Source organism: Pseudomonas sp. BMS12, from assembly GCF_001592875.1.
GTDB lineage: Bacteria > Pseudomonadota > Gammaproteobacteria > Pseudomonadales > Pseudomonadaceae > Aquipseudomonas.
The window spans coordinates 210,760-266,514 of record NZ_LSOF01000013.1 but is presented as its reverse complement, the minus strand read 5'-3'; the positions used below and the strand labels follow the sequence as shown (position 1 = coordinate 266,514).

The following is a 55,755-nucleotide window of genomic DNA, read 5'->3' as shown; positions in this document are numbered from 1 at the left end:
TCAGCACCAAGCTCAACCGCAGCCACCTGATGCATGGCCGCCAGGCGCTGATCCTGCCGTGCCTGGGGCGTACCGACCTCGACCTGCAGGCCGCCGGCCCGCAGGCGGTCACGGTGGAGGACTCGTTCAGCATGGTGCACGCGTCCTGGGGCCAGCTCGCGCCGCTGTCACGCGAGATGCGCTCGGAGCCGGCGATCATCGCCGGCATCGCCCAGGCCACCCTCGGCGCCCAGCCGCAGGACTGGCTGCAGCTGAGCGCGGACTACCGGCGCATCCGCGCACTGATCGCCGACACCATTCCCGGCTTCGCCAACTTCGAGGAGAGGCTCGCCCAGCCCGGCGGCTTCCACCTGGGCAACGCCGCCGCCGAATACCGCTGGAACACCGCCAGCGGCAAGGCGCAGTTCATCGCCCACGCGCTGCCGGACGAACTGCTGGCGCCGCAGGCGCGCGGCCAGGACGCACACCTGGTGCTGCAGACCCTGCGCTCGCACGACCAGTACAACACCACCCTGTACGGCCTGGACGACCGCTACCGCGGCGTGCACGGCATGCGCGAAGTACTCTTCATCAACCCGCAGGACATCCAGCGCCTGGGCCTGCAGGCCGGCCAGCAGGTGGATATCGTCTCGCTGTGGGACGACGGCATCGAACGGCGCGTGCGCGGTTTCACCCTGCTCGCCTACGACACGCCGCCCGGCCAGGCCGCAGCCTACTATCCTGAAACCAACCCGCTGGTGCCGCTGGCCAGCGTTGGCGAGGGCAGCTTCACCCCCACGTCCAAGTTCATCGCCATTCGCCTGCTGCCGAGCAGCGCCGTGCAACGCATCGCCTGAAACCCGGCTCAAGTGCGACCTTGAGCCGGGCGCGGCATGCGCCGATACTGCGGGGCATTTCGCCGCCGGCCTGGGCGGCACCGGCCTGGAGTGAGCATGAAGAAGCGCGACTGGATCTGGACCCTGATCGGTTTGGCCGCCGTCGTGTTCTCCTGCTACCTGCTGTACAAGGAGATCCGCACCATTTCCCTGGCCGAGCTGCAGGACAGCCTGCTGGCCATCTCCGCACACAACTGGCTGCTGGCCGGCGCCGCGACGCTTGGCGCCTACTCCGCGCTGGCCTGGTACGACCGCATCGCCATCGCCCACCTGGGCAAGAAGATCTCCTGGTGGTTCATCACCCTGTGCTCCTTCACCACCTACGCCCTGGCCCACAATATCGGCGCCTCGGTGTTCTCCGGCGCCGTGGTGCGCTACCGCGCGTACAGCAGCAAGGGACTGGAGGCCCAGGAAATCGGCCTGCTGATCTTCTTCTGCTCCTTCACCTTCGCCCTCGGCACCCTGCTCTGTGGCGGCGCGGTACTGGTGCTCGAACCGCAACTGATAGAACGCATCATCAGCGTCAGCCCCAGGGTTTCCAGGGCCATCGGCATGGGTATGCTGAGCCTGGTGTTGCTCTATGTGCTGGGCTCCTGGCGCCAGTTCCAGTCCTGGCGCTGGGGCAAGCTGCATGTCGAGTATCCGCGCCTGGGCATAGTCGCCCGCCAGTTACTGGCCGGCCCGCTGGAGCTGGCCTGCGCGGCGGCGATCATCTATTTCGCCCTGCCGGAAGCCGGCAACCCCGGCTACCTGGTGGTACTCGGCGTGTTCCTCGCGTCCTTCTCCCTGGCCCTGCTGTCGCACGCCCCCGGTGGCCTTGGCGTATTGGAAGTGACCTTCCTCGCCGCCATGCCGGAGCTGCCCACCGCCGATGTGCTGGCCGCGCTGATCGTATTCCGCGTGTTCTATCTGCTGCTGCCCTTCGCCCTTTCGCTGCTGGTCGTGCTCGCCTTCGAGTGGGCTCAGTGGCGCCGCAACAACGGCTGAAACCCCTATTGCAGAGCCTTTTCCAGGCGCATCGACAGCATCGATGGGCACTATCAGAACAGTCGACTTCAGTCTGCCAGCCAGCTCGCTAACATCTGCTCCGTACTCACTTACGCCCCCACAAGGAGCCCAAGATGAAAAAGCAGATTCTCGCCAGCCTGATCCTGGCCACCCTGACCAGCAGCGCCTTCGCCCTACCCGGTAATGAGCAGCCGCCACTGATCGAACTGCAGTCCGTTCACCACGAAAGCACCGTCGCCGAAGGTGGTGCCGAGCGCCTGATCGAGAGCCGCGATGTGGCCGAAAACGGCAGCGAACGTACCAAGGCCTTCCGCGTCGCCGAAGGCGGCTCCGAGCGTCTGCTCGACAGCCGTGATATCGCCGAGGGTGGCTCCGACCGCCTGATCGACAGCCGTGATGTCGCCGAGGGTGGTTCCGACCGCCTGATCGACAGCCGTGATATCGCCGAAGGTGGTTCCGACCGCCTGATCGAAAACCGTGATGTCGCCGAGAACGGCAACGAGCGCGTCGGCCGCCACACTGCCTGACGCTGGTTGCAACCCCCTAAAGCCCGGCACATGCCGGGCTTTTTATTGGCCGCGACAAATATCCACATGGGTGGCTTATGCGGTGCAGCCGGCTTGGGTGGGAGCGGCTTCAGCCGCGATAAGGCACCATGAAAGCAGGCAGCTATGCGCGGCAAAGCACAGCCCCTACCACCCGTCCCCTGCATCCCTCTTCAATGCGCCGGCAGCACCGGTGGCAGACGGTAGATCCAGATGCGTTTGACCACGCTGGCGAACTGCGCCGCCAGGTGTCCGCTGTTGTACACCTGGCCATAACGCGCGGCGATCTCGCGCACCTGCGGCGCCAGTTCGGCATAGCGCCGAGCCGGCAGGTCGGGAAACAGATGATGTTCGATCTGGTGGCTGAGGTTGCCGGTGAGGATGTGGAACAGCTTGCCGCCCTGCAGGTTGCTGGAGCCGCGCAACTGACGCAGGTACCACTGGCCACGGCTCTCGCCCGCCACCGACTCCTTGCTGAACACCGCCGCGCGTTCGGTGAAGTGCCCGCAGAAGATCACCAGAAAGGTCCACAGGTTGCGCAGCAGGTTGGCCAGGGCATTGCCGGCCAGCACGGCCAGGGCATTGGCACCGATGGCCAGGGCCAGCAGCGGGAATAGCAGATAGTCCTTGCCCCACAGGCGCAGCAGCTTGGCGCCGAGCTGCCGCGCCAGCGGGCGTACCTCGGCGGCGGCGATTCGCCCCTTGGCCAGCTGGTCCAGGCGCAGGTGCTGGATCGCCACGGCGTACTGGAACAGCAGCGCCTGCAACGTCACCCACAACGGCTGCCAGCGGTAGAAGGGCTTCCAGCGCTGTTCGGGGAACAGGCGCACCACGCCGTAGCCGACGTCGTCGTCCATGCCGATCACGTTGGTCCAGGTGTGGTGCACATGGTTGTGGGTGTGTCGCCAGAAATCGGCCGGCCCGGCGATATCCCACTCGTAGCGCTGGCCCATCAGCTCCGGATCGTTCATCCAGTCGTACTGGCCATGCATCACGTTGTGGCCCAGCTCCATGTTCTCGAGGATCTTGCCCAGAGCCAGCAGTAGCGTGCCGAGCAGCCAGGTGGGTGGGAACCAGCCGAGCATCAGCAGCGCCCGACCGCTCCAGCAGCACAGGCGCACGGCACCGCGCACCCGGCGGATATAGCGCGCGTCCACCGCGCCCAGGTCGGCCAGGGTGCGCCGGCGCAGGCCATCGAGTTCGCTGGCGAAGGCTTCCAGTTCGGCGCTATTCAGTTCGCGATCTTGGCGCATCGTCCTTCTCCTAGAGTTCCAGTTGCACATCGCCCAGCGGGGCGCTGACACACAGGCGGATCGGCTGGCCCGGCTCGGCGAACACGTCACCGCTGCGCAAGTCGCGCACGCGCCCACCGAGCAGGGTGCAGGTACAGGTGGTGCAGATGCCCTGGCGACAGCCATGCAGCGGCCGCAGCCCGGCCGCCTCGGCCTGCTCCAGCAGATTGCGAGCACTGTCGCCGGCGACCTGCAGATGGCTGCGCACGAAGTCCAGGCGCACCGGCGCGCCCGTTTCGACCGCACGCAACGGCGGGCTGAAGGCCTCGCTCTGCAGGGGACCGGCCCAGTGCTGGCGCAGCGTCTCGATAAAGCCGGCCGGGCCGCAGGCCAACAGGCTGAAGCCCTGCATGCCGAGCAGATGCTCCGCCCGCAGCCGGCCGCCGGGCTCGACGGCAGCGCTAGCGGCCTGGCCGGTCAGCAACCAGCGCACCTGCAGGTTGGGATAGCGTTGCATCAGCTGCTGCAGCTCCGCCGCATAGGCCTTCTGCCCGGCCTCACGCACGTAATGCAGCAGCGTGACCGGCGCCGCGTAGCCGCACGCCAGCGCCTCGCGCAGCAGGCCGAGCAGCGCAGTGATGCCGCTACCGGCCGCCAGCAGGCCGACGCCCTCGCCCTGCTGCGGCCACTGCAGGTCGCCCTGGGCCTGGCCCAATTCGAGCACGGCGCCCACGCCCAAGTGATCGAGCAGCCAATTGGACAGGCGCCCGCCCGCCTGGCGACGAATCCCCAGCTCGACACAGCCGTCGGCCGCGATCCGGGTCAGGCTGTAGCTGCGGCAGTGGCGCACGCCGCCCTGCTCCAGGTACAGCTGCACATGCTGGCCGGGGCGCCAGTTGCGGGCGTTGCCATTGCAACGCAGGCGCAGGGCCAGGAGGTCGTCACTGACCCATTCGCGCCCGACCACCTGGGCCATGACACGCCTGAGCCGCCAGGCCGGGTGCAGCCAGGCCAGCACGGCATCCACCTCCGCCTCGCGCAGCCACTGGCCGGCCACCAAAGCACGCACGGGCCGCAACCAGGGCGCCAGGCGACGAACGAGAGACAAGGGCAGCAGGGTCATGGCGGCCATCCAGTGAACATTTGTTCACTAATCTGGCAGGCACATCTATTTCAGTCAACACTTGTTCACTGTGATCGGTTCGACGCCGACAAAGGGCATTTGCTAGAGTGCGGCGCACCCTTGCTACCAGCCGAAGCCCATGTCACCCCGCGCCGAACAGAAACTGCAGACCCGCCTGGCCCTGATGGATGCTGCCCGCAGCCTGATGGATAGTGGCCGCGGCTTCGGCAGCCTGAGCCTGCGCGAAGTCAGCCGCACCGCCGGCATCGTGCCGACCGGCTTCTACCGCCACTTCCAGGACATGGACGAGCTGGGCCTGGCGCTGGTCGCCGAGGTCGACGCCACCTTCCGCAACACCCTGCGCGAGGTGCGCCGCAGCCAGATCGAGATGGGCAGCATCATCGAAGCCAGCGCGCGCATCTTCCTCGACGCCGTGAATGCCAACCGCAGCCAGTTCCTGTTTCTCGCCCGCGAGCAGTACGGCGGCTCGCAGCCGGTGCGCCAGGCCATCGGCCAGTTGCGCCAGCAGATCACCGACGACCTGGTGGCCGACCTCAAGCTGCTCAGCCGTACCCCGCACTTGGACGACCCGGCCCTGGAAGTGCTCGCCGACCTGGTGGTGAAGACCGTGTTCGCCACCTTGCCCGAGCTGATCGACGCCCCCGCCGAAGCACTGCCCGCGCACCTCACCCCGGAAGCGAAGATGACCCAGCAGCTGCGCTTCATCTTCATCGGTGCCAAGCACTGGCATGGTCTGGGCCAGGGTCGCGACTAGGCGCACCAAATTGGTCGCCACAAAACAATCAAGCACCAATATGGCGCATCGCTGAGCCCCAATTTCTGGCACAACAGCGCCAACCGGGGGCCGTAGCGGCTTGGCAAGGGCCTTGCTCTGCCATCAGGACATTTCCTGAACGGACGTCCAACATGCTGGTGATTCATCACCGCCTCGCGCCCCAGCCGCACTGGGACGAAGAACTGCACCTGACCCATGAAGCCCGCAGCAAGAGCCGCCTGCGCTGCTTCAGCGCTGCCGGCGAAGACGTCGGCCTGTTCCTCGAACGCGGCCAGCCGCCACTGTGCGACGGCGACTTCCTGCGCGCCGAAGACGGCCGCATCGTGCGCGTCTGCGCTCGCCCGGAGGCCCTGCTGCATGTGACCTGCGCCAGCGCCTTCGAGCTGATGCGCGCCGCCTATCACCTGGGCAACCGCCACGTCGCCCTGCAACTGGGCGACGGTTGGCTGCGCCTGCTCGACGACTATGTGCTCAAGGCCATGCTCGACCAGCTCGGCGCCAACACCTGCACCATCGAGGCGCCGTTCCAGCCGGAACATGGCGCCTATGGCGGCGGGCATCACCATTCCCATGCCGGTGAGGCCGAGTTCAGCTACGCGCCGCGCCTACACCAGTTCGGCGTGCGCACATGAACAAGGCCTGGGCCCTGCTGAGACTGGCCAGCCCGCAGCTACCGATCGGTGGCTACAGCTATTCCCAGGGGCTGGAGATGGCAGTGGAACGCGGCCTGGTGCATGACCAGGACAGCGCTCGCTGCTGGATCACCGATCAGTTGCTGCTCAACCTGACGCGCTTCGAGGCACCTTTGCTACTGGCCCACTGCCAGGCCGCGGCCGAGGGTGACTGGGCGGCCCTGGGCGAGCTGGCCGAACAGCACCATGCCAGCCGCGAAACCCGTGAACTGGCCCTGGAAAGCCGGCAGATGGGCTATTCGCTGAAGCAGCTGTTGCAGGGCCTGCCGGAGCTGGACGAGGCGACTCGCTGCTTCCTCGATACCCAGGCCGACTTGGGCCTGGCACCCGCCTGGGCCCTGGCTGCCCGTACCTGGCAGATCAGCCCGCAGGACGCCCTCGCCGCCTGGCTGTGGGGCTGGCTGGAAAACCAGCTCGCGGTATTGATGAAGACTCTGCCGCTGGGCCAGCAGGCCGCCCAGCGCCTGACCAGCGAGCTAATGCCGCTGCTGGAACAGGCCCAGCATGAGGCCAGCCAGAAACAACCCGAACACTGGGGCAGCGCCGCCTTCGGCCTGGCCCTGGCCAGCATGGCGCACGAGCGCCAGTACAGCCGTTTATTCCGCTCATGAGAAAAGGAAGCAACAGATGAACAGCCAACCCCTGCGCGTCGGCATCGGCGGCCCGGTCGGTTCCGGCAAGACCGCCCTCACCCTGGCCCTGTGCTGCGCCCTGCGTGAGCGCTACAACATCGCCGTGGTCACCAACGACATCTACACCCAGGAAGACGCCCAGTTCCTGGTGCGCAACGAGGCCCTGGCGCCGGAGCGCATCATCGGTGTGGAAACCGGCGGCTGCCCGCACACGGCGATCCGCGAGGACGCCTCGATCAACCTGGAGGCGGTCGACCAGCTCAACCGGCGCTTCCCCGGCCTCGACCTGATCATCGTCGAATCCGGCGGCGACAACCTTTCCGCCACCTTCAGCCCCGAGCTGTCCGACCTGACCCTGTACGTGATCGACGTCTCCGCCGGCGACAAGCTGCCACGCAAGGGCGGCCCGGGCATCTGCAAGTCCGACCTGCTGGTGATCAACAAGATCGACCTGGCACCCATGGTCGGCGCCTCGCTGGAAGTGATGGACCGCGACGCACGCAAGATGCGCGGCGACAAGCCCTTCGTCTTCAGCAACCAGAAGGTCGGCCAGGGTCTCGACGAGATCATCGCCTTCATCGAACGCCACGGCATGCTCACCGCCGCCTGACCATGACGCTCTCTCCCTCTGGGAGAGGGCCGGGGTGAGGGACACCCCGTCAACGCAATCGACCCCAAGGAGCACCATTTCATGAACCTGCGCAAAACCCTCTACACCCTCGCCCTGCTCTGCACCCCGGGCCTGGCCTTCGCCCATGCGGGGCATGACCACTCCGGCATCATGGCCGGCCTGGCCCACCCGGTATTCGGCCTCGACCACCTGCTGGCGATGCTCGCCGTCGGCCTGTGGGCCGCCCAGCAGACCGGAGCAGCGCGCTGGGCTCTGCCGGCCACCTTCGTCGGCAGCATGCTGGTCGGCGGTCTGCTCGGCTTCGCCGGCCTGCAGCTCCCCCTCATGGAAACCGGCATCGCCGCTTCGGTACTGGCCTTCGGCCTGCTGGTTGCAGTCGCCGCGCGCCTGCCGATGATGGTTGCGCTCGGAGTTACAGCACTGTTCGCCCTGACCCACGGCGTGGCCCACGGCCTGGAGTTGCCGGAGCTGGCCAGCCCCTGGGGTTATGCCGTCGGCTTCGTCGTCGCCACCGCCGCCCTGCATGGCCTGGGCTATCTACTGGTGCGCTTCCTGCCACGCGCCGCCGCTCCCCTGGTGCGCCTGGCCGGCGGCGCCTCGGCCATCACCGGCGCCTGGCTGCTGGCCAGCTGATCCCCCGGCCGGCGTGCAAGACGCCGGCTATGGCCACCATCGAGACAATCAACGGGCCGTTTCGCGGCCCGTTGCCTAGGCTGAGGTTCATCGCCCCCGAGGAGCCCGTCATGCCCATCCACGATTTCATCCGCAGCCTGCTCGCCGCCTACGCGGCTGGCGCCAGTGGCAGTTACCCACAGGAACTCGCCTGACCGAACGGACAGGGTTACCCTGTGCGCCCTCGTTTTATCTGGGAGCACTTCGTATGAGCCTGAAGTCCGTCTGCGTGTTCTGCGGCGCCAGCCCCGGCGCCCGTCCGATCTACCGTGAAGCCGCCGAGGCCCTCGGCCGCAGCCTGGCCGAGCGCGGCCTGACGCTGATCTACGGCGGCGGCGCTGTCGGCCTGATGGGCATCGTGGCGGACGCCGCGCTGGCCGCAGGTGGGGAAGTGATCGGCATCATCCCGCAGAGCCTGGAACGTGCCGAGATCGGCCACAACGGCCTGACCCGCCTGGAAGTGGTGGACGGCATGCATGCACGCAAGGCGCGCATGGCCGAACTGGCCGACGCCTTCATCGCCCTGCCCGGCGGCCTGGGCACCCTGGAGGAACTGTTCGAGGTGTGGACCTGGGGCCAGCTCGGCTACCACGCCAAGCCGCTGGGCCTGCTCGAAGTCGATGGTTTCTATGCGCGCCTGACCGACTTCCTCGACCACCTGGTGGCCGAGCGCTTCGTCCGCGAGCCGCACCGCGCCATGTTGCAGATCGACGAAGCGCCGAGCGCACTGCTCGAACGCCTCGCCGCCTGGCAGCCCACGGTCGCCCCCAAGTGGGTCGACCGTACAGGCCAGGATACGCCGCCCTGACAAGGTCGCGGCGGCGTGTTACATAGTCCGCCCACCGTGCCACAAGGATGTCGCCACAATGCCCCTGCTCGCCCTTTTGCTCATCGCCTGCCAGATCGTCTGTGGCCTGCATGTGGTCCGCAGCGGCCAGGAACGCTACTGGTTGTACCTGATCATCGCCCTGCCCGGTCTCGGCTGCCTGATCTACTTCCTCGGCATCATGCTGCCCGACATGCTGGGCAGCCGCAGCGGCCGGAGGGCGATCAACCGTGTACACGACCACCTCGACCCACAGCGCCACCTGCGGGCCCTGCGCGACGCCCTGGAACTGAGCGACACCCGCGAGACCCGCATACAGCTGGCCAACGAACTATTGCGCCTGGAGCGTGCCGACGAAGCCGCCGAGCACTACCGCGCCGCCCTGCGTGGCATTCATAGCCACGCCCCGGACATCATGCTCGGCCTGGCCCGTGCGCAGTTCGCCCTGAACGACGCCGCGCAGTGCCGCGAGACCCTTGACCAGCTGATCCAGCACAATCCGCAGTTCCGCTCCGCCGAAGGGCACCTGCTGTACGCCCGCGCCCTGATGCGCCTGGGCGAGCTGGCCAAGGCCGAGGAGGAGTTCCATGCCCTGCTTGGCCACTTCGCCGGCCCCGAGGCGCGCTATAATTATGCCCTGCTGCTGATCCAGGCCGGGCGCACTGGCGAGGCTCGTGACCAGCTACAGCAGATCGAACAGTACGCACGACGTGCCCCCAAGCACTACCGCAACCTGCACCAGACCTGCCTGACCCAGGCTCGCGAACAACTGAAGGCGCTGGACGCCCCGCAGCAGCAGAGCGCCTAGCGGCATTCACGGGGGCTAACCGGCCTGCTGCACGATCACCGTCTGCGCCGGCATCGGCGCCGGGAAGCCGGCCTCGCCCAGGGCGTCCTTGATCATCCGGTTGGTGTCGAAATACACCTGCCAGTAGTGATCGGTATGGCAATAGGGACGTACCGCCAGCACCGGCCCGACCAGGTTGAACTCGAGGATCTCCACCTCCACCGCCGGTTCGGCCAGCACGTTGTCGAGGGTGGCGATGCGCTGCTTGAGCAGCGCCGCCGCCCCCTTCCAGTCCGCGCTACCAGCCAGCTGGGCCTTCAGGTCGACCCGGCGAAAGGCGTTGTGCGAGAAGTTCTGGATGTTGTCGCTGAAGATCTTGTTGTTGCCGACCAGGGTCAGCACGTTGTCCGGCGTATTGATTGCGGTAACGAACAGGCCGATCTCGGTGACGGTACCGGTCACTCCACCGGCACATATGAAGTCACCGACCTTGAACGGCCGCAGGACGATGATGAAGCCACCGGCCGCCAGGTTGGCCAGCAGCCCCGACCAGGCCATGCCGATGGCCAGACCGACGGCAGCGATCAGTGCGGCGAAGGTGGTGGTCTGCACCCCGAAATAGCCGAGAATGCCGATCACCAGCAGGATGTTGAGCGTGACGGTGATGAAGTTGCCCACGTAGCGCAGCACGGTCGGATCGACCTTCTGCCGGCCCAGGGCTTTCTGCACCAGGCCAACGGCAAATCCGATCAGCCAGCGGCCGATCACCCAGAAGGCGATGGCGGCCAGAATCTTCACGGCGAAGGCGGCGCCATATTGCGCCACCATGTCCATCAACTGATTGACCTTGGTGGTGCCCACCGTGATCAGATTGTCTCCCTCGTCCACGACTTTTTACCCGCAAGTGATTGATGACCTGGGAAACGCTAGCACGCCTGGCGCAGACTGCTCGCCGCCGCCACGCTGCAAGGCAAATGGCCATCGTATACACTGCTGAAGCGCCCTCGGTATTGGCCTTGTCCATGACGTACCCTCGCTCATCTCGACTCCTGCTCTGCGTCCTGCTCGCCCTGCTCCCGGCACTGGCGACCGCCGATGCCAAGGTATTGCGCCTGCTGGCCTGGCCCGGCTATGCCGACTCCGACCTGGTGCAACAGTTCGAGAAGCGCCACGGGGTTTCGGTTGAGGTCACGCTGGTCGGCAACGACGATGTCCTGCGCAGCAAACTGACCGCAGGCAACGGCGCCGACTACGACCTGGTCGCCGCCAATACCGCGGAGATCGCCTTCTATATCGAGCAAGGCCTGCTGCAGCCGCTGGACCCGACGCATATCGCCAATACCACCCGCCAGCTCTGGCGCTTTCGCGACTACCGCAAGATTCCCGGCATCAGTCGCGACGGCAAGGTCTACGCCATCCCCTACACCTACTCGGACATGGGCCTCATCTACGACCGCAGCCAGCTCGACAGCCCACCCACCTCCATCACCAGCCTCTGGGACCCACGCCTGCAGGGCCGCGTGCTGGCCTTCAACGGCAGCAGCCACAACTTCTCCCTGGCCAACCAGGCCCGTGGCCGCGACCCGTTCCGTATCGACCCGGAGGACTTCGCCGAGCTGAGCGAGCAACTGATCGCCCTGCGCCGCAATGTGCTGACCTTCTATACCCTGCCCGAGGAAGCCGCCGCGCTGTTCCGCGAACACCACATCGCCCTGCTCTGGGCCAACTACGGCCGCCAGCAACTCAAGCAGCTGCGTGATGCCGGTGCCGACGTCGGCTACGTGATTCCCCACGAGGGTGCCCTGGCCTGGCTCGACTGCTGGGCCATCAGCCGCGGCGCCCGCGACCTGAAGCTGGCCGAGGCCTGGATCGATTTCACCCTGGAAGCGCCGATGAGTCAGGCCCTGGTCGAGCGCCAGGGGCTCTCCAACACCCTGCAGGAACCAGCCGACGTCGAGGTGCCAGGCAACATGGTCTGGCTGCGCCCAGTGGAGGACGCCGAGCGCCGCGCACGCCTGTGGCAGCGCATTCTCTCCGGTGAGCGGCCGCCGCTGGTGGAGGCGCCATGAAGACCGGCATCGCCTTCAAGCTCGGCTGCCTGCTGGCGGTGTTCGGCATACTGGTCAGCGGCCTGACCGGCTACCACTCCTACAGCAGTAGCCGCAGCAGCCTGCTCAAGGCCGCCGAGCGCGACCTGCTGACCGCCACTCAGGTACTTGGCCGCAACCTGCGCGGCAGCCTCGACAGCATCTCCCGCGACGTGCGCATGCTGGCTCTGGTGACCCGAGAGCGCGATCTACCGACCCTGGTCGACGGCCGTCGCCGCAGTCACACCGAGCGCGACCTGGCCCAATTGTTCCGCGCCACCATGCAGGTACATCCGGAATACCTGCAGATCCGCCTGATCAGTGCCGCCAGCCACGGCCTGGAGCAGGTTCGCATCGACCGCGACGGCGAGCTGCTGGTACGGGTCAGCGAAGACCAGCTGCAGGAGAAGGGCCATTACGCCTATGTGTTCGACACCCTGCGCCTGGCGCCCGGCCAGGTGCGCCTGTCGCCCATCGTCATCAATCACGAGCTGGGCGCCCACTCCGGCATGGGCAAACCGACCCTGCACGTGTCCAGCCCGGTGCTCGGCAACGACGGCAAGGTGTTCGGCCTGATCGTCATCAACATCGACCTGGATCAGCTGTTCGCCCAACTCAAGAGCGACCTTCCGGAGTATTACCGGGTGTACCTGAGCAACAACTGGGGCGACCTGCTGATCCACCCGGACCACCGCCGCACCTTCGGCTTCGACCAGGGCCGCCGCCTGTTCCTGCAGGACGAATTCCCCCTGGTCAAGCAACTGCTCGACTCCGCCGGCCCTGGCAGCCTGATCAGCCGCAGTAGCGAAGAGCAGCACGAGCTGCTCGCCGCCTTCGTGCGCCTGCAGGTCGGCGACAGCGAGCCAGGGCGCTTCGTGGTGCTGGGCATGGCCCAACCGGAAGACCATGTGCTGGCGGAAACCCAGCTGCTCGGCCAGCGCATCGCCCAGGTCGTGCTGCTTTCCAGCCTGCTGGCGCTGCTCATCGCCATCTTCGCCTCGCGGGCCATGACCCGCCCGCTGACCAGCATCAACAACGCCGTGCAGCAGTTCACCCGCGACCGCCTGCGCAGCTCGCTGCCGGTCGAGCGCAAGGATGAACTGGGGCAGCTGGCACGCAGTTTCGCGCAGATGCAGGAGGAAATCCTCGAACAGCTGGACGAGCTCCACCAGAGCCGCAACGCCCTCGAACACCTGGCCCGCCACGACCCGCTGACCGGGCTGCCCAACCGTCGGGTGTTCTTCGAGCGCCTCGACCACGCCCTGGCCAATGCCCGGCGCAGTGCCCGGCCGCTGGCCGTGCTGTTCGTCGACCTCGACCATTTCAAGGAGCTCAACGACAGCCTCGGCCATGGTTCCGGCGACAGCGTGCTGCAGGCCGTGGCCAACCTGCTGCGCTCGGCCACCCGCGAGAGCGACACGGTGGCGCGCCTGGGCGGTGACGAATTCGTCGTGCTGATCGAGCAGATGGACGACCCGCAGCAGGTCCTGAGCGTCGTGCAGAAACTGCATGAACGCTTCCAGCTGCCCATGCTGATCGGCGGCCAGGAAGTGCAGGTACAGGCCAGCATGGGCGTCAGCCTGTTCCCCCGCGATGGCGACGACATCGAGTCACTGCTGCAACAGGCCGACCGCGCCATGTACGCGGCCAAGAATGCCGGGCGCAATACCTACAGCTACGAGGCGCCGACGCCACGCTGAGCATGGCCGGCTATGCTTGCCGATACCACGATCCACTCAAGGCGGACGCATCCCGTGATTCCACTTCTGGTCTGCGACGACTCCGGCATGGCACGCAAGCAGCTGATCCGCGCCCTGCCTGCGGACTGGCCGGTGCAGATCACCCAGGCCGCGCACGGTGAGGAAGCCATGGCGGCGATCCGCCAGGGCCTCGGCCAGGTGGTGCTGCTCGATCTGACCATGCCGGTGATGGACGGCTACCAGGTGCTCGCCCAGGTCCGCGAGGAAGAACTGCCGTGCAGCATCCTGGTGGTCTCCGGCGACGTCCAGGCCGAGGCGCTGCGCCGGGTGCAGGAGCTGGGCGCGCTGGCCTTCCTGCGCAAACCGGCCGACGCGACGGAGCTGCGCGACACCCTGCAACGCCTGGGCCTGCTGCAGGACGGCGCCACGGCGGCAACGCCAGAACAACCGCAGGAAACGACCAAGGTCGGCTTCCGTGATGCCCTGCGCGAGGTCAGCAACGTTGCCATGGGCCGCGCCGCCGCCCTGCTCGCCGAGGAGCTCGGCGTGTTCGTGCAACTGCCGATTCCGACGGTCGACCTGTTCGAAGCCAGCGAGCTGCACATGGCCCTGGCCGATGCCAATCGCGGCGACTGCCTCAGCGCCGTGTGCCAGGGCTTCATCGGCGAAGCCATCGCCGGCGAGGCGCTGCTGCTGTTCCACGACTCGGAAATCGCCGATATCCGCCACCTGCTCGGCCTGCGCCCGGGCGACGATACCGGCACCTCGGAAATGCTCCTCGACCTTGCCAGCATCCTGATCGGTGCCTGCCTGGCCGGCATCGCCGAGCAGATCGACGTGCGCTTCTCCCAGGGCCACCCGCAACTGCTCGGCGAGCACGCGCAGACCATCGACGAGCTGATCCAGTTCAACCGCGCGCGCTGGCGCCAGACCCTGGCTGTGGAAATCAGCTATGGCCTGGAGGGCCACGCCGTGCACTTCGACTTGCTGTTGCTGTTCACCGAGGACTCGGTGCCGCTGCTCACCGGCAAGATCCAGTACCTGATGGAGTGAGCCATGTCCGGCCAAGCCCAGATCGACCTGCGTGAACTGCACTGGCTGCTGGATATCGTCCAGTGCCTGGATGTGGGCGTGCTGGTGATGGACCGCAACTTCCATATCGAGGTGTGGAACAGCTTCATGGAAAACCACTCGGGCCTGGGCGCCGACCAGGTGCAGGGCCGCGAGCTGTTCCAGCTGTTTCCGGAGATCGACCGCGCCTGGCTGGAGCGCAAGGTCGGCACCGTGCTGCGCCTGGGCACCCGCGCCTTCAGCCTGTGGCAGCAGCGCCCGTACCTGCTGCACTTCAAGAGCTATCGGCCGATCACCGGCCAGGCCGACTTCATGTACCAGAACCTCACCATCCTGCCGCTGGCCGCCACCGCGGGCCAGGTCGAGCACGTCTGCCTGGTGATCTACGACATGACCGATGCGGCGGTGGCGCAGCTGCGTCAGGGCTGAGCCCGAAATGAGGATCTGCCTCGGGCCTCCTGGGAGGGGCTGGGCGCGACGCTGATGCTGAGTGGGAGCGGCTTCAGCCGCGATTAGAGGCAGCGCAAAAGCATCGCGGCTAAAGCCGCTCCCACATACAGGCCAAGCCGCCTCTGCTACCTCTTCTTCGGCCTTGGTTTCTCGCCCAGCTTGGGCACGGCCCGCACGGCCTTGACCTTGGGCTTGGCGCTGTCTTCCTCGAACCAGTTGCCCATGTGGATTCGGCTCTTGGCGCCAGCACCCGGCACGATCTTGACCTTGGGTTTCTTCGGCTTCTTCAGAATCGCACCGCCAGGCGCAGTCTGCGGCACCCGATGGTCCGGCTCGAAGCCCGGCTCGTCCTCGCGGCGGATAACCTCGCGCAGCAGCGTCTCGATGGCCGCCAGCAGCTCCACCTCGTCGGCGCAGACCAGCGATACCGCCTCACCCGAGGCGCCGGCGCGGCCGGTGCGGCCGATGCGGTGCACATAGTCCTCGGCGACGATCGGCAGGTCGAGATTGACCACCAGCGGCAGCTCGGCGATGTCCAGGCCGCGGGCCGCCACATCGGTGGCCACCAGCACCCGTACCTCGCCGGCCTTGAAGCGTTGCAGGGCACGCAGGCGTGAGGGCTGCGGCTTGTCGCCGTGGATCGAATCGGCCGCAATGCCTTCGCTGAGCAGCAGCTGCTCCAGCTCGTCGACGCCCTTGCGCGTCTTGCCGAACACCAGCAGCTGGTCCCAGCCGCGCTCGCGGTACAGGTGCAGGAACAGCTCGCTCTTGCGTTTCTTGTCCACCGTCACCAGCCAGTGCTTGACGCTCTTGGCCGCCGCATTGCGCGGGCTGACCTCGATCGACAATGGGTCGCGCAGCAGCTCGCCGGCCATCTGCCGGATGGCGTCGGAGAAAGTCGCGGAGAACAGCAGGGTCTGGCGCTTGCGTGGCAGGGCGCTGAACAACTCGTCCAGCTCCTTGGCGAAGCCCAGGTCGAGCATGCGGTCGGCCTCGTCCAGCACCAGCGCCTGCAGCTGGTCGAAGCGCACCGCGTTCTGCCGGTACAGATCGAGCAAACGCCCCGGGGTGGCCACCAGCAGGTCGAGACCCTTGCGCAGCTTGAGCATCTGCGGGTTGATGCTGACCCCGCCATACACCGTGTAGGTGCGCAGCGGCAGGTTCTGCGCGTACTGCTGGATGGCCTGCTGCACCTGCTCGGCCAGCTCGCGGGTCGGTACCAGCACCAGCGCACGCACCGAATTGCTCGCCACCTGAGCGCCCTGGGTGGTGAGCAGCTGCAGCAGCGGCAAGGCGAAGCCTGCAGTCTTGCCGGTGCCGGTCTGTGCAGCGGCAAGTACATCGCGACCTTTCAGTACGGCGGGGATGGCCTCCTTCTGCACCGGCGTCGGCGTGCGGTAGTCGAGCGCTTCGAGGGTGCGCAGGATGGGATCGATCAGGCCGAGGGTGGCGAAGGTCATGGCGGTAAACCGGAAACGGGGGAAGCCGCTAGTTTACCCGCATGTACGCGCCTAGGCCTCTACCGGCGTGGCGAACAGGATAACTGCCAGCGCCAGCAACAACGCAGCGCCGAAGCTTGCCGCCTGCCAGCGGCGCTGCAGCCGCCAGGCCAGCAGGCCCGCCTGGGCGGCCTGCAGGGCGTAGTAGAGGACGAACATCCTCGAGGCCCAGGTGATGATCTCGTAGAGGTTGGCCAGCCAGGTGATGGCGATGGCCACCAGCGCGGTCAGCAGATTGCCCAGGCGCACACGAAAGCGCCGGCCACTGGCCTCGGCAAGCAGACCACCGGCACCATTCATGTCGGCCACCGCCGCCGACAGCTGCGACGCCAGCGCGGCGAGAATCAGCAGCGGAGCCAACAGTCGCCCCAGTGGTTGCAGCAGATCGATCACCGCCGTTTCGCTGCCGCGCTCGGGCAGGCCGTTACTGAACTGCAGGGTGATGAGCAGGAGAAAGGCCAGGTAGATCAGGGTCGACAGCCCCTGGGCCAGGCGCATGCTGCGCACCCGCGTGGCCGCATCGTAGCGGGCGCCCAGGTAGCGCGACGTCTCGAAGCCCTGCACCAGGATCACCAGACCGAGCAGAATGCTCAGTCCCTCCCAGCTGCCGACATGCGCGTGCGCCCGCCAGACGAAGGTGTCGCTCTGCCAGGCCTCGACATTGGCCAGCGCCAGCACCAGCAGCAGGCCTCCGATCAGTGCCAGCTTGAGGGCCACCACGATCAGCTCGATACGTTCCAGACCACCCAACCCGCCCAGCAGGCCAATCAGGCCGAGCGCGCCGATCACCAGGGTCGCCAGCAGCCGAATCCACAGCGGGTCGACCACCTCGCCGAGACGCAGGCCGAAGGCGGCGAACAGGTTGAGGTAGTAGGCCACCGAGACGAAGTAGGCCAGCGCCAGCGCCAGGCTGGCGGCACGCTCCAGTGCCAGTACGTGACGCGCGGGCGAGTCGCCGAGCAGCGGCTCCAGATGGCGGATATTGAAGCGGATGGCGCTGCCGAACCAGTAACCCAGCGCGCAGAGCACCAGCATCGCCAGCCAGGCCCAGTTGCCCACGGTATGCGCGAGGATGGGCGCCGCCACCAGAAAACCGGAGCCGATGATCGAGGCCAGCGGCGTGACCGTGGCTCGCCACAGGTCCCAGCGGCGCAGGCGGCCCTGCAGTAAAAACAGGCTCAGCAGCGCCGTCGTGCCCAGCATCAGCCAATCCGCTGCCTGCATGCCTCTCTCCCCTCGTTGCATCCCGTGCCATCATCCTGCCGACCGGCCTGCGGCCTGGCAAGCGCGGCCCAGACGCGCCCGAGCGGTTACACTAGGGGCCAAGCCCAGCCGTACCCCGGGAGTCCCATGCCCAGTACCCGCCCTGCACTCGACGTGAAACGTCTGCGTGAGCGCCGCCGCCTGCGCGCCCTGCGCCAGCGCGCCGCCTTCTGGCTCGGCGCCCTGCTGGTCGGCTTCGCCGCCCTGGCCTTCGCCTGGCTGGCCGACCATGCCTTCGAGCGCTTCGAGTGGCTGATCGAGCGCTACCCCTACGCCCCCTGGATAGTGACTCCGCTCGGCTTCGCCCTGCTCGCCTGGCTGACCCAGGGTTACCTCAAGGAAGCCAAGGGCAGTGGCATCCCGCAGGTCATCGCCTGCCTGGAATTACCGTCCAACCGCCTGCGCCAGCGCCTGCTGGCGCTGCCGATCGCCGTGGCGAAGATGCTGCTCACCGTGCTGGCCCTGCTCTGCGGCGCCTCGGTCGGCCGCGAGGGGCCGACCGTGCATATCGGCGCGGCGCTGATGTACAACTTCGGCCGCCGCCTCGGCCTGCAGGGCCGCCACGCGCTGTCCGGGCTGATCCTCGCCGGCGGCGCGGCCGGCATCGCCGCCGCCTTCAATACCCCGCTGGCGGGCGTGGTGTTCGCCCTGGAAGAACTCAGCACGCGCATGGAACAGGGCTTCAACGGCGTGATCCTGATGGCCGTGCTGATCGGCGGCATGGTCACCCTGGGGCTGATGGGCCACTACAGCTACTTCGGCGAGATCAGCGCCGAGCTGCCGCTGAGCGATGCCTGGCTGGCGGTGCTGGCCTGCGGCCTGTTCGGCGGCGTCAGTGGCGGGCTGTATTGCCGCCTGGTACTGCCGGCAAAACGCGGGCCACTGGCCGTGCTTGGCGCCTGGCGGGCCAAGCGTCCGGTGGTGTTCGCCGCGGCTTGTGGCCTGATCCTGGCCCTGCTCGGGCTGATCTCCGGGCAGCACGTGTTCGGCACCGGCTACGCGGAAACCCGCGCCCTGCTGGAAGGCCAACCGCAGACCGATGGCCTGTTCCTGCTGTGGAAGTTTCTCGCCAACGTGGTGTCCTACCTGGCCGGCATTCCCGGCGGGCTGTTCTCGCCGTCGCTGGCAGTCGGCGCTGGCATCGGCCCCTGGCTGATCGACTGGATTCCCGGCATCACCCTGCAGACAGCCGGGTTGCTGGGCATGGCCGCCTACCTGGCCGGCGTCACCCGCACGCCGCTGACCGCGACGGTGATCACCATCGAACTGGCGCACAGCCAGGACATGGCCCTGCCGATTCTCGCCGCCAGCCTGCTGGCCAGCAGCATCTCCGCGCGCATCTCGCCGGTGCCGCTGTACCGCGCCTTCGCCCAGGCCCTGCTCGACCAGCTGGCGCCCGCGCCGAAGCAGCACCAGGAAACAACCGCGACTGCGGCCCCCGCCGACAAGAACTGAACGTTCAGTCGTGCTCCACCTGCACCTGTAGTCCATCCTCGTGGGCTACAGCGCGCAGGCGGATTGCCGCCGGATCGGCCAGTACGCAGTCGGCGATGGCCGGCTCCAGCTCGGTACGCACCCGCCGCGCCAGGGCGCGGGCGCCGTAGCGTGCATCGTGGGCACGGCACAGCCACTCGACCGCGCTCTCTTCCAGCCACAGCGAACGACCCTGGCGGCCCAGACGCTGATTGAGCTTGGTCAGTTCAATCTCCAGCAGCGCTTCCAGCCAGTCCTCGTCGAGCGGCTGGAAGTCGAGGATGCGGTCGATGCGATTGAGGAACTCCGGGTCGAAACTGCGCGTGAGCGCCCGCTCGCGCTCGCCCGCCTCGTCGGCACGCAGGCCCAGCCAGCGCCGCCAGCCACGGGCAAAACGTTCGCGCAGCCGTTGCACCGGCTGCGCGCCGACGTTGCTGGTCATGAAGATCAGGCTGTTGCGGAAATCCAGGGTGCGGCTGCCGGCGCTCAGGGTCAGGCGGCCGTTTTCCAGAATGCCGAGCAGGCTGCGCAGCACTTGCGGGCTGGCCTTTTCCAGTTCGTCGAACAGCACGATGCCGGGACGACCGAAGCTGCCGGCAATCGCCTCGGCATCGAACAGGGTGGTGCCCTCCTTGCTGCCGACATAACCGGGCGGCGCGCCGGTCAGCGCGGCGGCGTAGTGCTCCTGGGCCAGGGTGTGCATGTCGATGCGGCAGAACGCATCGGCGCGGCCGTGGATGGCCTCGGCCAGCAGGCGCACCACCTCGGTCTTGCCGACCCCGGTGGGGCCCATGAACAGGTTGACCGCCAGCGGCCGCTCGCGCTCGCCGATATCGGCCTTGACCACCTTGAGCAGGGCTTCGACCTGTTCCAGCACTGCGTCCTGACCGACGATACGCGCGCGCAGCAGGGCCATCACCGCTGCGGGTTCGAACAGGAAGCGTGACTGCAACTTGGCCGCCGGCACCTCGTCGAGTTGCTGGCGGTTGTGGGCAATCAGGTCGTTGGCGAAGGGCATGAGATCTCGGCTCGGCAGTGGAAACCTGGTTGTGGAAACGCCTGGGCAGCACTCCGCCTTGGCCACCCCCAAAGCATCGCGGCTGAAGCCGCTCCCACAGTGTTCGGAGTTGCACTGTTCTGTTGTGGGAGCGGTTGGGCGGCACCCCGTTTTAGCCGCGAAGAGCAGGCAGAGCCGGAGTCATCCGGCCTCTCGCTCCTTTCCGGAGTGCGGCAACTCACCCACCGGGCAATCGGCCACGCCGATGGTCTTGCGGGTCATCTTCTCCACATCCTCCTGGGCCTTCTGCGCGTCCAGCACCCAGGTGCGGTAGAACTCGAACGGGCAGTCGGCCACGCCCTTGTCGCCGTCGCCGGAGTTGTACACGCCGGTGTAGCCACGGTGCAGCAGCTTGAACAGGTGGTTCTGCGACTGGTCATTGGCGCGGGCGTCGCGGATCTGCGAGACCGATAGCTGGGCGTACTGGATGCCCATTTCCTCCTCGCCGCACTCGCCGAGGGTGCGGCCGTCGAAGCCGATGATCGCGGAGTGGCCGAAGTAGCTGTACACGCCGTCGAAGCCGGCGGCATTGGCCACCGCCACGTAGCAGTTGTTGGCCCAGGCCATGCTCTTGGCCATCAGCACCTGCTGTTCCTTGGCCGGGTACATGTAGCCCTGGCAGCGCACGATCAGTTCGGCGCCCTTCATCGCGCAGTCGCGCCAGATCTCCGGGTAGTTGCCGTCATCGCAGATGATCAGGCTGATCTTCAGGCCCTTGGGGCCTTCGGAGACGTAGGTACGGTCGCCCGGGTACCAGCCCTCGATCGGGCACCAGGGAATGCATTTGCGGTACTTCTGCACGATCTCGCCCTGGTCATCGATCAGAACGAGGGTGTTGTACGGCGCCTTGTGCGGATGCTCTTCGTGGCGCTCGCCGGTCAGCGAGAAGATGCCCCAGGTCCTGGCCTCGCGGCAGGCGGCGGAGAAGATCGTGGTCTCCTCGCCGGGGATGGCGGCGGCGGTTTCCATCATCTCGTCGTGGTCATACATGATGCCCATGGTGCTGTACTCGGGGAACACCACCAGATCCATGCCCGGCAGGCCGAGCTTCATGCCCTTGATCATCTCGGCGATCTTGTGCGCGTTGTCGAGCACTTCGGCCTTGCTGTGCAGGCGCGGCATCTTGTAGTTGACCACGGCGACGCCGACGGTGTCCGGGCTGCTGGAAATATCGCCGTGACGCATGAGGACCTCCGGTTAGATGTGATTTGCTGGGAGCGGCTGCGCGGCACTGCGTTTCAGCCGGGCTGCGTGGGCGTTGCCTGGTTTCGCGGCTAAAGCCGCTCCCACGGGGATACGGGTATCAGTGGCTGATCATCCACGGTCGCCCGGCCGGCTTGCCCTTCATGGCATGCGGGTTGGCCTTGGTCGGCGCCAGGGGCTTGTTCGGGGTGCAGCAGCCGCAGCCCTTGGGGTGTTTGCGGCTCTGCTGGTATTCGTCGAGCGTCTGCGGCGCGTGGGCGCTGCGCTCGTTGGCGGCGATGGCGCGGCGCTGGCTGCCGGGCATGGTGGCCAGGCCTGGTGCGCTGAGGATCACCCGTTGGCTCTGGCTGCCGCAGTAGGGGCAATCGCAGGGCTGATCGCGGTCGGCCATGGGCCGCAGCAGGGTGAAGTCGCCGCACGCGGCGCAGTCGTATTCGTAGATGGGCATGGCAGCTTCCTCCTGGGACTTTGAAATACCCTTACCCCCTGCCCCTCTCCCAGAGGGAGAGGGGTGGGTCCGCGTCACTTGTCCGGGGCGATGGGCAGGTCGATGCTGCCGTCGAGATGCTTGATCGGGCCGGAGGCGCTGGGGTTGATATCGAAGTCGAAGATCTCCGTCGGCAGCCACAGGGTGGCGCAGGCGTTGGGCACGTCGACGATGCCGCTGATATGCCCCTGCACCGGCGCCGAGCCGAGCAGCGCATAGCCCTGGGCCGGCGAGTAGCCGAACTTGGTCAGGTAGTTGATGGCGTTGAGGCAGGCCTGCTTGTAGGCGACGTTGACGTCGAGGTAGTGCTGCTTGCCGGCCTCGTCGACCGAGATGCCTTCGAAGATCAGGTAGTTGTTGTAGTTCGGCACGATCGGGCTGGGTTTGAACACCGGGTTCTTGATGCCGTACTTGGCCATGCCGCCCTTGATCAGCTCGACCTTCATGTGCACCCAGCCGGCCATTTCGATGGCGCCGCAGAAGGTGATCTCGCCGTCGCCCTGGCTGAAGTGCAGGTCGCCCACCGACAGACCGGCGCCGTCGACGTAGACCGGGAAGAAGATCTTCGAGCCGCGTGACAGGTCCTTGATGTCGCAGTTGCCGCCATGCTCGCGCGGCGGCACGGTACGGGCACCGGTCAGCGCGGCCAGGTCGCGGGCCTCGCCCTTCATCTTGCCCATGTGCGCGGTCGGCGCCATCGGCGGGTTGGCCAGGGCCGGCACGCGGTGCGGATCGGTGTCGATCAGTTCCTGCTCGCGCTTGTTCCAGTCGGCCAGCATCTTGTGGTCCGGCAGGCAGCCGATCAGGCCGGGGTGGATCAGGCCGGCGAAGTTCACACCCGGAATGTGCCGGCTGCTGGTGAACATGCCCTTGAAGTCCCAGATGGCCTTCTGTGCCAGCGGGAAATGGTCGGTGAGGAAACCGCCGCCATTCTGCTTGGAGAAGAAGCCGTTGAAGCCCCACATCGAGTCGGCCTTGGCGCCGATGTCGAGCAGGTCGACCACCAGCAGGTCGCCCGGCTCGGCGCCATGCACGCCGACCGGGCCGGACAGGTAGTGCACGGTGGACAGGTCGACGTCGCGCACGTCGCTGGCGTCGTCGCTGTTCTTGATCGCGCCGGCGGTCCAGTCATAGGTTTCGAGGATGAAATCGTCACCCGGCTTGACCCAGCAGGCCATCGGAATGTCCGGGTGCCAGCGGTTGTGGATCTGCTCGTTTTCGGTGGCGGGCTGGTTGAGGTCAACCTTGATCAGCGTTTCGGTCATGACGTCGCTCCTGGGACCGTGAGTGATGGCCTGGCGGCATGGCGCCGGGGTACACGACCAGTCTCGAACGCGGCAGTCATTCGGAAAATACGTCGGATGACGTATGCCAGAAGCCAGCATTTACGCGGCCTGTAGCGAAATCTAGCGAACACGAAAAAGCGGCCGGCGCATGGAGAACACGCCGGCCGTAAAACGGGAAATCTTGTCTCCCTCTCCCCTGTGTGGGTGAGGGGGAAGCATCACACCGACAGATAGCGACTGATGGTCGCCTCGTCGACGTCGGCGCGTTTCTCCTCGACCACGAACTTGCCCTTCTCGATCACCAGGAAGCGGTCGGCGATCTCCATGGTGAAGGACAGCACCTGTTCGGAGACGATGATGGTCAGGTCGCGCAGGTTGCGGATCTCCTTCAGGGTGCGGGCGATGTCCTTGATGATCGACGGCTGGATGCCCTCGGTCGGCTCATCCAGCAGCAGCACCTTGGGGTTGGTCGCCAGCGCGCGGGCGATGGCCAGCTGTTGCTGCTGGCCACCGGAGAGGTTGCCGCCCTTGCGGTGGCGCATCTCCTGCAGCACCGGGAACAACGAGTAGAGGTCCTCCGGCACCTTGCCCCTGGCCGACGCGGGAAGACCGGTCTGGATATTCTCCAGTACGGTCATGCTGGGGAAGATCATCCGCCCCTGGGGCACGTAGGCGATACCGGCCTCGACCCGCTGGTGCGTCTCCAGTTTGGAGATGTCGCGACCGTCCACGCTGATCTGCCCGCCCCATTGCGGCAACACGCCCATCAGGCTCTTGAACAGGGTGGTCTTGCCCATGCCGTTGCGCCCCATCACGGCGACGATTTCCTTTTTCTCCACGTTCAGGTCGAGTTCGTGGAGGATCTGGCTCTGGCCGTAGCCGGAAGCGAGGTTGCTGATCTGGAACATGCTGCACTCCTTGACCCGGGGCTCAGTGCCCCAGGTACACCTCGATGACCTTGGGATTGTTCTGCACCGCATCCATGCTGCCCTCGGCCAGCACCTTGCCCTGGTGCAGCACGGTGACCTTGTGCGCGATGCTCTTGACGAACTCCATGTCGTGTTCGATGACCAGCACCGAGCGCCCCTGGCTGATGCGCTTGAGCAGCTCGGCGGTGGCCACCCGCTCGCTCACGCTCATGCCCGCTACCGGCTCGTCGAGCATCAGCAGCTGCGGGTCCTGCATCAGCAGCATGCCGATCTCCAGCCACTGCTTCTGCCCGTGCGAGAGCAGGTCGGCCTGCAGGTGCAGGTGCTCGCCGAGCATGATCTCCTGCGCCACCTGCTCGACCCGCTCGATCACCTCCCGCGAGCGCTTGAAGAACAGCGCGCCGAACACCTTGCGGCCCTTGGGGTAGGACATTTCCAGGTTCTCGAACACGCTGAGGTTCTCGTAGATCGAGGGGTTCTGGAACTTGCGCCCGACGCCGGCGCGGACGATGTCGAACTCGCGCATCCTGGTCAGCTCGCGATTCTCGAACTGGATGCTGCCGGCGGTGGCCTTGGTCTTGCCGCAGATCAGGTCGAGCACCGTGGTCTTGCCGGCACCGTTGGGGCCGATGACCACGCGCACCTCGTTGCGGTCGATGTACAGGTTGAGATCATCGACCGCCTTGAAGCCGTCGAAGGACACCGTCAGGCCCTCGATGGCCAGCACCGGTTTGGGCATCTGGAAGCCGCTAGTGCTCGCATTCATGGGGTGGTCTCCAGTTCCGGGGTGGGCTGTTTGCTCGGCAAGGTTTTGGCGACGGGATCGACCGCGACTGCCGCGGCCTTCCGCGCAGGCATCAGACGCGCCAGCCAACGCTTGCCATGGCTGTCCCACAGGCCGGCGATGCCGTTGGGGAAGTACATGACCACGGCGATGAACAGGCCGCCCATCAGGTACAGCCACAGCTCGGGGAAGCTCTCGGAGAAGTAGGTCTTGCCGAAGTTGACCAGCAGCGCGCCATACACCGCGCCGAGCAGCGACAGGCGCCCGCCGACGGCGGCGAAGATGACCATCTCGATCGACGGCACGATGCCGACGAAGCTCGGCGACATGAAGCCGACCTGCAGGGAGAACATCGCCCCGCCGATGGCGGCGAAGGCGGCGCCGACGCAGAACACGAAGATCTTGAAGCTGGCCACGTCGTAGCCGGAGAAACGCACCCGCTCTTCCTTGTCGCGCATGGCCAATAACAAGCGGCCGAGCTTCGAGGCGATGATGAAGCGCGCCAGCAGGATGCAGCCGAACAGCAGGAAGGCGCTGACGAAGTACAGGATCAGCTTGGCCTCGTCGCTGCGGATGTCCCAGCCCATCAGAGTCTTCAGGTCGGTGATGCCGTTGACTCCGCCGGTGTAGCCCTGCTGGCCGATGATCAGCACGGTGAGGATCAGCGCGATGGCCTGGGTGACGATGGAGAAGTACACGTCACCGACGCGGCGCTTGAACATGGTCAGGCCGATCACCAGGGCCAGGATCACCGGCACGCCAATCACTGCGAGCAGGGTGAAACCGAAACTGTGGAAGGGTTGCCAGAGCAACGGCAGCTCGGTGATCTGGTTCCAGTCCATGAAGTCCGGAATACCGGGGGTGGACTGGATCTTGGTGCTTTCCGGGTCCGATGCCTCCAGCTTGAGGAACATCGCCATGCAGTAGCCGCCGAGGCCAAAGAAGATGCCCTGGCCGAGGCTGAGGATGCCGCCATAGCCCCAGCACAGCACCAGGCCAACGGCGACGAAGGCGTAGGTCAGGTACTTGCCGACCATGTTCAGGCGGAAGGCATCCAGCGCCAGCGGGAACACCACCAGGATCAGCGCGGCCAGCACCAGCAGGCCGATGGCGCCCTGCTTGCCGCCCAGGAGTTTGTCGAGAGTCGGGTTCATTAGAGGCTCCTCCGGAAAGCTGTCAGGGGCCGTCGCGAGCAACTCCAGCTGCTAGGAGCCCGGAGCGCAATGACGAGGCAGTACATGAGTACGCCGAGGAAATGAGCACCGCGCGACGCGGCAGATGGAGTGCGCAGTAGGTCCATGGCGGCTTTCCTCATTTGCGCACCTTGATCGAGAAGAGCCCCTGCGGGCGCATCATCAGAATCAGGATCACCGCCGACAGGGTGAACACCTTGGCCATCGAGCCGCTCATGAAGAACTCCATCAGCGACTGCGCCTGGGCAATGCTGAAGGCCGAGGCGATGGTGCCGAGCAGGCTGGCCGCGCCACCGAAGACCACCACAAGGAAGGTGTCGACGATGTACAGCGAACCGGCGGTAGGCCCGGTCGAACCGATGGTGGTGAAGGCCGCGCCTGCGACCCCGGCCACGCCGCAGCCGAGGGCGAAGGTCATGCGGTCGACGCGCTTGGTGTTGATGCCCACCGCGCGGCTCATCACCCGGTTCTGCACCGTGGCGCGCACCTGCAGGCCCCAGCGCGAGCGATAGAGCATGAGGAACAGGGCGGCGGTGAGGAGCAAGGTCAGGCCCATGACGAACAGGCCGTTGCGCGGGATGTCGATGGCCTCGGTTGGGTTCCACGAGCCCATCAGCCATTCCGGCAGGGTGGCGCTGACTTCGCGGGCGCCGAAGATCGAACGGAAGGCCTGCTGCATCACCAGCGACAGGCCCCAGGTGGCCAGCAGGGTGTCCAGCGGTCGCTGATACAGCTTGCTGATCATCGCCCACTCCACCAGCCAGCCAATGGCGCCGGCGATGAAGAACGAGAGGACGATGGCGAGGAAGAAGTAGTAAGGCCCGAAGGCCGGAGCATATTGCTCGGTCAGACTCGACACCACGAAGGTGGTGTAGGCGCCGATGGTGAGGAACTCACCGTGGGCCATGTTAATCACGCCCATCTGACCGAAGATGATCGCCAGACCGAGAGCCATCAGCAGCAGCACGCAGAACACGGACAAGCCGTTGAAGCCCTGCATGGCCGCGATGGCACCAAATTCCGATAGCCATTCCATGATGATGGTCTCCTGGAGGGAAGAGTGCGCAGGCCCCTCCCCCGCAGGCGGGAGAGGGGTGTGCGTGGACTTACTGGTAGCCTTTCGGGAAGGGGTTCGGCTCGATCAGGTCGGACTCGTAGACCACCTTGAACTGGCCGTCCTTCTGCACCTGGCCGATGCGGGTCTTGCTCCACAGGTGATGGTTCTCATGCACCTTCACGTAGCTTTCCGGCGCGGTGGCGAGCTCGATGCCCGGGGACGCGGCGGCGACCTTGTCGACATCGAAGCTACCGGCCTTCTCGACGGCGGCTTTCCACAGCCACGGGCCAAGGTAGGCGGCCTGGGTCACGTCGCCGATCACTGCATCCTTGCCGTACTTGGCCTTGAAGGCCTCGACGAAGGCGGCGTTGTTCGGGTTGTCCAGGCTCTGGAAGTACTTCATGGAGGCGTAGAAGCCTTCCATGTTCTCGCCACCGATGCCGAGCAGCTCATCCTCGGTCACCGACAGGGTCAGCAGGTTCTGCTTGGCGGCGGTCACGCCGGCAGCTTTCATCTGCTTGTAGAAGGCCACGTTGGAGCCACCGACCACGGCAGCGAAGACCACGTCAGGCTTCTTCAGCTTGACCTTGTTGATCAGCGAGCCGAACTGGGTATTGCCCAGTGGGTAGTACTCCTCGCCCACCACCTTGCCGCCGAGCACGTTCTCGATGTGCTTGCGCGCGATCTTCATCGAGGTGCGCGGCCAGATGTAGTCGGAGCCGATCAGGTAGAAGGTCTTGGCGCCCTTCTCCTTGGCGATCCAGTCGAGGCCGGCGAGGATCTGCTGGGTCGCTTCCTGGCCGGTGTAGATGACGTTCTTCGACTGCTCCAGGCCTTCGTAGAAGGTCGGGTAGTAGAGCAGGCCATTCTCCTTCTCGAATACCGGCAGCACCGCCTTGCGCGAGGCCGAGGTCCAGCAGCCGAACACGGCAGCCACCTTGTCCCCGACCAGCAGCTTGCGGGCCTTCTCGGCGAAGGTCGGCCAGTCGGAAGCACCGTCTTCCTGAATCACCTTGATCTGCCGGCCGAGAATGCCGCCACTGGCGTTGATCTGCTCGATCGCCAGGCGTTCGGCCTGGATCGAGCCCGTCTCGGAGATGGCCATGGTGCCGGTGGCCGAGTGCAGCTGGCCTACGGTCACCTCGGTGTCGGTGATGGCCAGACCGGTGGTATTGACGTCGTCAGCCAGTACGCCCTGGCTGAACACGCTGGCCGCCAGCAGCGAGAGCGCCGCGGCGCCCAGCGCCAGCCGGCGGGGTAGAAGTCGGGTCGGTTGTGCATCCATCGTCGTGCTCCTCGTGCGGTTGGGTCGTTGCCGGCCTGTCTGTGCAGGTCTGCTCCGGGTTCGCAGCAAGGATGCGGTCGACCCTCCGGGGGGCGATATACGCAGCATGACGTAAGCGCATACGTCATCTGACGTACTGCACCAGGCACCTTACTGGTGCACGCTGCGCGCAAGGCAACCAGCCAGACAGAAGCCCGTGCGCGCGTGGCGGGCGCTGTGATGCCAGGGCATGGATGTTGCACCCCAGGAGCTGTAGGACTTGTGGGAGCGGCTGGGCGGCAATCCGCTTCAGCCGCGATGGGAGTTGCGAGAAAGCATCGCGGCTGAAGCCGCTCCCACAAGAATTCCCAGCCCACGGACATAGCTGCGCAAGGACGGCGCGACCACTCATGTCACCCACCAGGAATCGCACCGTGCAATCGACCGGTACCCAGCGCATCGTCAAGATCCGCCGCGACTACAACCGCTGGGTCGCCGACGAGACCATGGAAGACTATGCCCTGCGCTTCACGCCCAGGGCCTTCCGCAAGTGGTCGGAGCTGCGCATCGCCAACACCGCCCTAGGCGCGGTGTCCTTCCTCGCCCTGGAAGCCATCGGCGGCGCCCTGGCGCTGAGCTACGGCTTCACCAACACCCTGTGGGCGATCCTCGCGGTGGCCCTGGTGATCTTCCTCACCGGCCTGCCGATCAGCTACTACGCAGCGCGCTATGGCGTGGACATGGACCTGCTGACCCGCGGCGCCGGCTTCGGCTACATCGGCTCGACCATCACCTCGCTGATCTACGCCAGCTTCACCTTCCTGTTCTTCGCCCTCGAAGCGGCGATCATGGCCCTGGCCCTGGAGCTGTACTTCGACATCCCGCTGGCCCTGGCCTACGTGATCTGCTCGGTGATCGTCATCCCGCTGGTGGCCTACGGCATCACCCTGATCAACCGCCTGCAGATGTGGACCCAGCCGCTGTGGCTGGTATTGCTGTTGCTGCCCTACGTCTTCGTCATCGGCAAGAACCCCGAGGCGTTCAGCGACTGGACCAGCTTCATCGGCCGCTCCGGCGAAGGTGGCAGCTTCAACCTGCTGCACTTCGGCGCCGCCTGCACCGTGGCACTGGCGCTGATCACCCAGATCGGCGAACAGGTCGACTACCTGCGCTTCCTGCCGGAAAAGACCGCCGCCAACCGCAAGCGCTGGTGGGCCGCGCTACTGATGGCCGGCCCCGGCTGGATCATCCCCGGTGCGTTGAAGATGCTCGCTGGCGCCTTCCTCGCCTTCCTCGCCCTGCAGCACGAAATCCCCATGGAGCGCGCCGCCGAGCCGACGCAGATGTACCTGGTGGCCTTCAACTACGTATTCGCCTCGCCGGAGTTCGCGCTCGGCGCCATGGTCCTGTTCGTCATCGTCAGCCAGATGAAGATCAACCTGACCAACGCCTATGCCGGCTCGCTGGCCTGGTCGAATTTCTTCGCCCGGGTCACCCACAGCCACCCCGGCCGCGTGGTCTGGCTGGTGTTCAACGTGGCCATCGCCCTGATGCTGATGGAGCTGGGCGTGTTCGCCGCGATCGAAGAGGTACTCGGCCTCTACGCCAACATCGCCATCGCCTGGATCGGCGCGCTGGTGGCCGACCTGGTGATCAACAAACCGCTGGGCCTGTCGCCCAGGTTCATCGAGTTCAAGCGCGCGCACCTGTACGACATCAACCCGGTCGGCGTCGGCGCCATGCTGATCGCCTCGCTGCTCTCGGTGCTGGCCCACGCCGGGCTGTTCGGCGCCCTGGCCCAGGCCGCCTCGCCAGCAGTAGCGCTGGGTTCGGCCTTCGTCCTGTCGCCCTTGATCGCCTGGCTGACCCAGGGCCGCTACTACATCGCCCGCAGCAGCGCGCCGCAACTGCTCTACCCCGCCGGGCCTCAGGCCACCGTGCAGTGCGGGCTGTGCAACAACGCCTTCGAGGCGCCGGACATGGCCTTCTGCCCGGCCTACAGCACGCCGATCTGCTCGCTGTGCTGCTCACTGGACGCCCGCTGCGGCGACGCCTGCAAGCCGCACGCGCGCCTGGCCCGGCAGATGGACGACCTGGCCCGCTGGCTGTTGCCCTGGGCCAGCATTCCACGCTTGCACAGCCGTCTGGCGCAGTACCTGGGGGTACTGGCGCTGCTGGTGGTGCTGTTGTCGGGGGCCCTGGCGCTGATCTACAGCCAGGTCTCCCATGGCCTGGTGCCGCACTCGCCGGAGGTGCAGCAGACGCTGTACCAGGCCTTCATCAAGGCCTTCCTCACCCTCTCGCTGTTCGCCGGCATGCTCGCCTGGTGGATAGTGCTGACCCGCGAAAGCCGCCAGGTAGCGCAGCAGGAGTCGGACCGCCAGAACCTGCTGCTGATGCAGGAAATCGAAGCGCACCAACGCACCGACGAGGAATTGCAGAAGGCCAAGGTCGCGGCGGAAAGCGCCAACGCGGCGAAGAGCCGCTACGTCACCGGCCTGTCCCACGAGCTGCGTACGCCGCTCAACAGCATTCTCGGCTATGCGCAGATCCTGCAGCGCGACACGAGCACCCCGGCGCGCCAGCAGGACGCCCTGGCCACCATCTATCGCAGCGGCTCGCACTTGCTGTCGCTGATCGACGGCCTGCTCGACGTGGCCAAGATCGAGGCCGGCAAGCTGAACCTGGAACTGACGGAAATCCCCTTCCCCGAGTTCATCCAGCAACTGGAGCGCATGTTCACCCCGCAAGCCGCGGAGAAGGGCCTTGGCTTCAGCCTGGAGGTCAGCGGGCGCCTGCCCGGCGTGGTGCGCGGCGACGAGAAGCGCGTGCGGCAGATCCTCATCAACCTGCTGGGCAACGCGGTGCGCTTCACCGACCACGGAGAGGTGCGCCTGCGCATCAGCTACCTGCGCGAGACAGCCTGCTTCGAAATCGTCGACACCGGCATCGGCATCGCCCCTGAGCAGCTCGAACGCATCTTCCAGCCCTTCGAGCGCGGCGACCTGATGCGCCAGGACAACGGCGTCGGCCTGGGCCTGACCATCACCCGCATGCTCACCGCGCTGATGGGCGGCGAACTGTCGGTACGCAGCGAGCCCGGCCAGGGCACCTGCTTCCAGGTGCGCCTGTTTCTCTCCGAGGTACGCGTGCCCAAGGCCGTGGTGCACGTCGCCCACGACATCGTGGGCTACCAGGGGCCACGGCGGCGGGTGCTGGTGGTCGATGACCATATCGAACACCGCCGGGTGCTGGCCGGCATGCTCGAACCCCTGGGCTTCGAGGTCGAGCAGGCCGCCAGCGGCCAGGAGGCGATCCGCCAGGTGGCGCTGCAGAGCCCCGACCTGATCCTCATGGACCTGTCCATGCCGCAGCTGGACGGCTGGGAAACCAGCCGTCTGATCCGGCGCAACGCCCAGTGCCAGGCGCCGATCATCGTGATCTCCGCCAACGCCTTCGCCGACGACCGCGAACGCAGCTTCGCCGCCTACTGCAACGACTACCTGGCCAAGCCGGTGCACACCCCGCAACTGCTCGAGCGCATCCAGCAGCAACTGCAGTTGCAGTGGCTGCACCGCACCGCAGAAACACCCGTCGCAGCCTCACCGGAACGGCTCCTGCCCGCGCCCGACGACCTGGCCGAACTGCTGGAGCTGGCCGCCCTCGGCCATGTGCAGGGCATCCACGCCAAGCTGGCCGCCCTGGACCAGCAGAACCCGGCGTTCATCACCTTTACCGCCCCACTGCGCGCCCTGGCCAAGGGCTTCCGCCTGGATGAACTCACCCGCCAACTCGAGGAGGCCGAACATGAATGCAGCCACGCAACTTGCTGAACGCGGCACCGTGCTGATCGTCGACGACACCCCGGACAACCTGGCCCTGCTGTCTGATGCCCTCGACGCCGCCGGCTACATGGTGCTGGTGGCGCTGGACGGCCACAGCGCGCTGAACCGCATCCAGCGCCGCCGCCCCGACCTGATCCTGCTGGACGCCATGATGCCCGGCCTGGACGGCTTCGAGACCTGCCGGCGGATCAAGGCCGAACCCGACAGCACCGACATTCCGGTGCTGTTCATGACCGCCCTGACCGACAGCGAGCACGTGGTCGAAGGCTTCGCCGCCGGCGGCAGCGACTACGTGACCAAGCCAATTCACACCGACGAGGTGCTGGCCCGCGTCGCCGCCCACCTGCGCACCGCGCGCACCCTGCAGTCGGCCCGCGCCGCCGCCCAGCCGGTCGACCTGACGCTGAGCAACGAACCGACCTTCGAGACCCTGTCGAGCCGTTTCCAGCTCACCGAACGCGAGGTCGAAGTGCTGCGCTGGGTCGCCTGCGGCAAGACCAACCGCGATATCGGCGACATCCTCGGCCTCAGCCCCCGCACGGTGAACAAACACCTGGAGCACGTGTACGTGAAACTCGGCGTGGAAACCCGCACCGCCGCCGCAGCCGTGGCCATTTCCGCCAGCGTGGCGCGCTAGCGCCGCCCCGGCGTAGCAGCGCGGAATCGATCAGCGGCCGCCACGCCGCCAGTGCCAGCAGGCTGGCGAGGCACGACGAAATACCCGATGCTCTGCAGAGCAACTGCGGACTTGCCCATGCACCTGATCGACACCCACACCCACCTCGACTTCCCCGACTTCGATGCCGACCGCAGCGAACTGCTGGCACGTAGCCGCGCCCTGGGCGTGGAACGTCTGGTGGTGCTCGGCGTGTACCGGGACAACTGGCAGCGCCTGTGGGACCTGACGCAGCGCGAGGCAGGTCTGCACGCCGCCTTCGGCCTGCATCCGGTGTACCTGCCGCAGCATCACCCCGCGCATCTGCAGGAATTGCGCGACTGGCTGCAGCGCCTGGCCGGCCATCCGCGGCTGTGCGCAGTAGGCGAGTTCGGCCTGGATTACTTCATCGAAAGCCTGGATCGCGAGCGGCAACAGCAGCTGTTCGAGGCACAGCTGGCTCTGGCCGAAGAGTTCGAGTTGCCGGCCCTGCTGCATGTGCGCCGTGCCCATGCGCCGACCATCGCCGCCCTCAAACGCTTCAGGCTCAAGCGCGGCGGCATCATCCACGCCTTCGCCGGCAGCTATGAAGAGGCGCGCGAATACCTCAGGCTCGGCTTCCGCCTCGGGCTCGGCGGCGCCCCCACCTGGCCGCAGGCCCTGCGCTTGCGCAAGGTGGTCGCTCAGCTGCCGCTGGAGGCCATCGTGCTGGAAACCGACTCGCCCGACATGGCCCCGGCCATGTACCCCGGCCAGCGCAACAGCCCCGAGCACCTGCCGGCCATCTGCAGCGCCCTGGCCGAGCTGCGCGGTATCACCCCGGACGAACTCGCCCACGCCAGCAGCCAGAACGCTGCCGCGCTGTTCGGCTGGGCCGAGGAATAGAGGTAGTGGGAGCGGCTTTGGCCGCGATGCAGCGGGCCTCCGCCGCTGAAGCGAAGAGCAGTCAAGCCGTTCCGATCACCATAAAAAAGCCCGCCGATTGGCGGGCTCTTTTGTTGCATCGGCAGATCAGACCCGGAACGCGCTGATCAGCTCCTTCAAACGCGCCACCTGATCAGACAGCTGGCGGCTGGCCTGCTCGGTCTGCACGGCCCCTTCGGCGGTGCGCTCACCGGCCTGATTGATCTCGACGATGTTCATGTCGATATCGTGGGCGACGGCGGTCTGCTGCTCGGCGGCGGCGGCGATCTGCTGGTTCTGGTCGACGATCATGCCGACCGCACCGAGGATATTCTCCAGCGCCTGCTGCACCTGAGCCGATTGGCTGACCGTGCTCTCGACCATCTGGTGGCTGCCGTTCATGGCGGTCACCGTAGCGCCCACACCGCTCTGCAGCCGACCGATCATCTGCTCGATCTCTTCCGTGGACTGATGAGTACGCTTGGCCAGATTGCGCACCTCGTCGGCCACCACGGCAAAGCCGCGGCCCTGCTCGCCGGCGCGCGCCGCCTCGATGGCGGCGTTGAGTGCCAGCAGGTTGGTCTGCCCGGCGATCCCCTTGATCACCTCCAGCACCTGACTGATCGAAGCGCTGTCGCTGGCCAACTGGTTGATCACGCTCACCGACTGGTCGATCTCGTTGGCCAGGCGCTGGATGCTGCCGACCTGCGACTCGACCATGGCGCGGCCGTTGACGGTTTCCTCATTGACGCTCTGCGCGCTGCCGACTGCGGCGGCGGCGCTGCGCGCCACCTCCTGAGCAGTGGCGGACATCTCGTTCATCGCCGTGGCGACCTGCTCGATCTGCCCGCGCTGGGCGCTGACCGCCTGGCTGCTCTCGCCGGACACCAGTTCCACGCGATCGGCCTGACGCTCCACCTCGACGACGGTCTTGCCGACCAGATCGATCAGGTCGCGGATCTTGGCCACTGTCCCGTTGAACACCTGGCCCAGTTCGCCCAGCTCATCCTTGCTGCGGACATTGACGCTCACCGTCATGTCGCCACCGGCAACCTGCCCCAGGGTCTTGCCGAAGCCCTTAAGCGTGGTGCGGGTGGAAACATAGAAGCCGCCATACAGGTAGCCGATCAGCAGGAACACCAGCAGCAGGGCCACCACCAGCAGCACCATCTGCACCCGCTTCTGCTCCAGGCGCTGGCTCAGCTCCTGGTCGAGAAAGCCCAGCACCGCCGCATTGAGCTCATAGGTCTTGTCGATGGACTGAGTGAAGCCATCGAAGAAACCCCGCCAGGGCGCATCCAGGCTGTCGGACATGAGCAACTGTTCTTCGAGCACCGAACTGCTCTCGGTCAGGCTGTTGCGGCTGGCCTCGGCCAGTTGCGCCAGGCTGCTCTGCGCCTGCGCATTACCCTGCAGTGCACTCTGCAGCTTGAAACCGTACTCGGCATGCAGCTTCTCCATGTCCAGCATCATGTCGTCGAGCTTGGTGCTGTCGGCGGAGCCGAGGATGCCCTGGCCGAGGGAATAGGAACCGAGAGCACGGCCCTCGCTGAGCACCTTGGTCACCGGCAGGGTGACATTGGTCATCAGCTCGACCAGCTGCCGCACAGTCAGCTCGCTGTCCTGGCTGAGGCCGGACTGGCTGGCAACGAACTTGATGAACACCTCGGCATTGTCCAGCGCCTTGACCACCAGGCCCGCCTTGCTGCGCAGCGAGCTTTCCGCCTGCACGGCTGCCAGGGCGTTCTTGATGGCATCACGCTGGGTGTTGAATTCCTCGATCTTCTGGGCGTCACTGCTCTGCGACTCGAGGCCGGCCAGGGTTGCCCCGACGCTAGACTCCAGTTCGCCGATCTGCGCGGCAAGCTGCTCGGCCTGCCCGGACTGACCGAGCACCGCATTGATCTGATAGAGGTCGTTGAGCCGCTCCAGCTGCTGACGCATCTTCATGCTGGTGCCCAGTACATTCAGGCTGCCCAGCTCGGTACGCGTATCGGTGAAGGCGTCGTAAGACTCCTTTACCAGGTAGTAGTTGGTGACCAACATCGGCAGGAAGAACAACACGCTGATCAGGCTGAACTTCATGCCGAAGCTCAGGCGGTTCATCAGCGCGATGGCAGGGTACAACACGCTATTCACTAGACGTCTCCTGTTGCCATTATTGTTTTATGCCAGCCGGGAGCGGGCTGATCTATTGAACGGCAAGGTAGCGATATTCTGGATTCCAGCGGAAATGGCCATTGGCCAGACACCATCCCCGGACGGCCATGTATACCGGATATCGACCTCAGCCTCTGTAACTTAAGGTAAATGATGCGCTTGCCATTTCGCTTCGGTATTGATCTGGGTGGCACCAAGACTGAGATCGTCGCCCTCGAAGGTGCCGACGAGCGGTTAAGGGAACGTCTGCCCACCCCACAAGGCGACTATCCCGCCACCCTGGAAACCATAGCTCGTCTGGTGCAAAGCGCCGAGCGCCAGCTGGGGGCTTCCGGCAGCGTGGGTGTGGGCATTCCCGGCACCCGCTCGCCGGACCATGGGCGGATCAAGAACGCCAACTCCACCTGCCTGATCGGCCAGGACCTGCAAGGTGATCTGGAAACCTTGCTGCAACGGCCTGTACGCCTGGCCAACGACGCCGACTGCTTCGCCCTGTCCGAGGCCAGCGATGGCGCCGCGGCCGGTGCCGCCAGCGTGTTCGGGGTCATTCTCGGCACCGGCGTCGGGGGCGGCATCGTCATCCACGGCCGCCTGCTGGCAGGGCCCAATGCCGTCGCCGGCGAATGGGGGCACAACCCGCTGCCCTGGCGCAGCGCCGCCGACGGACCGACGCGGCGCTGCTACTGTGGCCTGGACGATTGCATCGAAACCTTTCTCAGCGGCCCTGGCTGGGCGGCACGCAGCAATCTGGGGCTGAATGCCGCCCAGCTGGCACTCGCCGCGGCTAACGGCGACAGCGCCGCCAGTCAGGCCCTGCAGCGCTATTGCGAACAGCTGGCGCGCGCCCTGGCCTCGGTGATCAACGTCATTGACCCGCACGTGATAGTGCTGGGTGGCGGGCTGTCGAACATGCCGCAGCTCTACGAGCAGGTGCCGGCGCTGCTGGTTCGCCACGTGTTCTCGGATCGGGTCAACACCCGCATCGTCCGCGCCCGCCACGGTGACTCCAGCGGCGTACGCGGGGCGGCCTGGCTCTGGCCAGAGTAATCCCAGGCGCGACGCTGCCCTTACAGCAGCAAAATCCACACGGCGAAGGCCGCATACCAGAGCACCGCAGCGCGAATCAGCAGCTGCCAGAGCTCGTCCAGGGTACTCACCCCCGGCTCGCCCGGTTGCGGCTCGGGCAACTCGCTGGCCGCCCGCCCCGCGTTGGCGACCAGCTGCGCTGCGGAAATATCCCAGGCCAGCAGATCATGCAGCACCACTCGGCTGACGGCGGCAAAGTTACCCACCAAGGCGAAACTGGCGGCCAGTACCCTTACCGGCAGCCAATCCATGGCATGGCGCAGCTGCGCGGCGCGTTCGGCCACGCCGGGCTGGGCAGCGTGCTCGGCGCTCAGGGCGAGCAGACGGTAGGCCAACGCCGGCAACGGACCGAGCAACGCATACCAGAAGATCACCGCGAAGAAGCCCTGGTAGGCCTGCCACAGCTGGTAATCCTGCACACGTTGCAGCAACTCGGCCTCGCCATCGGCCTCGACGCCCAGATCGCGCTCGGCTACATGCAACGCCGCCTGATCGTCACCACGGCGCCAGGCATCACGGAAAGGCCCCAGAGCCACCAGCACATCGCCACGCCCCAGGCTGTAGACCAACACCAGCAAATGCACCGGTAGAATCAGCAAGCCGTAGGCCAAGGGCTTGAGCACCAGCAATAGCAGGCCGAGCAGTACCACCGGCAACAGCACCGCCAGCAATAGCGCCGGCCAGGGAGCATGGCTCTCTGTGCGCGCCAGCCACTGCAACCAGGGGCCATCGCGCTGGATACGCCGCCGGCCGGACGAGAACTTCTCCACCCACAGCGCCAGCAACAGCACCAGAAAATTCATATCCCACTCTCCTCATGCTGCAGAGCCACGCGCAAGCGTGCCCAGTCAAAACAGGGGCCGGGGTCGGTCTTGCGCCCCGGCGCGATATCGCTGTGGCCGCAGATGCGCTCGACGCTCATCTGAGGATAGGCATGCAACAGGCGCTGCGTCAGTTCGCCCAGAGCCTGATACTGGGCATCGGTGAACGGCAGCTCGTCAGTGCCCTCCAGCTCGATACCGATGGAGAAGTCGTTGCAGTTCTCCCGCCCGGCATAGAGCGATTGCCCGGCATGCCAGGCGCGGTGGTTACAGGAAACGAACTGGGTAACGGCGCCGTCGCGCTCGATCAGAAAATGCGCGGACACCGTCAGCTGAGCGATCCCCTCGAAATAGGGGTGTTCATGCGCCGGCAGGCGGTTCTGGAAGAACTGCTGCACCTTGCCCGTGCCGAACTGGCCCGGCGGCAGGCTGATGTTGTGGATGACCAGCAGGGAAACTTCGCCCTGCGGCCGCTCGTTGAAGTTGGGCGACGGGCAGTGACGCACGCCGTCACACCAACCACTATCGGGGTCCAGCTGCATAGAGGCTCCTCGAAAACTGGCGCCACTCTAGCAGCCCGCCAGGCGGAAACAAAAACGCCCGGCACTGGGCCGGGCGTCGTGGGCAGGCGGTGATCAGGTGCCCTTGAGCTTGCGCAGGTTGCCGATCACCGACTCCAGGGCGCGGTCGAACAGCAGCGCGTCGTCCAACAGACGGATGGCGCCACGGCGGAACTCCACGGCCAGGCCCATGCGCGTCTTCTCCATGACCTTCATGCCGGTACGGTTGACGAAGATGAACTTGCCGGTGGGCTTGATGATGGCCGCCAGCTTGCCGCGTAACTTGTGTTCTTCGTCCTCCTGGATTTCCACCCAGCTACCGACACGTAGGCTATCGACGTTCTGCAGCGCCTCATCGTCGTCCGGCAGGTTGACCTCGGGCTCCTGCGGGCGCGTTTCGCCCGGCGCCAGCAGCACGATTTCCTCGACCACTTCGACCATGGCCGGCGCCTCGGCGGGCGCATCCAGTTCGACCGGCGGCAACTCCAGCAGCGGGCCGACGCCCAACTCCACCAGCCTGTCCTCAACTTCCTGCTCGACAGGCTCAGCAGTAGATTCTGCCTCGGCCATCTCACGCTTGAAGCGCTGGAACGCCTGCACATGCACGGCCTCCAGCTTGCTGAAGAATTCACTAGTGACGAAGGGGTCGATCGCCGCACTGGCCAGTCCATCACGCAGCGACTTGAGCAGGCTGGGCACCAGCTCCAGCAGGCGCAGGCGATCTTCCGCCGACTCGTGCAGCTCGACGCTCCAGATCAGGTCATCCATCACCACCAGCGCCGCCAGCCATTCTGCAGACTCGGCGCCATGCTTGAGGCTGGTCAGCTGCAGCACCTTGCTCCAGCCTTCCTGCAACAGACGCACGACCACTTCCGGCAGGGTCCGCCCGAGAAGACGTTCGTTCAACGCCTGCTCGACCTGCTGACGCGCCATTTCGGCCTTGGCACGACCTTCTTCGGCGTCACGGGTACGTTGCTCAAGCAGCTCGCTGCGACGCTTCTCGTCGCCGGTGAAAGCAATGAACTCGGCCAACACATCGGAGAAAATCGCCGGGTCATCGGTGAAATCATTGAGCAGCCGCTGTACCACCTGCTCGATACGCTGATACAGGGCATCGCGCTGCTCGTCGCCCTGGGCACTCCAGCCGAGCGCCGCGGTAGCGATCTCGTTGAGCAGGCGCCGCGCAGGGTGGCTGCCGCGACTGAAGAAGGTCTTGTCCAGCACCGCGACCTTGAGCATGGGAATCTGCAGGCGGCCAATCAGGGCCTTGAGCGAGTCCGGCAGGGTGCGGTCATCGAGAATGAACTCGAACAGCATGGCGACCAGGTTGATCACATCCTCGTCGACTTCACCCACCACCCGCGCCTTGCCGCTCTTGGCGCTGGCCCGGGACAGCAGGTTTTCCAGCTGATTGCGCAGGTCGAAATCATCGACCACCTGGCTCGCCGGCAGCCGCTGCTGCATGTGCGAGAGCAGGCGCATCAGGTCATTGCTGGAAATCGGCAGTGCGTCAGCGGGCACCTCTCGACGCGGCAATACCGATGTGCCGCGCACCTGGGACAGCAACTCCTGCAATGCGCCGAAGACTTCCTGCACGCCCTCGTCGGCGTAGCCAGCAGCCTCGGCCGCCGACGCACCGGCAGCTTCTTCCCGCGCCTCGCGACTGGCGGACGCCGAACGCCCAGGCTGGCGCCGAGCCGGCGGCGCAGACTTGAGTTCGGGCAGCACGCCAGCTTCGACCAGCTGCTGGTTGGCCGCAGCGTACAACTCGCCCAGGTCGGTCAGAACATATTTTTCGAACAGTTTGAGAATGATCAGCTTGACGCGGATTTCCACGCCCAGCCCTTCGCAGGCTTCGAGGAACTGCTCACAGAGCACTCGCGGCCCGAGCGGATTGGTCTTGTCCTCAAGCTTCTTGCTGATCATCGCGTTGAGGCGGGTGGTCAGATGCCCCAGCGACACGCCATCGCGGCTGATAACACGGGAGACCATGGCATCGAGAGCGACCGACTCTTCCAGCACATCGTCCTGTACCAGCGACAGGCTCTCGAACGAAACGCCCTCCACCTGAGGTGCGGGACGCCCAATTTCATACTGGTTGAGGGTGTTGAAGCTCTCGAAGACCTTCTGCAGGAAGCCACGCTCGATAGTCTTACGCTTCAGGCGCAGGTCACGCATTGCTTCGAAAAAGGCATTCTGCTCGGCATTGCTGGCAGCACGATCCGCCATCTCGAAGAGGGTATCGTCCGCATTATCGAACAGCCCCTGTAGAGCCTGCTTGAGCTGCTGGGCAGCCTTGTCGCGTACCTGGATCAGGGCCACGGGAAGCCTTCCTGCCGGCGAAGTTGGCGAATGTTCGGGAGCGACCTTGTTCAGGTGCACCACGTTCGCGTCGGTCTTCATTACGAGTCTCCCTCAGGCCGTCCAGTCGGTACAGGCCTGCAAAACGATCAGCTGGGCGTTATCCGTAACGTCAGAGGCATGGCGTCAAAGTTTATGGCCAAACTTATTATAGGGGGAGGCGCATCATGACCAAGCCCCCCCTGTCGCAGACATGACCCAGATCACAGAGCAGAGAGACAGAAGCTACGAACGGTCGCTTGCAGGCGACCAACACTCCATAGGGTCTAGCAGAAAGGCCTGACGCCTACCTGCCACACCTGCACCAATCGTCGGCAATCCCTATAATCGCGCCACCTGATTGCGGAGGCTGCCATGCCCAACCTGACTCTCGCCGATCTCGGCGCCGAAATCGAAGCCAATGTACGCGCAGCCCTGCGCGAGGATATCGGCAGCGGCGACATCACTGCCCAGCTGATTCCAGCCGAACGCCTAGCTCATGCGACCGTGATCACCCGCGAAAGTGCCGTGATCTGCGGCACCGCCTGGGTCGACACAGTGTTTCGTCAGCTCGATCCTAGGGTCGCCGTGCACTGGGAAGTCGCCGATGGTGACCGGGTAGCCGCCAATCAAGCCCTGTTCCATCTCGAAGGCCCCGCCCGCGCCCTGCTCAGCGGCGAGCGCGCCGCGCTGAACTTCCTACAGACCCTGTCCGCCGTCGCCACCCGCTGCCGTCACCTCGCCGACCTGGTCGAAGGCACCGGCGTCAAACTACTCGACACCCGCAAGACCCTGCCCGGCCTACGCCTGGCGCAGAAATACGCCGTCACCCAGGGCGGCTGCCACAACCACCGCATCGGCCTCTACGACGCCTTCCTGATCAAGGAAAACCACATCGCTGCCTGCGGCGGTATCGCCCAGACCATTAGCGCCGCCCACGGCATCGCTCCCGGCAAGCCGGTAGAAATCGAAGTGGAAAGCCTGGATGAACTTCGCGAAGCCCTGGAGGCCGGCGCCGATATCGTCATGCTCGACGAACTGAGCTTGGAAGACATGCGCACCGCAGTAGCGCTGAACGCTGGCCGCGCCAAGCTGGAAGCGTCTGGTGGTATCAACGAAAGCACTCTGCGCACTATTGCCGAAACCGGTGTGGACTACATTTCAATTGGGAGTCTGACCAAGGACGTCAAAGCCATCGACCTGTCGATGCGTCTGAGTCTGTAGTTGCAGCCCCCCAGAAATGAAGAGCCCCGCAATACGCAGGGCTCTTTTGCTGACAGCGCAGTAGTCGAGCCTGCGACCTGCATATTTCCGATGTAGCGCTCGGCCTACTAAACCACACTAACATCGCCAGCCATTCTTCCAAATCTGTCGCCCAGGCGACGCTCAGGCACCAACTTCAGGCTTGCGCACCGAATCTTCGAGAATCTTGAAGAACACCGTTTCTAGGGAGACCGCCGGCTTCACCGTGAGGATATGACCGCCCGCCATATTCAGACGCGTGACGAACTCCGGCAGCTGCGCCTGAGCGACCTCTAGCTCGAATTCACCCTCACGCAAGCGCTTTGCCTGTGCCGCAAAGCCTTCTGCAGCATTGAAACGCACCAGTAGGGTATCCGCCCGCTCAGCTGCCAGCTCGCGCGGCGAACGCACGGTCAGCAGCTCGCCCTTATTGATAAAGCCAAAGCGGTCGGCGATGCGCTCGACATCGTGCAGCACATGGGAGGTGAAGAAGATGGCGCCGCCCTGCTGCTTGTATTCGTTGAGGATCTCCACAACGTCCTTGCGCCCGACGGGGTCGAGGCCAGACAGAGGCTCATCGAGGATCAGCAGCTTCGGCTGTACGACCATGGCATGAGCTAAAGCAACTCGCTGCACATTTCCCTTGGACAGCTCTCGAATCTTGCGCTTGGCATTTTCTGCAACAGAGAAACGCTCCAACCACTGCATGCAGCGGGCATCAGCATCTTTTTGCCTAAACCCGTACATGTTCAATGCAACACGCAAGACCTCTAGCGGAGTGAACTGCTCGTATAGAGCAGGAGACTCGGGCACATAAGCAACGCCCTCGCGAGCCCTGGGGATACGCGAGGAAACACCATAGAGTTTTACCTCACCGGAGTAATCGCTGATTAGATCAAGCATGACCTTGATAGTGGTCGACTTGCCCGCTCCATTAGGACCGACAAAACCAAACACCTCGCCCTCAGCCACACGAAGATTAACCTCGCGCAATGCTTGCACCGACCTCCCCTTCGAGTGGAAAGTCTGATTAACACCGCTAAACTCCAACGCCGCACTCAAGGCAGCTCCTCCATCCCGGCTATCTTGATTTTTTTAAGAATGATCTGCCCGTCACGCAACTCATAACCAAGCCTGAGCGGGTCCTCCGGAATGGAGGACAGCAACCCCGACTCGACCAACTGTTCCAGCCTGACCAACGGCCCACTCTTTGACTCAAAACTTCGCTGCGCTTCTCGCAGGCTAATCAACCCCTGCAGTCGCACAACACGCATATCGAGCATTTCACGTAACTTAGGGTCGTGCGCACCATCACGCTGCTGACTTAAATAGTTCAGAGCTAACTGCTCATCCGCAAAGGTCTTGGCCTGTAGCACCACTGCCAACTTACGAAGGCCTGCCGCATTCTCCGCAGAACGCTGCGCACCGATCTCAAGCATGCGCTGCGCCTCAGGAATATCCCGCTGAAAGAAGGCTAAATTGACGCCATAGAAAAAAGCCGGAACGAAATCCCATGAGCGACACCGAACCGCAGCACGCAGCACCTGATTACCCTCACTAACCGCCCCCCCCCAAGAGAGCAGCCCATTGGCCATGTAATAATTATCCTCGTGACAGGCATTTAGCTGCGCAACAACTTGCTGGGCTCGCACCAGATAGCCTGTGTCCGTTTGGCCATATTGCATACCCGTAGCAGCCAATCGCATAGTCTCTAAGTTAGCCGCGAGAAAGCGATCTCCACCATAAAGCGCTAATAGGACAGGCGCCGTTATCACTACCCTATCCTGAGGCGGAGGCTGACGATCCAACTGGAGATCCCGGGAGCGCCACAAAGACATGCCGGCAAATACAGAGAAAGCCAGCAAAGCGATAAACAATGGAGGAATGCGCATACTAGGAAAAACGCTTACGCTGCAGTGCCCAAATAGCGATTGCCACCAGCACGACCGCATACATCAAGCAGGAAAGCAGCAACCCAGGCCAATCCGCAGGAAGGAACTGCATTTGGCCATACAACGCCACCATACGCACATCAAGCGCACCAAGATCCGGCAGCAGATAACCCAATACACCAAGACTCGAGCGATATCCCTGAGCGTTGTCCACCAACCAGGAGTCACGACCGAGCAGCGCAATAATGGCTGCAAAAGAACGCGCCACCAACATAAAGCCGAACGTACCAATTAGTACAAAACTAGGAGTAGATGCAACCACTGCCAACAAACAAGCCAGCGCAGTCAGCACCAACAGATCAGCTCCAACAAAACCCACCGTGATCAGATAGCGATAGTCCAAAGAGACCGGCGTGCCTTGTGCATATCCTTGAGCAACCCCCTCGACCAAAAGCGCCAACACCAGCGCCATCGCTACCAAAAGCCCAACCACCAAAACAACGACGGCAAGCAGACGGCCAATCAACAAATTCTTCCGAGCACGCGGATAAGTCAGAGAGCTTAAAAAATAGCGGCGATCAAACTCGCGGGAGAGCAGCTCCTGCACCATCAGAACCAGCACCAACGGCAACAGCAGACGCATCACCGAAAGGCCAACGTCCATTGCAACTGTGGCAGGCTGACGGGCACTGAACTCAGCAGCAAGCAGTACAGCCAAAGCCAAAACTGATACGGAGCACCCAGTCAAAAACAAGTAACGGGCACGCTGCGCCAAGCGGATGCCAACTAAAAAATCAGGAAAACACGACATATTAGCCATCAAAATAGTATTCAATGCGCAAAAAGTTATTAAAAAACAACACGAACCAGATCACCAAAACGCGAATCAAACCACCCCAAGCGAGAGCCAAACAACACAAACACTTAATTAACCCCATGAACCAACAGCGAGCAACCCCTAAACACTAAGCAAGCACTAATTTCAATTTACGCTCACCATCCACATCAACCCTCATTTTGTATTATTTGCACATCTCATATATCGCGCAAAATAAAAATCGCCCAGCAAAGCCAGGCGATTTTAACAACGCACTCAGACCCTTATTGGAAGCCGTCGATCCCAGGAAGGGTACTGTCAGAGCAACGGCCATCCAGTGCTTGCTCAGTCATTACACCACCGGCACTGGAGGTGAAAAATGCCTTATAACTTGGGATAGGAGACTGCGCACCAGCATCTGCCAAGGTCTGGTCACAGCCAGCCGCAAACGTAACTTCTCCAGTTGCAGTACCGGTATCATCAAGGACAGGAATAGCCTGGCACAATACACCAGTACGACTTCCACCCTCATGGCAGGCAGCCACCTTGATCAGGTTTTCAGCTTCATCACACTCAAACCCCCCGTGCACCCTAGACGAGACGCCCAACGTGATATCACGGGAAAGAAGAGGGCACACACCAGCGTTCGTGCCAGTAACTTGTTCATTACCGGTAAATGTTGTAACCGCAGCAAACGCAGCGCCAGACATGACACCCAGCCCCAGAGCCACACAAGTGGCAATAACTTGCTTCTTCATATTTGATCTCCCGTTCTATTAGATCATGTCCGCAGACATGACAGTAATCATATTCTTGGTGTCCGCCTTGGCAGCCGAGTCGTTCGCTTTGGCGCGATACTCGTTGAACTGAGGAATGGCAATGGCTGCCAGAATACCGATGATCGCAACTACGATCATCAACTCAATCAGGGTGAAACCTTTTTGCTTCTTGAGCGCTTTCATGGATGAACTCCTGTGTGGTTAAGGTCAGCGACCTTGAGATAACTTAGCAGGCTTCATGCCAACACCGGGAACAACCCACCATGGCCTCCTACAGCCAGCCCCCCCAAAGAACATCACCACATACCGACAATAACTGACCTTTTGCGTCACCCCATGGACGCATGCTTGGGAAGCACCTCAAATTGGGCTATAAGTGGCCGATCATCTTCTCTAGCACGACTTATCTCTCACATGAGCAATACACCCATCCTCACCGGACTAGCACGCCAACTAGTCGCCGCCGAATTGCTTGATGAGAAGACTGCCTCGGCAGCCCAAGCCCAAGCCCTGCGCAACCAGATTCCATTGGTGTCCTATCTGGTACAGAACAAGATTGCCAGCAGCCGCAGCATTCTTGAGGTTGCATCCGATCAGTTTGGCCTACCCTATTTCGACCTGAACACAATCGATAAGGAAAGCCAGCCCCGCGACGCCATCACCGAGAAGCTCTGCCGCCAACATCGCGTACTTCCCCTGTACAAACGGGGCAACAAGCTTTACGTAGCCGTCTCCGACCCCACCAATCATCAAGCAATCACAGATGTCCAGTTCAGTACCGGCCTGAGCACCGAGGCGGTACTGGTAGAAGACGACAAGCTTGGAGACGCCATCGAAAAACTGTTCGATTCTGGCGCGAGTGGCATGGAGGACTTGGCCGATGTCGACCTCGATGGCCTGGATGTGGAGGCTGTTGATGAAGACGGAGATGATAAAGGCCCCGGAGGCGACGCAGACGACGCCCCCGTAGTGCGCTTCGTCAACAAAATGCTGCTGGATGCCATCAAAGGCGGCTCATCCGACCTGCACTTCGAGCCCTATGAGAAAGCCTATCGCGTGCGTTTCCGTACGGACGGCGTATTGCACGAGGTTGCCCGCCCCCCCATCCAACTGGCCAGCCGCATCGGCGCCCGCCTCAAAGTCATGGCCGCATTGGATATCTCCGAGCGCCGCAAGCCTCAGGATGGCCGGATCAAGATGAAGATATCCAAGACCAAAGCCATCGACTTCCGTGTCAACACCCTGCCCACCCTTTGGGGTGAGAAGATCGTTATGCGGATTCTCGACCCCAGCAGCGCCCAGATGGGCATCGACGCGCTGGGCTATGAAGAAGACCAGAAAGAGTTGTACATGACTGCCCTCAAGCAGCCACAGGGCATGATCCTGGTCACCGGTCCTACTGGCTCAGGCAAGACAGTTTCGCTTTATACCGGCCTGAATATTCTCAATACGGTCGACGTAAATATCTCTACAGCCGAAGATCCGGTAGAGATCAATCTGGAAGGCATCAATCAGGTCAACGTCAACCCTAAGCAGGGCATGGATTTCACTCAGGCCCTGCGCGCCTTCCTACGCCAAGATCCGGACATCATCATGGTGGGCGAGATTCGCGACCTGGACACAGCCTCTATCGCCGTAAAGGCAGCACAGACCGGGCATATGGTGATGTCCACCCTGCACACCAATAGCGCTGCCGAGACCCTCACCCGCTTACGCAACATGGGCGTTCCCTCTTTCAACATCGCCACCTCGGTAAACCTGATCATTGCCCAGCGCCTGGCGCGTAAGCTCTGCAGTACCTGCAAAAGGGAAGTCGAGATTCCTCGCGAGGCACTGCTCAAGGAAGGCTTCCCGGAAAACAAGATAGGCACCTTCAAGATCTATGGCCCGGTTGGTTGCGACAACTGCAAGGGCGGGTATAAAGGCAGACTCGGTATTTATGAAGTGGTTAAAAACACGCCGGCCCTGCAGCGGATTATCATGGAAGAAGGCAACTCCATTGATATCTCCGCGCAGATGCGCAAAGACGGCTTCAATGATCTGCGAACCTCGGGCCTGGTTAAAGTCATGCAAGGCGTGACTAGCCTCGAGGAAGTCAACCGCGTGACCAAGGACTAATCCATGGCGGAAAAAGCGCTCAAAACCAGCACATTCGTCTGGGAAGGCAAAGATAAAAGAGGCGCGACGATCAAGGGCAAACTGAACGGGCAATCGCCCGCCCTGGTCAAGGCACAGCTGCGCAAGCAGGGCATCAACCCGATCAAAGTCCGTAAAGAGACTGTTTCAATCCTGGGCAAGGGCAAGAAAATCAAGCCCATGGACATCGCCCTGTTTACCCGCCAGATGGCGACCATGATGAAGGCGGGCGTGCCACTACTGCAGTCCTTCGACATTATCGGCGAAGGCGTTGAGAACCCGAACATGCGCACCTTGGTAGACGAGGTCAAGCAAGACGTTGCTGCAGGTAACAGTTTTGCCAGCGCCCTGCGCAAACGCCCACTCTATTTCGATGACCTTTATTGCAACCTGGTTGAATCAGGCGAGCAGTCCGGCGCCTTGGAAAGCCTGCTTGATCGTGTTGCGACCTACAAGGAAAAAACCGAGGCCCTCAAAGCCAAGATCAAAAAGGCCATGACCTACCCGATTGCCGTCATAGTTGTTGCGTTTATTGTGACGGCAATTCTGCTCATAAAAGTAGTCCCGCAATTTGAGGATGTCTTTGCAGGTTTCGGCGCCGAGCTCCCTGCTTTCACGCAAATGGTAGTCAACCTCTCACGCTGGATTCAGGAGTGGTGGTGGCTGGTCATCGCGGCATTGTTTGCAGCCGCCTTTTCCTTCCAGAACACCTACAAGCGCTCTGAAAAGTTTCGCGACTGGATGGATCGAACCCTGCTCAAGACTCCCATCGTCGGCGACATCATGTACAAGGCTGTAGTTGCACGCTATGCGCGCACGCTGGCTACCACATTCGCCGCAGGCGTACCACTGGTTGACGCATTGGACTCGGTCGCAGGCGCCACCGGCAATGTGGTCTTCCGCAATGCAGTACACCGCATCAAGCAGGACGTATCTTCCGGCGTACAGCTGAACTTCGCCATGCGCACAACCGATGTTTTTCCATCCATGGCCATACAGATGACAGCCATTGGCGAAGAGTCCGGCTCCTTGGATGAAATGCTCGACAAGGTGGCCTCATTCTATGAAGCCGAAGTCGATAACGCCGTAGACAACCTGACCACGCTCATGGAGCCCATGATCATGGCAGTACTGGGCGTGCTTGTAGGTGGTCTTATCATTGCGATGTACCTGCCAATCTTCACCCTCGGCTCGGTAGTAGGCTGACGATGCCACTTGACTTCATGGCCGGTAATTTGCCGGCCTTTATTTTGTCTGCAGCTCTGCTCGGCCTCTTGATCGGCAGCTTCCTCAACGTAGTCATCTACCGCCTACCGATCATGATGCAGCGTGACTGGCGCCAGCAGGCCCGGGAGATTCTCGATCTACCGGAAGAACCCCAGCAAGCCACCTTCAACCTCATCCTGCCCAACTCCTGCTGCCCGCACTGCCAGCACCAGATCAAACCCTGGGAAAACATTCCAGTCATCAGCTACCTGTGCCTGCGCGGCAAATGCTCCAGCTGCAAGGCGCTAATCAGCTTGCGCTACCCGCTGATAGAGCTGACCTGTGGCTTGCTCTCGGGTTATATCGCCTACCACTTCGGCGTTGGCTGGCAGGCGGCGGGGATGCTGGTGCTGACCTGGGGCCTGCTGGCGATGAGCATGATCGATTGCGATCACCAGCTGCTGCCGGATTCCCTGGTGCTGCCACTGCTCTGGCTGGGACTGATCGCCAACCATTTCGGCCTGTTCGCCAGTCTGGAGGATGCCCTGTGGGGCGCCATCGCCGGCTACCTGAGCCTGTGGTCGGTGTACTGGTTGTTCAAGCTGGTGACCGGCAAGGAGGGCATGGGCTATGGCGACTTCAAGCTGCTGGCCATGCTCGGCGCCTGGGGTGGCTGGCAAATTCTGCCACTGACCATTCTGCTGTCATCGCTGGTCGGCGCCGTGCTCGGTGTGATCATGCTGCGCCTGCGTAATCAGGAAACCAGCACGCCCATCCCCTTCGGCCCCTATCTGGCAATTGCCGGCTGGATTGCGCTGCTCTGGGGTGATCAAATAACCGGAGCCTATTTGCAATTTGCCCGGTTTTAAATGAGCACACCCTGGATACTCGGCCTTACAGGCGGCATCGGTAGCGGCAAGAGTGCCGCTGCCCAGCACTTCATCGACCTCGGCGTACACCTGGTGGACGCCGATCACGCCGCCCGCTGGGTGGTAGAGCCGGGGCGTCCGGCGCTGACGAAAATTGTCGAGCGCTTCGGTGCCCAGGTACTGCAGCCTGACGGCACCCTAGACCGCGCCGCCCTGCGCCAGCAGGTGTTCCAGGACGAAGCCCAGCGGCGCTGGCTAGAGGGCCTGCTGCACCCGCTGATCTTCGCGGAAATCGATCAGTACCTGGCCCAAGCTGACTCGCCTTACGCCATTCTGGTATCGCCACTATTGGTGGAGTCCGGCCAGCACCGCATGACACAGCGAGTTCTGGTAGTCGACGCCCCCGAACAGCTGCAAGTGCAGCGCAGCATGGTTCGCGACGGCAGCTCCGAGGAGCAGATCCGCGCCATCCTCAAGGCCCAGTCCAGTCGCAACGAGCGCCTGCGCCACGCCCACGATGTACTGGTCAATGATCGCGATCTGGCCTGGCTGAAACAGGAAGTCGAACGCCTACACCATTTCTATCTGACCCTGAGCGGAGGCCAAGCATGACCAGCATGGTGGAATGCCCAACCTGCGGCGCCCCTGTCGAGTGGGGCCCACAGAGCCCCAACCGGCCCTTCTGCAGCGAACGCTGCAAACTGATCGACCTCGGAGCCTGGGCCTCCGAAGCCCACGCCATCCCCGGCGACAATCTGGAAGACTCTCCCTTCTCCGACGAGTTGCCACGGGAGCATTGAGCGCCCCATCGAGTGGAGCGAATGGGCAGCACTCCGCTTTAGCCGCGATAGTGCAGCCAAGGGTTAGCCTGCATCGCGGCTGAAGCCGCTCCCACAAATAGCAGCCCCCTGGCACCGAGCAACACGCCTGCCGAACTAGCCAGGAGCGGCTTTATCCGCGATGGCAGAACCAAGACCGCGCCGCGCATCCGGGTCGCGGCCAAGGCCTCTCCTACAGATGACCTCGACAGCGAGCGGCACCCGCCGTCAGCTCACGGACGCATAAAGGCGTAGTCGCGTTCCGGGTCCAGATTGTCGGCCAGGAATGCCAGCTCCTGAGCCAGATCGGCCGCATCACGCCCCTGACGGTTCAGCTCGACAACCTGGCTGAGCAGCGCCCGCAGGCACATTGTCTCGTCCAGCCCCCGCTCTTGCCCCTGCTGCATGCAGCGCTCAAGTTCCTGCCGCGCCCACTGGTGCACACTCATGTTCCGCCTCCTCTATGAGCCCTGAGCATGCCGCGGACGCGGCGCTACGACTTGATCTGCATCAGGCTCAGCGGCGCTATATGCGGCACTGATACCCGAGTATCAGTCATCGTCCTTCCATGGCGCCGACAGGTAGCGGCTACGGTTGAAGGTCTCCAGCCAGTCCGGATAGAACACCACCAAGCCGGTCACCAGCATCCCGTTGATAAAAGCCTCGGGAAACATCACCAGCCACAGATAACCGAGAAAATCCTCCAGCCAGGGCGGCATGACATACAACCCGTCGTGCCAGAGCAGAGCCAGGCCGCCGAGCAGGCAGGCCAGCGCGGTCAGCGCGGCCGGGAAGAAGCCGCAGAAGAAGATGTAGACGAACAGGTTGCGCGGCTGACGGCGCTCCACCTGGATGGCGCAAAACTCGGCAATAGCCACCGGCATCGCCACCAGCAGCAGACCGTTGACACCCAACGCCGCCAGATCCAGGCGCCCCAGCGCCAGCAAAGCGAGCTGTGCGGCACAACCCCCGAGTAGCGCCAAGGGCCAGTCCAGCAACAGAGTCACGGCCGTCATGCCGATGAAATGGAAGGACAACCCGGAAGCAAAGTCGCGGCGCACCAGCCACAACAGGAACAGCGCCAGCACCGTACCGAACAGCAGGTGCTGGCGGCGCTGATCGCTGCATAGCTCTACCCAGGGCGCTCGCCAGACAGCCCAGAGCAGCACCACTGCGTACAATCCCCAGCCCAAACCTAACGTGGCGGACGATAGCAGCTGCGCCGCAATCACTGGGCCGCCTCTTCCAGCGCCCGAGCCAATGCCTGAGCATCGCTGAACCTTCGCGTCGACTGCAGGTAACCGTCACGCAGCTCCAGCCACAGTACCTCGTCCTTTGCGCCCGGGTAGCGTGAAGCCACTCGCCCCTGATGATCGAGCAGCACACGAAATGGATAGTCGCGCATGGCCGGCACGGCGAACAGGCTCGCAATGAGGCTCGGCATGCCGCTGATGTCGGCCAGGTAGACTGCCGAACGACTCTCCAGATAACCCCGCGGCTGCCCCGCTAGAGCCTGCTCGACCAGCTTCGCGCCAGACATGCCACGCGCCACCAGCAACACGCGCAGCTCGTTATTCAGACTGTAGGCCTGATCGAACTGATCCAGCAGGGTCCAGGGCGCCAGCCGCTGCGGGCCTTCTTGGGCGCTCGCACCCAGCAACCAGACACTCAACAGGATCCCAAGCAATATCCGCCCTCTCGCCATTACACGCTCCTCGTCGAAAACACCTGGATATCCTCCCTCTCCGCCCAACCCGGCTGCCCCTGCCAGAAAGCCAAGGCATCAGGCCCTTCGCGCAGCACGAAAACATGAGCCTTGTTCACCCCTTGCTCCGCCAGACGGGCCAGTACCTGATCGAGCAACTGCCTGGCCAAACCACGCCCACGCCACGGAGCATCGACCACCAGATGCTGCAGGTAGCCGCGCCGACCGTCATGTCCCGCCAACAGGCATGCCGCTAACTGCCCCTGATCCTCCACCAGCAGGCTCAGGCCGGGATTGCGCGACAGGTAACGACAGAAAGGCGCGTAGGCATCCTCGGGACGAATGCAGATGCCGGGCGTACGCTGCCACAGTTTGAGCAGGGCGGCGTGATCGGTAGGCAGGACAGGACGAATCGACATGGTGGCTCCGACGACAAGCCAGGCGAGTCTACACCCACGCTCACCGCCGAGCAGCACGCCAGAGCCTGCGCCGTTCTGCGCTATGCTGCGTCCATGGACGATTCAGACTACCTGCGCCTGCTCACTCGCCAGGCCGAACAAGCCAACAACTTCCTCTCCAACGCCCGCAAGTGGGAGCGCGAGCGCTGGGTCTGCCAGCGCCTGCTGGATGCACTGAATCAGCCCTATCGCCTCGAAGACTTCGCCTCCGGCCAGGAGCCGCCGGACGTACTGTTCCGCGAGGCCAACTTCGAGGTGTTCTTCGTCCTCGACCAGGGCCGCCGCCTCAACGACGAGTGGCGCGAAGAGCTGCAACGCCGCCGCAGCGCGCTGTCCCTGAGCCAGCTGCTGCGCCGCGAACCCCGACCACGGCGCATTCCCCCCGCCGAACTGCAGGCGCGCCTGGCCCCGACCCTGCGCAAGAAGGCGCACAACTATGGCGAGCGCGGCATCGACCCGGGCGAGTTGGACCTGCTGGCCTACGTCAACCTCAAGCGCGAAACCCCCGACTTCAACGGCACCTTCCCGCCGCCCAGCGAGTTCCTGCGCCAGGGCTGGCGTTCGCTCTCGCTGATCGGCCCCAACTATGCCCGGGTGCTGTTCGCCCATGCCGATGCCCCCGCTTTCCTGCGCCGCAACCTTGGGCGAACCTTGTTGCTAGACGTGGGTATCAGCCTGTGAGCCCTTTGCAGCAACTGCTCGCCGAAGTGCCGCAGCAGGGCCGGGTGCGCTGGATCGGCGTGCGCCCGCTGGCGCGCGGCGAGATGCTGGAACTGGAGGCGGTGGAAGCTCGCCGCGAAGCAGGCCTGACTGGCGACCATGCCCGCCCGGGCCCGCGCAATGCCCGCCAGGTCACTCTGATCCAGTGGGAGCACCTGGCCGTGGTCGCCGCCCTGCTGCAGCGCGAAATCACCCCCGCCGACCTGCGCCGCAACATCGCCATCGCCGGTATTAACCTGTTCAGCCTCAAGGGCCGGCGCTTTCGCATCGGCCAGGCAGTGCTGGAAACCACTGGCTGGTGCCAGCCCTGCGCCCGCCTCGAGGAGCGCCTGGGCAGCGGCACCTTCCAGGCCATGCGCGGCCATGGCGGCATCACCGCCAGAGTGCTCGAGGGCGGCATCATCCGCCTGAACGATGAAGTCCGCGTTGAGCCGGCGTGACCGCCCCGTCTAGAATGACCCCACTTTCGAGAGGATCGCCATGCCCAGCCGCCTCAGCCCCGAAGACCAGCAACGCGTCGAGCAATATCTCAGCGCTCCGCAGCACCAGGTGCAACGCCAGCCGTTTCGCCCTTGGCGCCTGTTGCTAGTGGTGATCGGCCTGGTAATCGGCCTCGGCATTCTCTCCCGCCTGCTTGCCGGACTGGTGCTATGAGCTGCCTCGCGCTCGCCCAGCCGAGCCCACCGAATTCCTTAAGCCTTGTGAGATATCCCCATGACTCATCGCATCGTGATCGTCGGCGGCGGCGCCGGCGGCCTGGAGCTTGCCACCCGCCTGGGTAGAACCCTGGGTAAGCGCCAGCAGGCCAGCATCGTACTGGTCGACGCCAACCTCACGCATATCTGGAAGCCTCTGCTGCACGAGGTGGCCGCCGGCTCGTTAAACTCCTCCGAAGACGAGCTGAACTACGTGGCACAAGCGAAATGGAACCACTTCGAGTTCCAGCTAGGCCGCATGAGCGGCCTGGATCGCACCCGCAAGCAGATCCGCCTGGCCGCGACCCTGGACGAGGACGGCGGCGAGCTGCTGCCCGAGCGCGAACTGGCCTACGACAGCCTGGTGATTGCCGTCGGCAGTACCACCAACGACTTCGGTACAGCCGGCGCCGCCGAGCACTGCATCTTTCTCGATACGCGCGAGCAGGCCGAGCGCTTCCACCGGCAGATGCTCAGCCATTACCTGCGCGCGCACGCTGGCCGCAACGACGACAGCCGCATAAGCGTGGCGATTGTCGGTGCCGGCGCTACCGGCGTGGAACTCGCGGCAGAACTGCATCACGCCGCCCACGAACTGGCCGCCTACGGCCTCGACGGCATCCAGCCGCAGAACATGCGCATCACCCTGATCGAGGCCAGCCCACGGGTTCTGCCGGCACTGCCGGAGCGCATCAGCGCGCCGGTGCACAAAACCCTGGAAAAACTCGGCGTCACCGTGCTGACCGGCACCGCCGTCAGCCAGGTCACCGCCAGCGCGCTGCACACCGCCCAGGGCATGGAGATTCCCGCCAGCCTCAAGGTCTGGGCTGCCGGCATCCGCGCCCCGGCATTCCTCGGCCAGCTCGATGGCCTGGAGTGCAACCGCATCAATCAACTGCTGGTACGCCCGACCCTGCAGACCACGTTGGATGACGCGATTTTCGCCTTTGGCGACTGCGCCGCTTGCCCCCTCGGCGACGGTAGCGAACGCAGTGTGCCGCCACGCGCCCAGGCCGCACACCAGCAGGCCTCGTTGCTGGCCAAGTCGCTCAAGCGGCGCATCGACGGCCAGCCACTGGAGGCATTCCGCTACCGCGACTACGGCTCACTGATCTCGCTATCGCGCTTCTCGGCGGTCGGCAATCTGATGGGTAACCTGATGGGCAGCGTCAAACTGGAAGGCTGGCTGGCGCGGATGTTCTACGTGTCGCTGTACCGCATGCACCAGATGGCCCTGTACGGCGTACTGCGCACAACGCTGCTGATGCTCAGCGATCGCATTGGGCGCAGCACCGACCCGCGTCTGAAGCTGCATTGAGCCCCTGCATGCCGGCGCACGGTAAGCCCCCGTGCGCTGGCATGGCACATGCGCAAACACACATTTCAGGCACAACAAAAAGCCCGCACTAGGCGGGCTCTCTGTAGA

57 protein-coding genes and 1 pseudogene (1 of these 58 only partly in view) are annotated in these 55,755 nt (G+C 64.3%); 30 read left to right on the top strand and 28 right to left on the bottom strand.

The genetic code is table 11. The features are described from left to right. The 3 genes from AYB31_RS13700 to AYB31_RS13690 all read left to right on the top strand — a co-directional run. Positions 1-836, top strand: partial view of an FdhF/YdeP family oxidoreductase gene (locus AYB31_RS13700; RefSeq protein ID WP_068829242.1) — the 3' end only. It extends 1,459 nt beyond the left edge of the window; only the last 836 of its 2,295 coding nucleotides appear in the window; its start codon lies beyond the left edge, outside the window; it ends in the stop codon at positions 834-836. 96 nt (positions 837-932) lie between these two features. Continuing rightward, positions 933-1,862 (top strand): lysylphosphatidylglycerol synthase transmembrane domain-containing protein, encoded by a 930-nt coding sequence (locus tag AYB31_RS13695; RefSeq protein ID WP_068829241.1) that lies wholly within the window; start codon positions 933-935, stop codon positions 1,860-1,862. Between the two features lie 134 nt (positions 1,863-1,996). Continuing rightward, positions 1,997-2,410, top strand: a complete 414-nt coding sequence (locus tag AYB31_RS13690) for a hypothetical protein (RefSeq protein WP_068829240.1) — start codon at positions 1,997-1,999, stop codon at positions 2,408-2,410. A 191-nt stretch (positions 2,411-2,601) separates the two neighbouring features. On the opposite strand, the gene AYB31_RS13685 is transcribed toward AYB31_RS13690, so the two are convergent. Together AYB31_RS13685 and AYB31_RS13680 are read right to left on the bottom strand one after the other, a co-directional pair. Further along, positions 2,602-3,681, bottom strand: a complete 1,080-nt coding sequence (locus tag AYB31_RS13685; protein WP_068829239.1) for a fatty acid desaturase family protein — start codon at positions 3,679-3,681, stop codon at positions 2,602-2,604. A 10-nt stretch (positions 3,682-3,691) separates the two neighbouring features. Continuing rightward, positions 3,692-4,783, bottom strand: a complete 1,092-nt coding sequence (locus AYB31_RS13680) for a flavin reductase family protein (RefSeq protein WP_068829238.1) — start codon at positions 4,781-4,783, stop codon at positions 3,692-3,694. Positions 4,784-4,922: 139 nt separating this feature from the next. On the opposite strand from AYB31_RS13680, the gene AYB31_RS13675 reads away from it, so the two are divergent. The 8 genes from AYB31_RS13675 to AYB31_RS13645 all read left to right on the top strand — a co-directional run bounded on the left by AYB31_RS13675 (position 4,923) and on the right by AYB31_RS13645 (position 9,840). Then, complete coding sequence (locus AYB31_RS13675; protein WP_068829237.1) at positions 4,923-5,558, top strand: TetR family transcriptional regulator; 636 nt, start codon at positions 4,923-4,925, stop codon at positions 5,556-5,558. Positions 5,559-5,710: 152 nt separating this feature from the next. Beyond that, positions 5,711-6,211: an urease accessory protein UreE gene (ureE, locus tag AYB31_RS13670; RefSeq protein ID WP_068829236.1), complete on the top strand. Its 501-nt coding sequence runs from the start codon at positions 5,711-5,713 to the stop codon at positions 6,209-6,211. Then, positions 6,208-6,882: an urease accessory protein UreF gene (locus AYB31_RS13665; protein ID WP_068829235.1), complete on the top strand. Its 675-nt coding sequence runs from the start codon at positions 6,208-6,210 to the stop codon at positions 6,880-6,882. The genes ureE and AYB31_RS13665 overlap by 4 nt, the downstream gene beginning before the upstream one ends. A gap of 16 nt (positions 6,883-6,898) precedes the next feature. Further along, positions 6,899-7,513, top strand: a complete 615-nt coding sequence (gene ureG, locus AYB31_RS13660; protein WP_068829234.1) for an urease accessory protein UreG — start codon at positions 6,899-6,901, stop codon at positions 7,511-7,513. A gap of 81 nt (positions 7,514-7,594) precedes the next feature. Next, entirely contained in the window at positions 7,595-8,167 is a 573-nt protein-coding gene (locus AYB31_RS13655) for a HupE/UreJ family protein (RefSeq protein ID WP_068829233.1), read from the top strand. Positions 8,168-8,196: 29 nt separating this feature from the next. Beyond that, entirely contained in the window at positions 8,197-8,361 is a 165-nt protein-coding gene (locus AYB31_RS21725) for a hypothetical protein (protein ID WP_161489383.1), read from the top strand. 53 nt (positions 8,362-8,414) lie between these two features. Continuing rightward, positions 8,415-9,014 (top strand): TIGR00730 family Rossman fold protein, encoded by a 600-nt coding sequence (locus AYB31_RS13650; protein WP_068829232.1) that lies wholly within the window; start codon positions 8,415-8,417, stop codon positions 9,012-9,014. Between the two features lie 58 nt (positions 9,015-9,072). Beyond that, positions 9,073-9,840, top strand: a complete 768-nt coding sequence (locus AYB31_RS13645; RefSeq protein WP_068829231.1) for a tetratricopeptide repeat protein — start codon at positions 9,073-9,075, stop codon at positions 9,838-9,840. A 15-nt stretch (positions 9,841-9,855) separates the two neighbouring features. Here the strand turns inward: AYB31_RS13645 and AYB31_RS13640 are convergent, their stop codons facing one another. Next, positions 9,856-10,653 (bottom strand): mechanosensitive ion channel family protein, encoded by a 798-nt coding sequence (locus tag AYB31_RS13640; RefSeq protein WP_068829257.1) that lies wholly within the window; start codon positions 10,651-10,653, stop codon positions 9,856-9,858. A gap of 188 nt (positions 10,654-10,841) precedes the next feature. Between AYB31_RS13640 and AYB31_RS13635 the strand changes: the two genes are divergently transcribed. From AYB31_RS13635 to AYB31_RS13620, 4 genes are read left to right on the top strand one after another with little or no spacing between them, the layout of a single operon-like run. Continuing rightward, the gene (locus AYB31_RS13635; RefSeq protein WP_068829256.1) at positions 10,842-11,888 is read left to right on the top strand and encodes an extracellular solute-binding protein; all 1,047 of its coding nucleotides are present in this window, start codon (positions 10,842-10,844) and stop codon (positions 11,886-11,888) included. Then, on the top strand, positions 11,885-13,606 hold the full coding sequence (locus tag AYB31_RS13630) for a diguanylate cyclase domain-containing protein (protein ID WP_068829230.1): 1,722 nt from the start codon (positions 11,885-11,887) through the stop codon (positions 13,604-13,606). The genes AYB31_RS13635 and AYB31_RS13630 overlap by 4 nt, the downstream gene beginning before the upstream one ends. A 54-nt stretch (positions 13,607-13,660) precedes the next feature. After that, positions 13,661-14,659, top strand: coding sequence for a response regulator (locus AYB31_RS13625; RefSeq protein WP_068829229.1), 999 nt, complete (start codon positions 13,661-13,663; stop codon positions 14,657-14,659). 3 nt (positions 14,660-14,662) lie between these two features. After that, positions 14,663-15,106 carry a PAS domain-containing protein gene (locus tag AYB31_RS13620; protein ID WP_068829228.1) on the top strand — a complete coding sequence of 148 codons (444 nt, stop codon included), beginning with the start codon at positions 14,663-14,665 and terminating at the stop codon, positions 15,104-15,106. A 146-nt stretch (positions 15,107-15,252) separates the two neighbouring features. Here the strand turns inward: AYB31_RS13620 and AYB31_RS13615 are convergent, their stop codons facing one another. Beyond that, entirely contained in the window at positions 15,253-16,587 is a 1,335-nt protein-coding gene (locus AYB31_RS13615; RefSeq protein ID WP_068829227.1) for a DEAD/DEAH box helicase, read from the bottom strand. Between the two features lie 51 nt (positions 16,588-16,638). Continuing rightward, positions 16,639-17,850 carry a hypothetical protein gene (locus AYB31_RS13610; protein ID WP_082805297.1) on the bottom strand — a complete coding sequence of 404 codons (1,212 nt, stop codon included), beginning with the start codon at positions 17,848-17,850 and terminating at the stop codon, positions 16,639-16,641. Between the two features lie 126 nt (positions 17,851-17,976). Here AYB31_RS13610 and AYB31_RS13605 point away from each other — a divergent pair, with 126 nt between their 5' ends. After that, positions 17,977-19,344 (top strand): chloride channel protein, encoded by a 1,368-nt coding sequence (locus AYB31_RS13605; RefSeq protein ID WP_068829226.1) that lies wholly within the window; start codon positions 17,977-17,979, stop codon positions 19,342-19,344. Between the two features lie 4 nt (positions 19,345-19,348). Here the strand turns inward: AYB31_RS13605 and AYB31_RS13600 are convergent, their stop codons facing one another. The 9 genes from AYB31_RS13600 to urtA form a co-directional block, all read right to left on the bottom strand. Continuing rightward, on the bottom strand, positions 19,349-20,380 hold the full coding sequence (locus AYB31_RS13600; protein WP_068829225.1) for an AAA family ATPase: 1,032 nt from the start codon (positions 20,378-20,380) through the stop codon (positions 19,349-19,351). Positions 20,381-20,560: 180 nt separating this feature from the next. Continuing rightward, complete coding sequence (locus tag AYB31_RS13595; RefSeq protein WP_068829224.1) at positions 20,561-21,604, bottom strand: aliphatic amidase; 1,044 nt, start codon at positions 21,602-21,604, stop codon at positions 20,561-20,563. Positions 21,605-21,722: 118 nt separating this feature from the next. Further along, complete coding sequence (locus tag AYB31_RS13590; protein WP_068829223.1) at positions 21,723-22,070, bottom strand: FmdB family zinc ribbon protein; 348 nt, start codon at positions 22,068-22,070, stop codon at positions 21,723-21,725. A gap of 74 nt (positions 22,071-22,144) precedes the next feature. After that, complete coding sequence (gene fmdA, locus AYB31_RS13585; protein WP_068829222.1) at positions 22,145-23,374, bottom strand: formamidase; 1,230 nt, start codon at positions 23,372-23,374, stop codon at positions 22,145-22,147. 239 nt (positions 23,375-23,613) lie between these two features. After that, positions 23,614-24,303, bottom strand: coding sequence for an urea ABC transporter ATP-binding subunit UrtE (urtE, locus tag AYB31_RS13580; protein WP_068829221.1), 690 nt, complete (start codon positions 24,301-24,303; stop codon positions 23,614-23,616). A 22-nt stretch (positions 24,304-24,325) separates the two neighbouring features. Further along, positions 24,326-25,090 carry an urea ABC transporter ATP-binding protein UrtD gene (urtD, locus tag AYB31_RS13575; protein WP_068829220.1) on the bottom strand — a complete coding sequence of 255 codons (765 nt, stop codon included), beginning with the start codon at positions 25,088-25,090 and terminating at the stop codon, positions 24,326-24,328. Then, positions 25,087-26,262, bottom strand: a complete 1,176-nt coding sequence (gene urtC / locus AYB31_RS13570) for an urea ABC transporter permease subunit UrtC (protein WP_068829219.1) — start codon at positions 26,260-26,262, stop codon at positions 25,087-25,089. Before urtC ends, urtD begins: the two co-directional genes overlap by 4 nt. Before the next feature lie 157 nt (positions 26,263-26,419). After that, positions 26,420-27,337 carry an urea ABC transporter permease subunit UrtB gene (gene urtB / locus AYB31_RS13565; RefSeq protein ID WP_068829218.1) on the bottom strand — a complete coding sequence of 306 codons (918 nt, stop codon included), beginning with the start codon at positions 27,335-27,337 and terminating at the stop codon, positions 26,420-26,422. A 70-nt stretch (positions 27,338-27,407) separates the two neighbouring features. Beyond that, entirely contained in the window at positions 27,408-28,643 is a 1,236-nt protein-coding gene (gene urtA, locus AYB31_RS13560) for an urea ABC transporter substrate-binding protein (RefSeq protein ID WP_068829217.1), read from the bottom strand. 413 nt (positions 28,644-29,056) lie between these two features. Between urtA and AYB31_RS13555 the strand changes: the two genes are divergently transcribed. The 3 genes from AYB31_RS13555 (at position 29,057) to AYB31_RS13545 (ending at position 34,007) form a co-directional block, all read left to right on the top strand. Beyond that, positions 29,057-32,455 (top strand): ATP-binding protein, encoded by a 3,399-nt coding sequence (locus AYB31_RS13555; protein WP_153020712.1) that lies wholly within the window; start codon positions 29,057-29,059, stop codon positions 32,453-32,455. Continuing rightward, a complete protein-coding gene (locus AYB31_RS13550; RefSeq protein WP_068829215.1) occupies positions 32,430-33,104 on the top strand; it encodes a response regulator in 675 nt (224 codons plus the stop codon). Before AYB31_RS13555 ends, AYB31_RS13550 begins: the two co-directional genes overlap by 26 nt. A 117-nt stretch (positions 33,105-33,221) precedes the next feature. After that, positions 33,222-34,007: a TatD family hydrolase gene (locus AYB31_RS13545; protein ID WP_068829214.1), complete on the top strand. Its 786-nt coding sequence runs from the start codon at positions 33,222-33,224 to the stop codon at positions 34,005-34,007. A 126-nt stretch (positions 34,008-34,133) separates the two neighbouring features. Here AYB31_RS13545 and AYB31_RS22335 read toward each other — a convergent pair whose 3' ends face one another. Then, positions 34,134-34,838, bottom strand: coding sequence for a methyl-accepting chemotaxis protein (locus tag AYB31_RS22335; protein WP_442961819.1), 705 nt, complete (start codon positions 34,836-34,838; stop codon positions 34,134-34,136). A gap of 150 nt (positions 34,839-34,988) precedes the next feature. Continuing rightward, positions 34,989-35,195: pseudogene (locus AYB31_RS22330) on the bottom strand (HAMP domain-containing protein); the annotation flags it as partial. A 1,143-nt stretch (positions 35,196-36,338) separates the two neighbouring features. Here AYB31_RS22330 and AYB31_RS13535 point away from each other — a divergent pair. Further along, positions 36,339-37,232, top strand: coding sequence for an ROK family protein (locus AYB31_RS13535; RefSeq protein WP_082805306.1), 894 nt, complete (start codon positions 36,339-36,341; stop codon positions 37,230-37,232). Positions 37,233-37,252: 20 nt separating this feature from the next. On the opposite strand, the gene ampE is transcribed toward AYB31_RS13535, so the two are convergent. The 3 genes from ampE to AYB31_RS13520 all read right to left on the bottom strand — a co-directional run bounded on the left by ampE (position 37,253) and on the right by AYB31_RS13520 (position 41,055). Continuing rightward, entirely contained in the window at positions 37,253-38,074 is an 822-nt protein-coding gene (gene ampE / locus AYB31_RS13530; protein WP_068829211.1) for a regulatory signaling modulator protein AmpE, read from the bottom strand. After that, positions 38,071-38,634: a 1,6-anhydro-N-acetylmuramyl-L-alanine amidase AmpD gene (gene ampD / locus AYB31_RS13525; protein ID WP_068829210.1), complete on the bottom strand. Its 564-nt coding sequence runs from the start codon at positions 38,632-38,634 to the stop codon at positions 38,071-38,073. Before ampD ends, ampE begins: the two co-directional genes overlap by 4 nt. A 93-nt stretch (positions 38,635-38,727) precedes the next feature. Next, entirely contained in the window at positions 38,728-41,055 is a 2,328-nt protein-coding gene (locus AYB31_RS13520; RefSeq protein ID WP_068829209.1) for a DUF1631 domain-containing protein, read from the bottom strand. Positions 41,056-41,367: 312 nt separating this feature from the next. Between AYB31_RS13520 and nadC the strand changes: the two genes are divergently transcribed. After that, positions 41,368-42,216, top strand: a complete 849-nt coding sequence (nadC, locus tag AYB31_RS13515) for a carboxylating nicotinate-nucleotide diphosphorylase (protein WP_068829208.1) — start codon at positions 41,368-41,370, stop codon at positions 42,214-42,216. A 162-nt stretch (positions 42,217-42,378) separates the two neighbouring features. Here the strand turns inward: nadC and AYB31_RS13510 are convergent, their stop codons facing one another. The 5 genes from AYB31_RS13510 to AYB31_RS22175 all read right to left on the bottom strand — a co-directional run bounded on the left by AYB31_RS13510 (position 42,379) and on the right by AYB31_RS22175 (position 45,905). Further along, entirely contained in the window at positions 42,379-43,236 is an 858-nt protein-coding gene (locus AYB31_RS13510) for an ABC transporter ATP-binding protein (protein WP_236715555.1), read from the bottom strand. Positions 43,237-43,292: 56 nt separating this feature from the next. Beyond that, entirely contained in the window at positions 43,293-44,126 is an 834-nt protein-coding gene (locus tag AYB31_RS13505) for a hypothetical protein (RefSeq protein WP_068829206.1), read from the bottom strand. 1 nt (position 44,127) lies between these two features. Then, complete coding sequence (locus tag AYB31_RS13500) at positions 44,128-44,946, bottom strand: hypothetical protein (RefSeq protein WP_236715554.1); 819 nt, start codon at positions 44,944-44,946, stop codon at positions 44,128-44,130. Between the two features lie 281 nt (positions 44,947-45,227). Beyond that, the gene (locus AYB31_RS21520; RefSeq protein WP_153020711.1) at positions 45,228-45,701 is read right to left on the bottom strand and encodes a hypothetical protein; all 474 of its coding nucleotides are present in this window, start codon (positions 45,699-45,701) and stop codon (positions 45,228-45,230) included. A gap of 18 nt (positions 45,702-45,719) precedes the next feature. Continuing rightward, on the bottom strand, positions 45,720-45,905 hold the full coding sequence (locus AYB31_RS22175) for a type IV pilin protein (protein WP_068829205.1): 186 nt from the start codon (positions 45,903-45,905) through the stop codon (positions 45,720-45,722). Between the two features lie 231 nt (positions 45,906-46,136). On the opposite strand from AYB31_RS22175, the gene pilB reads away from it, so the two are divergent. From pilB to yacG, 5 genes are read left to right on the top strand one after another with little or no spacing between them, the layout of a single operon-like run. Beyond that, positions 46,137-47,840 carry a type IV-A pilus assembly ATPase PilB gene (gene pilB, locus AYB31_RS13490; RefSeq protein WP_068829204.1) on the top strand — a complete coding sequence of 568 codons (1,704 nt, stop codon included), beginning with the start codon at positions 46,137-46,139 and terminating at the stop codon, positions 47,838-47,840. A gap of 3 nt (positions 47,841-47,843) precedes the next feature. Beyond that, positions 47,844-49,064 (top strand): type II secretion system F family protein, encoded by a 1,221-nt coding sequence (locus tag AYB31_RS13485; protein WP_068829203.1) that lies wholly within the window; start codon positions 47,844-47,846, stop codon positions 49,062-49,064. A 2-nt stretch (positions 49,065-49,066) separates the two neighbouring features. Continuing rightward, positions 49,067-49,933: a prepilin peptidase gene (locus AYB31_RS13480; RefSeq protein ID WP_068829202.1), complete on the top strand. Its 867-nt coding sequence runs from the start codon at positions 49,067-49,069 to the stop codon at positions 49,931-49,933. Continuing rightward, positions 49,934-50,545, top strand: a complete 612-nt coding sequence (coaE, locus tag AYB31_RS13475; RefSeq protein WP_068829201.1) for a dephospho-CoA kinase — start codon at positions 49,934-49,936, stop codon at positions 50,543-50,545. After that, entirely contained in the window at positions 50,542-50,733 is a 192-nt protein-coding gene (yacG, locus tag AYB31_RS13470; RefSeq protein ID WP_068829200.1) for a DNA gyrase inhibitor YacG, read from the top strand. Before coaE ends, yacG begins: the two co-directional genes overlap by 4 nt. Positions 50,734-50,984: 251 nt before the next feature. Here yacG and AYB31_RS13465 read toward each other — a convergent pair whose 3' ends face one another. The 4 genes from AYB31_RS13465 to AYB31_RS13450 all read right to left on the bottom strand — a co-directional run bounded on the left by AYB31_RS13465 (position 50,985) and on the right by AYB31_RS13450 (position 52,875). Then, the gene (locus tag AYB31_RS13465) at positions 50,985-51,200 is read right to left on the bottom strand and encodes a hypothetical protein (RefSeq protein WP_068829199.1); all 216 of its coding nucleotides are present in this window, start codon (positions 51,198-51,200) and stop codon (positions 50,985-50,987) included. 102 nt (positions 51,201-51,302) lie between these two features. Next, complete coding sequence (locus tag AYB31_RS13460) at positions 51,303-51,983, bottom strand: energy-coupling factor ABC transporter permease (protein WP_068829198.1); 681 nt, start codon at positions 51,981-51,983, stop codon at positions 51,303-51,305. Continuing rightward, complete coding sequence (locus tag AYB31_RS13455; protein WP_068829197.1) at positions 51,980-52,456, bottom strand: FAD/FMN-containing dehydrogenase; 477 nt, start codon at positions 52,454-52,456, stop codon at positions 51,980-51,982. Before AYB31_RS13455 ends, AYB31_RS13460 begins: the two co-directional genes overlap by 4 nt. Next, positions 52,456-52,875 (bottom strand): GNAT family N-acetyltransferase, encoded by a 420-nt coding sequence (locus AYB31_RS13450; RefSeq protein WP_068829196.1) that lies wholly within the window; start codon positions 52,873-52,875, stop codon positions 52,456-52,458. The genes AYB31_RS13455 and AYB31_RS13450 overlap by 1 nt, the downstream gene beginning before the upstream one ends. Positions 52,876-52,968: 93 nt before the next feature. Between AYB31_RS13450 and AYB31_RS13445 the strand changes: the two genes are divergently transcribed. Genes AYB31_RS13445 through AYB31_RS13430 form a run of 4 tightly spaced genes read left to right on the top strand, consistent with a single transcriptional unit; the run spans position 52,969 to position 55,647 of the window. Beyond that, entirely contained in the window at positions 52,969-53,595 is a 627-nt protein-coding gene (locus AYB31_RS13445; protein ID WP_068829195.1) for a DUF1780 domain-containing protein, read from the top strand. After that, the gene (locus AYB31_RS13440; protein WP_068829194.1) at positions 53,592-54,074 is read left to right on the top strand and encodes an MOSC domain-containing protein; all 483 of its coding nucleotides are present in this window, start codon (positions 53,592-53,594) and stop codon (positions 54,072-54,074) included. The genes AYB31_RS13445 and AYB31_RS13440 overlap by 4 nt, the downstream gene beginning before the upstream one ends. A 40-nt stretch (positions 54,075-54,114) precedes the next feature. After that, the gene (locus tag AYB31_RS13435) at positions 54,115-54,288 is read left to right on the top strand and encodes a DUF3094 domain-containing protein (protein ID WP_068829193.1); all 174 of its coding nucleotides are present in this window, start codon (positions 54,115-54,117) and stop codon (positions 54,286-54,288) included. A gap of 60 nt (positions 54,289-54,348) precedes the next feature. After that, on the top strand, positions 54,349-55,647 hold the full coding sequence (locus AYB31_RS13430) for an NAD(P)/FAD-dependent oxidoreductase (protein ID WP_068829192.1): 1,299 nt from the start codon (positions 54,349-54,351) through the stop codon (positions 55,645-55,647). Positions 55,648-55,755: the final 108 nt, after the last annotated feature.

Bases quoted from the DNA above. Each gene is read 5' to 3' on its own strand.
- AYB31_RS13595 (WP_068829224.1), bottom strand. From the start codon at position 21,604: ATGCGTCACGGCGATATTTCCAGCAGCCCGGACACCGTCGGCGTCGCC.
- AYB31_RS13480 (WP_068829202.1), top strand. From the start codon at position 49,067: ATGCCACTTGACTTCATGGCCGGTAATTTGCCGGCCTTTATTTTGTCT.
- AYB31_RS13690 (WP_068829240.1), top strand. From the start codon at position 1,997: ATGAAAAAGCAGATTCTCGCCAGCCTGATCCTGGCCACCCTGACCAGC.
- AYB31_RS13455 (WP_068829197.1), bottom strand. From the start codon at position 52,456: ATGGCGAGAGGGCGGATATTGCTTGGGATCCTGTTGAGTGTCTGGTTG.
- AYB31_RS13485 (WP_068829203.1), top strand. From the start codon at position 47,844: ATGGCGGAAAAAGCGCTCAAAACCAGCACATTCGTCTGGGAAGGCAAA.
- AYB31_RS13635 (WP_068829256.1), top strand. From the start codon at position 10,842: ATGACGTACCCTCGCTCATCTCGACTCCTGCTCTGCGTCCTGCTCGCC.
- AYB31_RS13445 (WP_068829195.1), top strand. From the start codon at position 52,969: ATGGACGATTCAGACTACCTGCGCCTGCTCACTCGCCAGGCCGAACAA.
- AYB31_RS13645 (WP_068829231.1), top strand. From the start codon at position 9,073: ATGCCCCTGCTCGCCCTTTTGCTCATCGCCTGCCAGATCGTCTGTGGC.
- AYB31_RS13655 (WP_068829233.1), top strand. From the start codon at position 7,595: ATGAACCTGCGCAAAACCCTCTACACCCTCGCCCTGCTCTGCACCCCG.
- AYB31_RS13505 (WP_068829206.1), bottom strand. From the start codon at position 44,126: ATGCGCATTCCTCCATTGTTTATCGCTTTGCTGGCTTTCTCTGTATTT.
- AYB31_RS22335 (WP_442961819.1), bottom strand. From the start codon at position 34,838: ATGTCCGCCACTGCTCAGGAGGTGGCGCGCAGCGCCGCCGCCGCAGTC.
- AYB31_RS13465 (WP_068829199.1), bottom strand. From the start codon at position 51,200: ATGAGTGTGCACCAGTGGGCGCGGCAGGAACTTGAGCGCTGCATGCAG.
- AYB31_RS21520 (WP_153020711.1), bottom strand. From the start codon at position 45,701: ATGAAGAAGCAAGTTATTGCCACTTGTGTGGCTCTGGGGCTGGGTGTC.
- ampD (WP_068829210.1), bottom strand. From the start codon at position 38,634: ATGCAGCTGGACCCCGATAGTGGTTGGTGTGACGGCGTGCGTCACTGC.
- AYB31_RS13650 (WP_068829232.1), top strand. From the start codon at position 8,415: ATGAGCCTGAAGTCCGTCTGCGTGTTCTGCGGCGCCAGCCCCGGCGCC.
- urtB (WP_068829218.1), bottom strand. From the start codon at position 27,337: ATGGAATGGCTATCGGAATTTGGTGCCATCGCGGCCATGCAGGGCTTC.
- AYB31_RS13610 (WP_082805297.1), bottom strand. From the start codon at position 17,850: ATGCAGGCAGCGGATTGGCTGATGCTGGGCACGACGGCGCTGCTGAGC.
- AYB31_RS13675 (WP_068829237.1), top strand. From the start codon at position 4,923: ATGTCACCCCGCGCCGAACAGAAACTGCAGACCCGCCTGGCCCTGATG.
- yacG (WP_068829200.1), top strand. From the start codon at position 50,542: ATGACCAGCATGGTGGAATGCCCAACCTGCGGCGCCCCTGTCGAGTGG.
- AYB31_RS13430 (WP_068829192.1), top strand. From the start codon at position 54,349: ATGACTCATCGCATCGTGATCGTCGGCGGCGGCGCCGGCGGCCTGGAG.
- AYB31_RS13545 (WP_068829214.1), top strand. From the start codon at position 33,222: ATGCACCTGATCGACACCCACACCCACCTCGACTTCCCCGACTTCGAT.
- urtC (WP_068829219.1), bottom strand. From the start codon at position 26,262: ATGAACCCGACTCTCGACAAACTCCTGGGCGGCAAGCAGGGCGCCATC.
- ampE (WP_068829211.1), bottom strand. From the start codon at position 38,074: ATGAATTTTCTGGTGCTGTTGCTGGCGCTGTGGGTGGAGAAGTTCTCG.
- AYB31_RS13500 (WP_236715554.1), bottom strand. From the start codon at position 44,946: ATGGCTAATATGTCGTGTTTTCCTGATTTTTTAGTTGGCATCCGCTTG.
- AYB31_RS22175 (WP_068829205.1), bottom strand. From the start codon at position 45,905: ATGAAAGCGCTCAAGAAGCAAAAAGGTTTCACCCTGATTGAGTTGATG.
- AYB31_RS13665 (WP_068829235.1), top strand. From the start codon at position 6,208: ATGAACAAGGCCTGGGCCCTGCTGAGACTGGCCAGCCCGCAGCTACCG.
- urtE (WP_068829221.1), bottom strand. From the start codon at position 24,303: ATGTTCCAGATCAGCAACCTCGCTTCCGGCTACGGCCAGAGCCAGATC.
- AYB31_RS13685 (WP_068829239.1), bottom strand. From the start codon at position 3,681: ATGCGCCAAGATCGCGAACTGAATAGCGCCGAACTGGAAGCCTTCGCC.
- AYB31_RS13520 (WP_068829209.1), bottom strand. From the start codon at position 41,055: ATGAAGACCGACGCGAACGTGGTGCACCTGAACAAGGTCGCTCCCGAA.
- AYB31_RS13550 (WP_068829215.1), top strand. From the start codon at position 32,430: ATGAATGCAGCCACGCAACTTGCTGAACGCGGCACCGTGCTGATCGTC.
- AYB31_RS13695 (WP_068829241.1), top strand. From the start codon at position 933: ATGAAGAAGCGCGACTGGATCTGGACCCTGATCGGTTTGGCCGCCGTC.
- nadC (WP_068829208.1), top strand. From the start codon at position 41,368: ATGCCCAACCTGACTCTCGCCGATCTCGGCGCCGAAATCGAAGCCAAT.
- coaE (WP_068829201.1), top strand. From the start codon at position 49,934: ATGAGCACACCCTGGATACTCGGCCTTACAGGCGGCATCGGTAGCGGC.
- AYB31_RS13620 (WP_068829228.1), top strand. From the start codon at position 14,663: ATGTCCGGCCAAGCCCAGATCGACCTGCGTGAACTGCACTGGCTGCTG.
- AYB31_RS13605 (WP_068829226.1), top strand. From the start codon at position 17,977: ATGCCCAGTACCCGCCCTGCACTCGACGTGAAACGTCTGCGTGAGCGC.
- AYB31_RS13615 (WP_068829227.1), bottom strand. From the start codon at position 16,587: ATGACCTTCGCCACCCTCGGCCTGATCGATCCCATCCTGCGCACCCTC.
- ureE (WP_068829236.1), top strand. From the start codon at position 5,711: ATGCTGGTGATTCATCACCGCCTCGCGCCCCAGCCGCACTGGGACGAA.
- AYB31_RS13640 (WP_068829257.1), bottom strand. From the start codon at position 10,653: ATGGACATGGTGGCGCAATATGGCGCCGCCTTCGCCGTGAAGATTCTG.
- urtA (WP_068829217.1), bottom strand. From the start codon at position 28,643: ATGGATGCACAACCGACCCGACTTCTACCCCGCCGGCTGGCGCTGGGC.
- AYB31_RS13435 (WP_068829193.1), top strand. From the start codon at position 54,115: ATGCCCAGCCGCCTCAGCCCCGAAGACCAGCAACGCGTCGAGCAATAT.
- ureG (WP_068829234.1), top strand. From the start codon at position 6,899: ATGAACAGCCAACCCCTGCGCGTCGGCATCGGCGGCCCGGTCGGTTCC.
- AYB31_RS13450 (WP_068829196.1), bottom strand. From the start codon at position 52,875: ATGTCGATTCGTCCTGTCCTGCCTACCGATCACGCCGCCCTGCTCAAA.
- AYB31_RS21725 (WP_161489383.1), top strand. From the start codon at position 8,197: ATGGCCACCATCGAGACAATCAACGGGCCGTTTCGCGGCCCGTTGCCT.
- fmdA (WP_068829222.1), bottom strand. From the start codon at position 23,374: ATGACCGAAACGCTGATCAAGGTTGACCTCAACCAGCCCGCCACCGAA.
- AYB31_RS13680 (WP_068829238.1), bottom strand. From the start codon at position 4,783: ATGACCCTGCTGCCCTTGTCTCTCGTTCGTCGCCTGGCGCCCTGGTTG.
- AYB31_RS13600 (WP_068829225.1), bottom strand. From the start codon at position 20,380: ATGCCCTTCGCCAACGACCTGATTGCCCACAACCGCCAGCAACTCGAC.
- urtD (WP_068829220.1), bottom strand. From the start codon at position 25,090: ATGAATGCGAGCACTAGCGGCTTCCAGATGCCCAAACCGGTGCTGGCC.
- AYB31_RS13630 (WP_068829230.1), top strand. From the start codon at position 11,885: ATGAAGACCGGCATCGCCTTCAAGCTCGGCTGCCTGCTGGCGGTGTTC.
- AYB31_RS13535 (WP_082805306.1), top strand. From the start codon at position 36,339: ATGCGCTTGCCATTTCGCTTCGGTATTGATCTGGGTGGCACCAAGACT.
- pilB (WP_068829204.1), top strand. From the start codon at position 46,137: ATGAGCAATACACCCATCCTCACCGGACTAGCACGCCAACTAGTCGCC.
- AYB31_RS13590 (WP_068829223.1), bottom strand. From the start codon at position 22,070: ATGCCCATCTACGAATACGACTGCGCCGCGTGCGGCGACTTCACCCTG.